Here is a 54,378-nt window from a genome sequence, read left to right on the forward strand (position 1 = left end):
GACCTGGGCACGCCGGGCGGTGACGATGTCCAGCATGGAGTCGTAGTCGGCACGCTCGTCCAGCGCCTGGACGCCGGCCTCGATGGCCTCGACGAAGCCGCAGTGCTCGGTCAGCCGCACGGTCTCGATGGGCACCAGCTTGCGCTCGCGGATCCAGCGTTTCACCTCGGCCCAGCTGGCCTCGCCGGTGTGCCAGCTCTTGGTCTGCGCGTTGGCGGCGGAGTTGCCACTGGCGTCGGCCACCACCACATCGCTGTAGCTGGCCGCGCTCATCTGCTGGTACTCCTCCTGGAAGCTGCCGTGGCGCCACCAGCCGGGCAGCGCGTGGCCCTTGAGCAGGAAGACGACCGGGTAGATGTCCACCAGCTCCAGGCAGGCCGCGAACAGCAGCGCCAGGTCGATGCAGGTGCCCGCCTGGTCGGCCCGCACCATGGACGGCACGCGCAGCCGCTGCGAGTCCAGCTCGCCGCTGTAGCTGGGCGGCGGGTTGATGTAGCCCAGTTGCCAGTCGTGCAGCAACGTGGCCCAGATGGCCTCGACCTGGCGGTCCACGCCGCGCAGCGCGGCCTCGTCGATGCAGTCCTCAGGGACGCACTGGTAACCCTCGAAGCCGGCCGACGGGTCGTCGCGCAGCACGCGGTTGTAGCGCTGCGCCTGCGCCACCGCGCGCATGACGGCCGGGTCGCGCGGCAGCACGAAGGATGGCAGCCAGCGGCCGTCGCGGCGGTTGTCGCGCCACTGGTCCACCGGCAGCAGGCGCAGGCGGTGGCTGTCGTGGTAGAGCACCCGTTCACCCTGGCGCACGCGGACCGACAGGCTGGTGTTGATGGCCTCGTGCACGCTGCGCGCCACCTCGGCCGTCAGCGGCACGTGGATCTTGTCGGTCAGCCGCTCGCGGCGGTGGCGCATCGTCACGCGCCGCTGGAAGCGCGCCACCTCGGCGCCCATGTGTACCGCCACGTCCACGTCCAGCGGCTCGGCCTGCTCGGGCAGGTCGCAGGCCAGCACGAAGCGCTTGAACAGCGGCTGCGCGTTGTGCAGCACGGCGTAGTTCAGCTCGGGAAAGGGCTCGATCTCACAGCGCACCTCGGCGCTGGGCACCGCGTCGCCGCCGGGCTTGCGCTGCGCCGCCTCCTGGTGGCGCGCGCGCGTCGCAGCGTCGACGAACACCGGCGCCCCCACCCACAGCGTCACGCCGGTGGCGTCCACGGACTCGGGCAGCGAGCGCACCTCCTCCCAGCTGCGGCGGAAAGCTTCGGGCAGATCGAAGCCAGTGTCGAACAACCAGCGCCGCAGCTGCGCGAGCGTGAACTCCGCCAGCGAGTCGTCGAAGGCGTCCTGGAAGCCGATCGACGCCAGCGTCACGCCCTCGGCGATCAGCATGGGCGCCAGCCGCGCGCTGCTGTTCCAGACGTTGAAGATGGTCAGGTAGACCGGCGCGCCGGCGCGCGCCAGCAGGTGGCCCAGCGTCTGCGCGGGCAGCAGCTGCGGCAGGCCGTCGCTGCCACGCAGCAGCAGGCCGTCGACCATGCGCTTCGTGTCCCCGATGATCTCGGCCGCACGCTGGAACTGCCCCTGCCCTCTGAGCAGCCCCTGGGCCGCGTCCCACTGCACGGCCTCCACCCAGGCCGCTTCGCCCTGGATGGTGGACAGCTCGCGCAGCGCCTGGTGGCTGTCCATGCCGGCAAAGTGCAGCAATTGCGGCCGGTGCTGGCGCAGCGCCTCGGTCAATTCGTCGGCGCTGGGGTAGTCCAGCACGCGCAGCTCGGTGAGGCCGGCGGGCAGCGAGCGGCGGAACTGCGCCAGCTCCTCGTCGATGCACCAGTGCTCGCGCAGCTCGGTGGGCAGCGTGTTGACGAACATCACGCGCAGCGGGTTCGGCAGCGACACCGCCCCGCGCGGCATGGGCACCCAGCGGTCACCTTCCTCCCGCTGCACCTGCAGCTCGCGGATGATGGTCAGCGGGCTCGGCCGGCCGCTGGCGCCCAGGCGCTGCTCGCGCGTGGCGGCGGCCAGCACGTACTCCCACGGAAAGATGCGCCCCTCCCAGCCCACGGCCTCGTGCTGGAACGGCACGCGCACGACCAGCGTGGACTTGGCGGCCAGCGTGCGCAGATCCTCCGCGCCCAGCCCCAGCCGGTCCATCGTGGCGCGGGCATCGGCCTGCTGCTGCTCACGCGCACGCGCGTCATTCACCCAGCGCTGGCGCGAGCGCAGCACGTAGGTCCAACGCTGCGCCTCCTGCGCCATCAGCGGGTAGATGCGCCCGGCCTCGTCGCTGGCCACCGCATGCAGCGGCAGCCCGCGCAGCGCGACGTCGTCGCCACCGGCCGCGCCCAGCGCATGGCCGGCAACGCGCACCCCCTCCAGCAACTGGTCCTGCAACGCCTCCTGATCGCTCATGCCTGCCTCCCGGGCGCAAATGGCCCCGGGCGGCAGTATCGCGAGCCCCCGCGGGCCCGCGCCATCCTCACGAACGCGCAGCGCGCGTCAGGGCTTCAGACCAGGCCCAGCGACTCTTCCAGGCCCAGGTGCACGTTCATCGACTGCACCGCCGCGCCGCTGGCGCCCTTGCCGAGGTTGTCCAGGCGGCTCATCAGCAGCACCTGCGTGTCGGACGCGAAGACGAACAGGTCCACGCGGTTGGTGTCGTTGCAGGCCTGCACGTCGAAGAAGCCGTTCTCCAGCGTGGCCGCATCGCGCAGCGGTTTCACGTTGATGAAGCGCTCGCCGGCATAGTGCGCCGCCAGCGCGGCGTGCACGGACTCCGGCGTCGTGCCCGCCTTCAGTTGGCTCAGGTGCAGCGGCACGCTGACGGCCAGGCCCTTGTAGAACGTGCTGACGATGGGCTGGAACACAGGCGGCGCGGCCAGCCCGGTGTGGGCCGCCATCTCCGGCAGGTGCTTGTGCTTCAGCGCCAGACCGTAGGGCCGCGGCGCCTGCAGGTGGGCGGGCAGCGGCTGCTGCTCGTACTCGGCGATCATGGACTTGCCGCCGCCGGAGTAGCCAGTGATGGACGTGGCACTGATGGCCGCGTCCTGTGGCAGCAGACCCGCATCCACCAGCGGACGCACCGCCAGGATGAAGGCGCTGGAATGGCAGCCCGGGTTGGAGATGCGCTTGCTGGCCTGGATGGCGCCGCGCTGGCCGCGCGCCAGCTCCGGCAGACCGAAGGCCCAGCCCGGCGCCGTGCGATGGGCGGTGCTGGCGTCGATGAGGCAGGTGTTGCTGTTGTTGACCATGAAGGCCGCCTCGCGCGAGGCCACGTCGGGCAGGCACAGGAAGGCCACGTCCGCCGCGTTCAGCAGCCGCGAGCGCTCGGCCGGGTCCTTGCGCTTGTCGGCATCAATCTTCAGGACCTCGATGTCCGTGCGCGCGGCGAGGTACTCGTGAATCCGCAAGCCGGTCGTGCCTTCCTGGCCATCCACAAACACCTTGAACGTCATCGCCACTGCTCCAACCGCTGAAAATCGAGCCGCAAAGGATAAGGGCAAACCATGAAAACTCCGCGCGTGCTGCTTCTCCCCGGCTGGCAGGACTCCGGCCCCGAACACTGGCAGACCCGCTGGGAACGCCTGCACGGCGACCAGCGCGTGCAGCAGCACGACTGGGACTGGCCGCGTCGTGGCGACTGGATGGCGCGGCTGGACGAGGTGCTGCTGCAGGACGACGTGCCGGCCGTGCTGGTAGCGCACTCGCTCGGCTGCCAGTTGGTGGCGAGCTGGGCCGAGCACTCGCAGCACACGGCCCGCGTGACCGGCGCGCTGCTGGTCGCCCCGCCCGACACCGAGCGCGAGGACATGCCGCCGCAGCTGCACAACTGGCGCCCCATCCGCCGCCAGCGGCTGCCGTTTCCCAGCATCACCGTCATCAGCAGCGACGACCCCTTCGGCGCCGCCGAGCGCATCACGCAGATGGCGGCGGACTGGGGCAGCAGCGTGGTGATGGCCGGACCGCGCGGCCACCTGAATGCCGACTCGGGCCTGGGCGACTGGCCAGAGGGTCGGGAACTGCTGCGCAGCCTCAGCGCCTGACAGCCTGCTCGCCGGGCGGCACGCCGATGGCCGCGCCCAACCGCCACTGCGACGCCAGGCTCTCAGCCTGTGCCTTCTCAGCCGGGGTCAACCGCACGGCCAGTTCCACCAGTTCGTCCTTGTCGAACCCGAACGCCCAGACGCTCTGCATGGCAAGCGACAGCCACGCATAGGCCTGCATCCTGTCCAGCGATGTCGGCTGGCCTGCCAGCAAAAGGCGCGCGAGCTGTCGCTGGCTGCGGCCATCACCGGCGCGCGCGCCACGCCTGTAGTGCTGCGCGGCCTGGTTGACATCCCGATTCACGCCGAGACCCAACTCAAAGCAGCGCCCCAGGGGGTACGCCGCCAACTCAGGCCCCACGGAATTGTCGGCAGCCCGTTGCAACCACCGAACCGCAACGACTTCATCCATGGCAGTTCCCTCGCCCTTCTGAAGCATGTCCGCCACCTCAAGCTGGGCGAGCACATCACCGGCCTCGGCAGATTTCAGCAACCATTCAAACGCCTGAGGTTCGTCCTTGCCAACGCCCGTTCCCAGGCGCAATGCGAGCCCCCATTTCTGCTGCGCGAACGCGTTGCCCTGCTCGGCGGCGCGGCGGTACCACGCCGCGCCCTCTCGCTCGCTGCCATCGCCAGGTGCGCCCTGACTGAGCGCATCACCGAGCGCGACCTGGGCATTGGCGCTGCCCCGCTGGGCCGCCTGGCGCAGCCACCCCAGCGCCTCCTGCGGATCCTTCTCGCCAGCCGAACCCGACAGCAGCAGGTCGCACAGATACAGCAGCGCCTCTTCATGTCCCTGCGCTGCGGCCTTGCGCAGCCACGCCAACGCTTCCTTCGGCTGCCCCCATCGCAACAGGCGCCCAAGCTGCCATTGCACGGCGGCATCACCCGCCTGGGCCGCGGCCCTCAACACGGCAGCCTGCGCTTCGAGCGCCTGCGCCTCAAGCGCCGGATTGCGCGGTGGCGGCAGGGCCTGAACCTGTTCGAGACTCGCGGCCAGCAACACGGCGACCGTCAGACGTGCAACCCTCATGCGCTTCACCTCCCTGCGCCGGAACCGATGATGCCCGACGCCAAGCCAGCAGGGGCGCGAGAATCACGTCATGGCAACGAAGAAACCCAAAGGCCTCGGCCTCGGTCTGGAAGCCCTGCTGGGCCCCAAAGTCAGCGACACCCCCGCGCCCGTCGAGCGCGACGGCACGCCCAGCACGCTGAAGCTGGAACAGCTGCAGGCCGGCAAGTACCAGCCGCGCACGCGCATGGACGAGGGCTCGCTGTACGAGCTGGCCGAGAGCATCAAGGGCCAGGGCATCATGCAGCCCATCCTCGTGCGGCCCATTGCCCCGAGTGGCGGCGTGAGCTACGAGATCATTGCCGGCGAGCGGCGCTTCCGCGCGGCCAAGCTGGCCGGCCTGCGCGAAGTTCCGGTGCTGGTGAAGGCGGTGCCCGACGAATCGGCCGCCGCGATGGCGCTGATCGAGAACATCCAGCGCGAAGACCTCAACCCGCTGGAAGAGGCGCAAGGCCTGAAGCGCCTGACCGACGAGTTCGGCTTGACGCATGAACAGGCCGCGCAAGCCGTGGGCCGCTCGCGCAGTGCTGCGTCCAACCTGCTGCGCCTGCTGAACCTCGCCGCACCCGTGCAGAACATGCTGATGGCCGGCGACCTGGACATGGGCCATGCACGCGCACTGCTGCCGCTGGACGGCGCCGCGCAGATCACCACGGCCAGCGAGATTGCGGCCAAGAAGCTCAGCGTGCGCGAGGCCGAAAAGCTGGTCGCCCGGCAACAGGGCGCGGCCCGCCAGACACCGCTGCTGCGCGTGAAGAGCGACAAGAGCCGCGACGTGCTGCGGCTGGAAGAAGAGCTGGCGGATGCGCTGGGCGCCACCGTGGAGGTGCGCGTGAAGAAGACGAGCAAGCGCGCAGGCCAGAGCGGTGAGCTGGCCATTCATTTCGACTCGCTGGACGCGCTGTCCGGCATCCTCGACAAGCTGCGCGGCGCTTGACGGTCGACCCGGCACAACGCGGCGCCGTCTGACAAGCCGCCGACCGCCGCACGCCCAACACTGCGCTGTTGCCGCGTCCCACAGTTCTTCACAAAAGGCCCTGTCGGCACTGCGCCACAAGGCCCCTCGTTTCGTGTGGTCTGCCCTCGGCGTGCCAGGTCTTGCCTCCGCTGCGGGCGTATGCTGGAACAACCCTGTCAACGCAATCATGACGTCGATTGTTGGAAGGCCTGTCGGTCAGCAAATAGCAGCTTATTCTTGAGACCGATGAGTGGTCGACGGCAGCAAGCTCAGGCTGTCGATGACCGGAGCGGAGAGTTCTGATGACGCCTTGCAGTTGAGGCGCGATCAGAACCCCCCAGCTGACCAGGGCACGGATCGTGCTCGCGGCCCTGTGGAGTTCACACCGCAGGAGAGCCGCATGGACGTCATCAGCCATTTCGCTGCACGCTACGAGCGCAGCAAGGTCGAGGAACTCACGCTGGAGGAGTACCTCGCCGAGTGCAAGAGAAACCCCCTCGCCTACGCAACCGCGGCCGAGCGCATGCTGCAGGCCATCGGCGAGCCGCAGATGCTGGACACGCGCAACGACCCGCGGCTGTCGCGCATCTTTGCGAACAAGACCATCAAGATCTATCCGGCCTTCGCGGAGTTCTATGGCCTGGAAGAAGCCATCGAGCAGGTGGTGTCGTACTTCAGGCATGCCGCCCAGGGCCTGGAAGAGAAAAAGCAGATCCTGTATTTGCTGGGTCCCGTCGGCGGCGGCAAGAGTTCCATCGCCGAGCGCCTCAAGCAGCTGATGGAGCACGTGCCGTTCTACGCGCTGGCGGGCTCGCCGGTGAACGAGTCGCCGCTGGGCCTGTTCGACCCGGTCGAGGACGGCCCGCTGCTGGAGCGCGACTTCGGCATCCCGCGCCGCTACCTGAACCGCATCCTGTCCCCCTGGGCCGTCAAGCGGCTGGACGAGTTCGGCGGCGACATCCGCAAGTTCAAGGTCGTGAAGCGCTACCCCAGCGTGCTCAAGCAGCTGGGCGTCGCAAAGACCGAGCCGGGGGACGAGAACAACCAGGACATCTCGTCGCTGGTCGGCAAGGTCGACATCCGCAAGCTGGAGACGTATGCGCAGGACGACCCCGATGCCTACAGCTACAGCGGCGGCCTGTGCCTGGCCAACCAGGGCCTGCTGGAGTTCGTCGAGATGTTCAAGGCGCCGATCAAGGTGCTGCACCCGCTGCTGACCGCGACGCAGGAGGGCAACTACAAGGGCACAGAGGGCTTCGGCGCGATTCCCTTCGACGGCATCGTGCTGGCGCACAGCAACGAGAGCGAGTGGAAGACCTTCCGCAACAACAAGAACAACGAGGCCTTCCTGGACCGGGTCTACATCGTCAAGGTGCCGTACTGCCTGCGCGTCAGCGAGGAGATCAAGATCTACGAGAAGCTGATCCGCGGCTCGTCGCTGGCCGAGGCCAAGTGCGCGCCGGGCACGCTGAAGATGATGAGCCAGTTCGCGGTGCTCACGCGCCTGAAGGAGCCCGAGAACTCGTCGCTGTATTCCAAGATGCAGATCTATGACGGCGACAACCTGAAGGACACCGACCCGCGCGCCAAGAGCTACCAGGAGTACCGCGACTACGCCGGTGTCGACGAAGGCATGAGCGGCATCAGCACGCGCTTCGCCTACAAGATCCTGTCCAAGGTCTTCAACTTCGACTCGGCGGAAGTGGCGGCCAACCCGGTGCACCTGATGTACGTGCTGGAGCAGCAAATCGAGCGTGAGCAGTTCCCCAAGGAGCAGGAAGAGAAGTACGTCGGCTACATCAAGGAGCAGCTTTCGCCGCGCTACGCGGAGTTCATCGGCAAGGAGATCCAGACCGCCTATCTGGAGAGTTATTCGGAGTACGGCCAGAACATCTTCGACCGCTACGTGACCTATGCCGACTACTGGATCCAGGACCAGGAATACCGCGACACCGACACCGGTGAGGTCTTCGACCGTGCGGCGCTGAACGCCGAGCTGGAGAAGATCGAGAAGCCGGCGGGCATCTCCAACCCCAAGGACTTCCGCAACGAGATCGTCAACTTCGTGCTGCGCGCGCGCGCCAACAACGCGGGCAAGAACCCGCTGTGGACCAGCTACGAGAAGCTGCGCACCGTCATCGAGAAGAAGATGTTCTCCAACACCGAGGAGCTGCTGCCCGTCATCAGCTTCAACGCCAAAGCCAGCGCCGAGGACGCCAAGAAGCACGAGAACTTCGTGCAGCGCATGGTGGACAAGGGCTACACGGCCAAGCAGGTGCGGCTGTTGTGCGAGTGGTATCTGCGCGTGAGGAAGAGCAGCTGATCGGAAGGCAAGCGCATGTCGCTTCAACAGATCATCGACAGACGGCTGTCGGGCAAGAACAAGTCCATCGGCAACCGTGAGCGCTTCCTGCGCCGCCACAAAGACCAGATCCGCGAAGCGGTGAAGCGCGCCGTGGACGGCCGCGGCATCCGCGACATGGAGCGCGGCGAGGACGTCCACATCCCGAAGAAGGACCTGAACGAGCCCGTCTTCGGCCATGGCGACGGCGGCGTGCGCGAGGTGGTGCGGCCGGGCAACACCGAGTACGTGAAGGGCGACCGCGTCGCCAAGCCCAAAGGTGGACAAGGCGGCCAGGGCGGAGGCGGCGAGGCCAGCGACCAGGGCGAGGGGGACGACGACTTCGTCTTCCACCTCAGCAAGGAAGAATTCATGCAGGTCTTCTTCGACGACCTGGCCCTGCCCAACCTGGCCCGCACCACACTCGCCGACACGCCCGAGTGGCGCAGCCAGCGCGCTGGCTTCGTCTCCGACGGCACACCCACCAACTTGCACGTGGTGCGCTCCATGCGCGGCGCGCTGGGTCGCCGCATCGCGCTGGGCATGGACAAGCGCCGCGAACTGCACGAGCTGGAGGCCCGCGAGCAGGAGCTGCTGAAGGAAGACCGCCCGGAGACCCCGCGCCTGCTGGCCGAGACACGCGAGCGCATCGCCCACCTGCGCGCGCGGCTGGAGGCCATCCCCTTCCTGGACCCCATCGACCTGCGCTTTCGCGCCCGCACCCGCATCCCGGTGCCGACGACACGCGCCGTCATGTTCTGCCTGATGGACGTGTCCGGCTCCATGGACGAAGGCCGCAAGGACCTGGCCAAGCGCTTCTTCATCCTGCTCTACCTGTTCCTCACGCGGCACTACGAGAAGATCGACGTCGTCTTCATCCGCCACCACACGCAGGCGCAGGAAGTCGACGAGCAGAACTTCTTCCACGCGACAGAGACCGGCGGCACCGTGGTGTCGTCCGCTCTCGTGCTGATGGAGCAGATCATCAAGGAGCGCTACTCGCCCACCGAGTGGAACATCTACGGCGCGCAGGCCAGCGACGGCGACAACTGGCACCACGACAGCGGCCGCTGTCGCGAGATCCTGGCCGACAAGATCCTGCCGCTGTGCCGCTACTTCGCCTACGTGCAGGTGGCCGAGCCCGAGCAGAACCTGTGGGAGGAATACCTGAAGCTGTCCGAGGACCAGCGCCACTTCGCGATGCGCAAGGCGGTGGAGGCATCGGAGATCTATCCGGTGTTCCGTGACCTGTTCAAGAAGGAAGGGGCGGCCGCATGAGCAGCAAAGAAGACCGTCGCCATCACGAGCGGCCGGCCTCGCCGCCGCCTGGCGTGGCTGATCGCCGCCAGCACCAGCCGCTGCGGCAGATGAGGCCGCTGCGGCAGCGGCCGTCGCAGCCCCTGCCCTCGCCCAACGACTGGACCTTCGATCTGGTCGAGCAGTACCACGCCGTCATCCGCCAGACCGCCGAGCGCTACGGGCTGGACACCTATGCCAACCAGCTGGAGGTCATCACCGCCGAGCAGATGATGGATGCCTACGCGTCGGTCGGCATGCCGGTGAACTACCGGCACTGGAGCTATGGCAAGGAGTTCATCGCCACCGAGCGCAGCTACAAGCGCGGCCAGATGGGGCTGGCCTACGAGATCGTCATCAACTCCGACCCCTGCATCGCCTACCTGATGGAGGAGAACACGATGGCCATGCAGGCCCTCGTGATCGCGCACGCCAGTTACGGACACAACTCCTTCTTCAAGGGCAACTACCTGTTCCGCATGTGGACAGACGCGTCGTCCATCATCGACTACCTCGTCTACGCCAAGAACTACGTCGCCGACTGCGAGGAGCGCCACGGGCTGGACGCCGTCGAGGGTCTGCTGGACAGCTGCCATGCGCTGATGAACCACGGCGTGGACCGCTACCGCCGCCCCGCCAAACTGTCGCTGGCCGAGGAACGCGCGCGGCTGAAGGACCGCGAGCACCACGCGCAGATGCAGATCAACGACATCTGGCGCACGCTGCCCAAGCGCCCGGACCGCCCCGACGAGGCTGCCGAGAGCCGCCGCTTCCCCGACGAGCCGCAGGAGAACCTGCTGTACTTCATCGAGAAGAACGCGCCGCTGCTGGAGCCCTGGCAGCGCGAGATCGTGCGCATCGTGCGCAAGATCGCGCAGTACTTCTACCCGCAGCGCCAGACGCAGGTCATGAACGAGGGCTGGGCCACGTTCTGGCACCACCGGCTGCTGAACCAGATGTACGACGACGGCTATCTGTCGGACGGCATGATGATCGAGTGGCTGAAGTCGCACACCAACGTCGTCTACCAGCACCCGGGTGCCAACCTGAACCCGTATGCGCTGGGCTTTGCGATGTACACCGACATCAAGCGCATCTGCGAGCACCCGACCGCGGAGGACCGCGACTGGTTCCCGGACATCGCCGGCAGCGACTGGCTGCCCACGCTGGACCACGCGATGCGCAACTTCAAGGACGAGAGCTTCATCGGACAGTACCTGAGTCCGAAGATCATGCGTGACTTCCGTCTGTTCTCCATCCTCGACGACGAGGCCAAGAGTGAGTACGAGATCAGCGCCATCCACGACGAGGTGGGCTACCGCCACCTGCGCCAGGCGCTGTCACGGCAGTACGACCTGTCCACCCGCGAGCCCAACATCCAGGTCTGGAACGTCAACCTGCGCGGCGACCGCTCGCTGACGCTGCGCCACCAGCAGCACCTCAACCGCCCACTGCACGACAGTGCGCAGGAGGTGCTGAGGCATGTCGGAAGGCTGTGGGGTTTCGGCGTGCAGCTGGAGAGCGTCAACGGGCGCGGGGATGTGACGCGGCGCTGGAGCGTGCCGGCGCAAGTGGGCTGACCACTTTCGTCCTAGCTTCGGAGCACCGCGAAGATCAGCGCTACCACCACCCATGCGGCTAGCACCAGTGCCCAAGTAAGCCGGTGCGGCTTCTCGGCCTGAAGTTCCAGTGCTTGCAGGCGCTGCCGAATGTCCTCACGCTCCGGCTGTGCTTGCAAGGCCTGCCTGAGCATTGCGATCGCCTGCGCTGTACGCCCGTAGGCTGCATAAACCTCGGCTTCAGACAAAGGATCGAGGGACGTCATGGTCGTGAGTCTTTGAAGCGTCGAGACTGCAATTCTGCCGCCGAGGCGGTCTGGTTGCCGACAACCAGCAGACCCTCTCTAAGCTTGGCTCGGCCGGTAGGCGTGAGCCGAAGCTCCCGCGAATCGTCAACGCGCAGCAACCACCCTTTCGCCACCAGCGCCTCCAGCCACGCCACCGCCAGCGGCCCCGCGAAATGGTCGCGGCGTTCGGACCAGTCCACACAGTCGTACAGCACGCGGCCCGTCGTGGCAAAGCCTTCGGGCATCAGCTCCGCCAACGCTTCGCGGCCCGCGTCGCTGACTTCGTAGCGCCCGTCCGGCGCCGCCATGACCCAGCCCTTGGCCAGCAGCGCCTCCCGCAGCTGCACGCCCAGTTCACCGGCCAGATGGCCATAGCAGCTGCGCGCATGGCGCAGCCCGCGCATCTCCGGTTTCTGCCAGCGGCGCACGTCGGCGGCCGGCTCGGCGTCCCGCCCATGGGCCACGCGCAGCAGCGCTTCCAGCGCATGCGCCACGTCGCCATCCGCCAGGCCGAAGTAGCGGTGCCGGCCCTGCGGGCGCACGCGGGCCAGACCTTCGTCGACCAGCAGCTTCAGGTGGGCCGACATGGTCGGCGCCGCCACGCCGGCATGCATGGCCAGCTCGCCCGCCGTGTGCAGCCGGCCGTCCAGCAGCCGCGCCAGCACACGCGCCCGTGTCGGGTCGGCGATGGCTGCGGCGACGCGGGCCAGGCGTGGCTCCGCGCTCAATGGTGCACCCTTCGGCCTGCGGCCTGTCCCGCCAGGCGGGGGCGGGCTTGCTGGGCGCTCATTGCGGCACCTGCGCGCGGTCGTTGAGCCCGTAGTCGCGCGCGACCTCCGCCACGCGCAGCCGGTAGTCCGCAAACAGCCCCCCGCGCCCGGCCGCCTGCGCCTCGCGGTGCCGCTCCATCTCGCGCCAGCCGCGCACGGCGTCCTCGTCGCGCCAGAAGGACAGCGACAGCAGCTTGCCCGGGTCGGCCAGGCTCTGGAAGCGCTCGACGGAGATGAAGCCGTCCATCCGCTCCAGCAGCGGCTTCAATGCGGCGGCATGGTCCAGGTAGGCGGCGCGTCCCTCGGCCGTGGGCTGCACTTCGAAGATGACGGCGATCATGGCCGCACATCCTCACAGAAAGTGCGCTGCTCGCGCAGGATGAAGCGCTGCGCTTGTGCAAACTCGAAGTTGGCCCGCGCCTCGGGGTCGGCCTTCAGACGCAGCCGGTAGGCCTCGTAGTCGGCCAGCGAGTCGAAACCCACCAGCCCCCAGGCCTCGAAGTTCGTGCCTTCCCACGGCAGCCAGTAGCCCAGCAGCCGGCCGCCCAGGCGCGCAATGATGCGGCCCCAGTTCTGCGCGTATTCGCGGAAGGCCTCGCGCTGGTGGGGGTCGAGTTCGTAGCGGATGAAGCAGGTGATGGCGGGCATGTGGGCGGCTGCGGTGATGACAAGCCGCGACTGTGCGCCGCCACTGGCCGCCGATGCTTAGGCGCGCAGCGAAGCGTCGCCAGCGCTACCGGGCTGCGGGCGCCTTGAGCCAGCCGTTCACGTCCAGCCAGTTCACGAACAGCGGGAACCAGCCCTGGGCGGTCTTGCCCGGATAGCCCAGGCCGAAGCCGTGGCCGCCGTTCTGGAACAGGTGGAACTCGACCGGCCGGCCGGCGTCATGCCAGGACTTCACGACGCCGAACTGGCCGCGGAACAGGAAGTCGTCCGTCGCGATGACGTTGAACATCGGCGGCGCGTCATGGGGCACGGTGACCGGGCCCATGCCGCCGTAGATGGGCCCGATGAAGGCGAGCTTCATGGTCTTGGAGTTCAAGGTGGCGTGCATCGTCAGGCCCGCGCCGGCCGAGAAACCGATCATGCCCAGCCGCTTCGTGTCGACGCCCCACTCCTTCGCGCGCGAATGGATCAACGCATAGGCGGCTTCGGCGTCGGCGAGCGGATTGGACAGGTCGGGCATCAACGGGCGCGGGGTGCCGCTGCTGGAGCCGGCGGCCGCGAACGTGCGGTTCATCGCGTCCTTGAAGCCGTCCAGCGACTCGGGCGTGGGCTGCAGCCGGTACTTGAGCACGAAGGCGGCGATGCCCTTGTCGGCCAGCGCCTGCGCGACCGCCCATCCCTCGTGGTTCAGCGCCAGCCAGCGAAAGCCGCCGCCGGGCGCCACCAGCACAGCCGCACCGTTGCCCTTGCCAGGCGCCGGCAGGAAGGGCGTCAGCGTGGCCGTCGTGATGTTGCGCGCCATCGGCTGGCCCCATTGCCAGAACCAGGTCTCCGAGGCCGGCTGGTTCTCGACACCGCCGGTGCCCAGCAGGATGGCGCGCGGCTCGGCAGGGGTGGGGTGCGGCTGGATGGTGCCGTCCTGGCCGTGGGCAAGTGTTGCGGTGGCCATCAGCAAGGCGCACAGGGCAAAGCGCAGGGAGTGCATGGGCATGTCGTTCGAGTCGGTGGGGGGAGGGGTTCAGCGCGGCAGTGGCTGCCGTCGAGCCAGGGAAAATTCCGCCCCGACGACCGGCGCACCGGTGCCGGGCTGGCCGCCGCCCACGCTGAGGCGATAGCCGCCAGGCATGACCTGGCGCTGGCCGTCACGGTCGACGAAGCTGAGGTCGCGCGCATTCAGCCGCCAGCTCAGCTCGCGCCGCTCGCCCGCCTTCAGGTGCACGCGCTGGAAGCCGCGCAACGCCAGCCGCGGGCCGCCGTCCAAGCGCGGCGGCGCCAGATACAGCTGGGCCACCTCGTCGCCGTCTCGCGCGCTGGTGTTGGTGATGGCCGTGCGCACGACCAGGCTCACGTCCTGACCGTCGTTCTGCACCTGGACCTGCGGCGCCTCGTAGCGAAAGGTCGAGTAGCTCAGGCCATGGCCGAACGGGTAGACCACCGGCTTGTCGAAGAAGCGGTAGGTGCGCCCGGCCATGCGGTAGTCGTCGAAGGGCGGCAGGTCGGCCACGTTGCGGTAGAAGGTCACCGGCAGGCGCCCCGCGGGATTGGCGGCGCCCGCCAGCACCTGCGCGATGGCCTGGCCGCCGCCTTCGCCAGGGTAGAAGGCCTGCAGCACCGCCGCGGCATGGGTGTGCGCCCAGGACAGGTCGATGGCGCTGCCGCTGAGGTTGACGACGACTACCGGCTTGCCGAGCTGGGCCACGTGCTGCAGGTAGGCGCGCTGGTCGTCCGGCAGGTCGATCCGGGTGCGGTCCCCCCCGGAGAAGCCGTCGATCTTGACCGGCATCTCCTCGCCTTCGAGGTCCGACGTCAGGCCCACGACCGCGACGACCACATCGGCGTCCCTGGCACCGGCACGCAGGTCCGCCAGCGGCTGGCGCGACACGCGTTTGTAGATCATGCCCGCCGGGGCGCCCACGCCGGACTCGGCCTCCAACTGCAGCGCATAACGCTCGCCGCGCTTCAGGTCCACCTGCACCAGCGCCACCGGCTCGGCCCAGCGCGTGGCCTTGTTCGCCAGCACCACGTCGCGGCCAGCAATGCGCACCCGGCCCTTCAGGCCCGACAGGCCCAGCCGGTAGCTGCCGGTCTCGGGCGCCACGAAGGCACCCGTCCACACGGTGCGCACGACGGTGCCCGCCCCGGCAACCTCCTGCGGTCGCGACTCAATCTGCGCGACGGTGTGGCTGCCGACCGCGTTCGCCTCGAAACGGCGCTTGCCGACGTCGGTGGGTGAACCGGGCTGCAGCCTGAAATAGCTGGCGCGCAGGCCGGCGCTGCCATCGGGCGCGATGAAGACGTCCCGCGGCACCGGATCGCCGTCGGTGATGGACGGGCCGAAGGGGACGAGCGTCACCTGGGCCGGCGCGAACTGGCGGCTCAGGCCCTCGAAGACCGTCTGCGTCGGCCCCGTCTGCCCGGACGAATAGTTGCCGCGCATCACGCGTCGCGCGTCGCCCAGCGGGCCGACGACCGCAATGCGTGTCGCGGCCTTCAGCGGCAGCGTGCCGTCGTTCTTCAGCAGCACCAGGCTCTCGATGGCCGAGCGCAGCGCGAGCTCACGGTGCTCGGCCGAATTGATCGCCTCGCGGGCAGGAAAGCGGCGCTGCGGCAGGCCCGGCAGGTCGCCGGCGCGGATGCGCGCGGAGAACAGCCGTACCAGCGCGGTGTCGATGTCGGCCTGGCGGATGTAGCCACGCTCGAGCGCCTGCTGGTAGCGCTTGCCCAGCCCCGGCGTGTGCGACAGCGTGGCGCCGTTGCACTCGTTGTCCACACCCGCCTTCAGCGCCAGCGCCGCACCGGCCGCGGCGTCCGGGGCGTACTTGTGATGGGCATGGATGTCGGTGACGGCATCGCAGTCCGACACCACATAGCCGCTGAACTTCCAGTCTTCGCGCAGGGTCTTCACCAGCAGGCTGTGACTGGCGCAGGCCGGCTCGCCATTGACGCGGTTGTAGGCGCACATGATGGAGCCCGCCTGCGCGTCGACGATGGCGGCGCGGAACGCGGGCAAGTAGGTGTCCTCCAGGTCCTGCATCGACACCCACACGTCCACCGAGTGCCGCGTGGACTCCGGCCCGCTGTGCACCGCGAAGTGCTTGGGACTGGCAATGACGAGGGGGCGTGCCGGGTCCGGCCCCTGCATGCCGCGCACGAAGGCCTTGCCCAGTTCGGCCGTCAGGAAGGGATCCTCGCCATAGGTCTCCTGGCCCCGGCCCCAGCGCGGGTCACGGAAGATGTTGATGTTGGGCGACCAGGTGTTCAGCGCGCCGCCGATGCGGTTCGGGTTGGGCTTGTGGCGCCCCAGGGCGTAGACCGCCTGCACCTCGGTGCTGATGCTGGCGGCCACGTCCTGCATCAGCCGGTCGTTGAAGCTTGCCGCCAGGCCGATCGGCTGCGGGAAGTTCGTCGTCGCGCCGGGCCCGAACGCCCCGTGCAGCGACTCCGTCCACCAGTTGTAGGCGGGGATGCCCAGCCGGGGAATGGCCGGCGCGCCGTTGAGCAATTGCTCGGCCTTCTCGTCCAGGGTCAGCTGCGCCACGAGGTGGCGGGCTTGCGCATCGGCCTGGGCCATCTCGGTGGCCGCCGCCACGCCGGCGAAAGCCAGGCCCCACGCAAGGGCCGCAACAGCAAGAGTCTTCACGGTGTCTCCAGAGATGCTTTTTCGCCATTGTTGTTGGTAGCGCAATCAAAGCATCAGGGAAACCGAAGGCATGGGGCTGGGTGTCGGCCAGCGACCGATCACTTCTTTTGTCGAACCGATGCCGATAACCGCATCGATCAGCGCAGCACCGCAGCACTGAGAGAAAGAGCCTCGGTCAGCAGGGGTGTCGAGCCTCCTTGAGCCGGGTCAGGCGGCTCGCTCGCCGATGAGGCAGCGCGACGCCTCAGCGTGCGAAAACCTTGCCCGGGTTCAGGATGCCCAGCGGGTCCAGCGCCTGCTTCACGGCCCGCATCAGTGCCACAGCCTCGGCGCCGGTCTCGTCGAGCAGGAAGCCCTGCTTGTGCAATCCGATGCCATGCTCGCCCGTGCAGGTGCCCTCCAGCGCGATGGCGCGCGCCACCATCTGCGCGCTCAGCCGCTCGGCGGTCGCCAGTTCCTGCGGCTGCGCCGGGTCCAGCAGATAGGCCAGATGGAAGTTGCCGTCGCCCACGTGGCCCACGATGAAGTACGGCAGGCCGGCTGCCTCCACCTCGGCGATGGAGGCGTTGATGTTCTCGGCCAGCCGCGAGATGGGCACGCAGGTGTCCGTCGTCACCGCGCGGCAGCCGGGGCGCATCTGCAGGCCCGAGAGATAGGCGTGGTGCCGCGCCGCCCACAGCCGCGTGCGCGCCTCGGGCGTGGTGGCCCACTCGAAGGCCTCGCCGCCCAGGTCCGCGGCGACCTCCTGCACCACCGCCGCCTGTTCGGCCACGCCCGCCTCGCTGCCGTGGAACTCCATCAGCAGCATGGGTGCTTCCTTCAGGCCCAGCTTGTCATGCGCGTTGACGGCCTTGATCGCGTTGGCGTCCAGCAACTCGCAGCGCGCGATGGGCACACCGATCTGGATGACCTGCATGGCCGTGCGCACGGCCGCGTCGATGCTCGGGAAGAAGCACACCGCTGCCGAGACGGCCTCGGGCAATGGGTGCACCTTGACCGTCAGCTCGGTGATGACGCCCAGCGTGCCTTCGCTGCCGACGAGCAGGCGCGTCAGGTCATAGCCCGCACTGCTTTTCCTGGCGCGTGAGCCGGTGCGCACGATCTCGCCGGCCGCGTTGACGAACCGCAGCCCGAGCACGTTCTCGCGCATCGTGCCGTAGCGCACCGCGTTCGTACCACTGGCACGCGTCGCCGCCATGCCGCCCAGCGACGCGTCGGCGCCGGGGTCGATGGGGAAGAACAATCCCTCGTGCTTCAACGCCTCGTTCAGCGCCTTGCGCGTGACGCCCGGCTGCACAGTCACCGTCAGGTCCTGCGCATCGATGCGCAGGATGCGGTTCATGCGCGACACATCCAGGCTGATGCCACCCTGCACGGCCAGCAGATGGCCTTCCAGCGACGAGCCCGCGCCGTAGGGAATCACCGGCACGCGGTGCTGCGCGCACAACGCCACCACGTGCGCGACCTCGGCCTCACGCTCGGCGAACACCACCGCCTGCGGCGGGGGCACATCGAACACGGATTCGTCGCGGCCATGCTGCTCGCGCACGGCCAGCGCGGTGGAGCAGCGCTCGGCGAAGGTCGCGCGCAGCGCGTCCAGCAGCGCGGACGGCAGGGGCGGGGCGGGGGAAAACTGTTGGTCGGGCGCGTTCATGACCGGGCTCCACGGGCGATGCCAAGATTGTGTTGCAGCGGCCGTGCCGTGGTGACAGCATGGACGCTCAGCGATCCCGGGAGACCTGCCATGGACCCCACCCTGACCTGGCTGCTCGTGCTGGCCGCCGCCGTGCTCATGCTGTTCAGCGCCGTGCGCTTCGACCTGCTGGCAGCCCGCTGGCGCGACATCTTGCGCACCCCGCCGCCGCCGCGCGACGCGCCGCCTGCACCGCGCTCCCTGCCCGTGCCGCGCTTTCAGCCGCACGACGCGCCCGTGCACAAGCCGGCCTTTCACCGCAGCGGTCGGCGGCACTGAAGACAATGGTGGTTTTGCATCCGGCAGAACCACCATGGGCAACCGCCTCACACAGATCGCCACCCGCACCGGCGACGACGGCACGACCGGCCTCAGCGACGGCAGCCGCGTCCCCAAGGACCACCTGCGCGTACAGGCCATGGGCGATGTCGACGAGCTGAATTCCCACCTCGGCGTGCTGCTGGCCGAACCGCTGCCCGATGACGTCCGCGAATTGCTGGTGGTCATCCAGCATGAGCTGTTCAACCTGGGCGGCGAGTTGTCCTGGCCCGGTGGCGAACTGCTGAAGGAGCCCGCGGTGCTGCGGCTGGACGAGGCGCTGGCGCACTACAACGCAGCGCTGCCACGGCTGAAGGAATTCATCCTGCCGGCAGGCACGCGCAGCGCGGCGCTTGCGCACGTGTGCCGCACGATCACGCGCCGCGCCGAGCGCACGGTCATTGCGCTGGCGGCGACGGATCCCGTCCGCCCCGCCCTGCGCCAGTACCTCAACCGGTTGTCAGACTTGCTGTTCGTGCTGGCACGCGTGCTCAACCGCGCCAACCTGGACGGGCTGGGCGGCGACGATGTCTATTGGCAGAGCGAGCGGATGAAGCGCCTGGACAACGGGAATTGAAGCAGCGCAAGCTCCTGGACGGAGCGCGCGCCGTTCAGCGCCTGCTGCGGTAAGCCTGCCACATCATCAGTGCCCACTGTGCGGTGCGCCAGAACCGGCCGCGACGCGTCGGCGGCGATGCTGCAAACAGCGCAGCACCCCCGCCCACGGCGGCAACGACGAACGGATCCGACAACCACCGGCGCACGGTCTGCACGCGATGACCCCAGCGGTCTGCGCGCTGGCCGAGATCCCGACCCGCCAGACCCACTTGGTCGCGCAGCACGTGTGAGGCCAGCAGCAGATCGTCCTTGCGACGCGCCCGCTGCTCGGCGACTTGCGGCAGGCGCGGAATCATGGCGCCACCTCGCGCTTGAGCGCGTCGGCGTCCTGGCGCAGCTCACCGATGCTGGCGCTGAACAGCGTCGATGGCTGTGCGATGAAGGCTTTGACCTTCATCGCGGCCAGCACGGCGCCGAAGACCAGCACGCCGGTGCTGACGCCAAGCGCCAGCAGGCGGTTGGTGTCCCACATCGCCACGACGAAGAGCATCAGCAGCATCAGCAGGCCGAAACCCGCCATCAGCCCCGCCAGCATCGACCACATCAGCACGCCGGCGATGCGATCCTTCTCCTCCTGCACCTCGATCGCGAACAGCTCCAGCCGGATGCGGCCGAGCGTCAGCAGCGAGGCCGTGAGGCGACGCAGCGGCGCGGAGACGGGTTCCTTGGTCTCGTCCAAGACAGGCCTCAGCGACGGCCGATCAGCACACCGATCGCCAGGCCCAGCGCAGCGGCGGCGCCGATGGCCTGCCAGGGCTTGTCATGCACGTAGTCGTCCGTGGCGGCAGCGGCATCCTTCGCACGCTGCACGGCTTCATGCTGCACGTCCAGCAGCTTCTCGCGGGCGCCGCGCTGGGCGTCGAGGAGCTTGTCCTTGGCCGTTGTCAGGCGGCCTTCGATGCGGGCGCGCAACGCACGGACTTCCGTGTCGGCCTTGTTGGTGGTTGCCGTCATCAGCGCATCGATGTCGGCCATCACGGCATTGAAGTCGGTGACCAACTTGTCTTTTGCTTCGGTGGTATCGCTCATGAGAAAACTCCTTCGAATTCAAAACCAGACACAGGTGCAGCCTAACGCGGCGACAGCGGCGTGGCACTCCCCACGGCGAACGAAGCGGGCTTGTCCTACAAGGCCGCGACGGCTTGGCGAAGCCGCTGCGCGAAGGCCTCGCGCAGCGCCGCCGGTGCCACCACCTCCACCTGCCCCGCATGGCGCAGCAAGTCCATCAGCAGCTCGGTGTCATCCACGTAAGGCAGCCGCAGCCGCCAGCGGCCATCGGGAAGAAACTCGCTCTGCTGCGCGGCATGCCACGCCTCGCGCGACACCCAGGCGGCCGTCTCGGCGCTGAACACCAGCTCCGCCTCCCGCGGGGTGCCGCCGGCGAAGATGCCATAGCCCTGGTCCAGTTCCGCCTCCAACTCGGCCAGCGGCACCGACCTGGCTTGCGCCTCCAGCGCAACGGCGGTCTCGATACCGTCCAGCGCGAAGCGGCGATAGCCCTCGCTGGCATGGCACCAGGCGTCCAGGTACCAGGTGTTGCGGTGGTTCACCAGCCGCTGCGGCGACACCTCGCGCTCGCTCGCCTCGCCGCCGCGCTTCTTGCGGTAGCGGATGTGCAGCCGGCGTCGTTTGACGACGGCGCTGCCGACGGTCTCGAACGCCTCGCTGGCCATGCGCCGCCGCGCCGTGCCGACCAGCCTGACGCGCCGCCGCAGTTCCTCCGCCTCGGCGGCATCTACGCCCAGCATGCCGGTGATCTTGTCGAACATGGGTTGCAGGTGCCGGCCCACGACGCCCTGCTCGTCCAGCCCCGCCAGCATCTGCTGCATGGTCAGCAGCGCGTGCAGTTCGGCCTCGTTGAACCACACGCCCGGCAGCTCGTGCTTGCCACCCCGCCACTGCTGTCCGAAGCGGTAGCCGTTCTCGCCGGCGTCGTACTCGATGGGCGCATCCAGCCGCTCGCGCAGGTAGGCGAGATCGCGCTTGAGCGTCGCCGGCGAGACCTCCAGCGCCTCCAGCAACGCCGCAAAGCTGATGCAGCCGTGGCTGCGGATCAGCTGCTCGATCTTGTAGAAGCGCTCGGTGCGGTCCATGACTGAAAAAATCCACAGTTGTTTTCAAGGTGGATCATCCCATGAGCCACCAGGCTCACAAACTGCTTGCAAGGCCCGCGAACTTCATCGGCGAGCCCAACCGATCAGGAGCCCGACCATGCAAGCCACCCTCAACACCACTGTCCACGCCACGCCGTCCGCGCTCGTCCAGTACGACCTGGACATGGACGATGCCCCGGCCGCGATCAGTGCCCACGAGCGCGTGGGTCTGGCCCTGGGCCGCGACCATGCGCTGCACGGCATCACGCCGCCCATCGCCCACCTGTACCCGCAGTCGCCGCTGCAGCGCGGCTGGATGGCCGCCCGCGGCCGCGCCGTGCGCGCACCGGCCACGCCGCAGGTGGAACTCTGGCTGGCGCTGCGCACGCACGCCTGGGCGCGCGGTCGGCATTTCGAGGACCTGCTGGTCACGCCGCACCTGCTGGGCCAGCTGGACGTGGGCCACTGCCCCATCACCCGGGAACTGCTGGGTGACGACAACCGCAGCGTCGACCGCGTTCGCGACGACGCCGGCTACGCGTCCGGCAACCTGGCCATCATGAGCCGGCGTGCCAACCGGGCCAAGGGCGACCGTGGCATGCCGCAGCTGCGCGACCTGGCCGCCAGCTGCGCCGCCGGCCCCATCACCCGCATCGGCGGCCTGTTGGAAGCCGACTGGCAGCGCCTGACCGTGCTGGCCAGTTTCGTGACGCCGCTGAGCCACGAGGAAGCTGCGCAGATCCCGCTGCGCGTGCTGCCGCCCAACCGGCTGCGCCTGTTCAACCCCATCCAGGCCCTGCAGGCGCTGGTGACCCGCCAACTGGCCACGCCCGGCTGGAGCGCCCGCCTGGCACGTCTGGAGGCGCTGCTGCCGAACGACCAGTTGCGCACCGACTTCAACCGTTTCCTGCTGGCGCTGGCGCCGCGCGTGCTGGCCGCCGCCGAGCTGCAACAGCCGCACGAGATCCGCTGGGCCCTGGAAGACGCCTGGGCGCAACCCTTGGTCATGAAGCGCTGGAGCCGTTTCGCGCTGCAGCTGAGCGCGGAGCAGGCCGAGACGCTGGTGGAGCGTGCCGCCGCCAAGAAGCTCAGCCCGGTCCATGTGCAGCGCCACGACGATGCCACGGACGGCTGGGCGCTGGCCAGCGCCGGTTACGCCGCCTGATCCCGCAGACAAGGGGGGTGGGCAAGCGCACGCTGTCACTGCAGCTTCATCGGTGCGCCGGACAGTGCGCCCCATCCGAACCGGAGCCCCCGATGAAAAACCACCTCGCCCTGACTGTCGCCGCTGCTGCGGCCCTCGTGTCTCACAGCGCCGTCGCAGCTCTCGCGGCCGGTGATCTCGCCTTCACGTCCATCAACGCTGACGAAGACGGCTGGTCCCTGGTGGCGCTGGCCGACATCGACGCCAACAGCACCATTTACTTCACCGACAACGAGTGGAACGGCTCGTCGTTCAACAGCGGCGAGAGCTATCACCGCTGGGTCAGCGGTGGCGCCACCATCGCGGCCGGCACGGTCATCCGCTTCCAGAACATCGACGACGCCACGTCGCTCAGCGCCAGCTTCGGCACGCTGAGCCGCGCATCCGTCTCGGGCAGCAACAACTTCGGCCTCAGCGCCAGCGAAGACTCCGTCTACGCCTACACCGCCAGCAGCGCGACCGGCACGCCGACCTTCCTGGCGGCGATCACGACGACGGCCTTCACCGGCGCCACCAGCGCCGGCCTGCTGACCAACACCGGCCTGTCCATCGGCAACGGGGCCATCGCACTGGGCGGCGGCGCCGAGTACGAGGAATACATCGGCAGCCGGTCGGGTGCAGCCAGCTTCACGGCCTACAAGGCCCAGGTCGGCGACATCGCCAACTGGACGCACAACGCCAAAAACGGCAACTACGCGACGATGGTGCCCGACACGACTGCCTTTGCCGTGACGGCGGTGCCGGAACCGCAGACCTATGCGCTGATGCTCAGCGGCCTGTTGGCTGTCGGCCTCATGGCGCGTCGTCGTCGCGGCTGATCATCGACGCCAAAAGCGAAGCGCCCTTCAGGGCGCTTTTTTCATGGCTCGTTGCGCGCCGGGTTCAGACCAGTGAGCGGAACAGGCGGATCTCTTCGACACGGGCGCCACCCACCTCGGTGGTGCGGGCGCTGCCCAGCTCACGCTTGAAACCGGCCAGTTCGAAGAAGCGCAGCGCGCGCTCGTTGCGCAGGTAGCACCACAGCGTGGCCTTGGTGCAGCCTTCTTCCTGCAGGCCGTCGCGCGTGGCATCCCACAGCGCCAGGCCCACGCCCTTGTCCATGTGCTCGGGGCTGGCGAACAGCGCCCACACCTCGCCGGTGGTGGCCGGCGTGCCCTTGTCACGCGAGCGGTCGAAGCCGGCGAAGCCCATGACCTTGTTGTCCAGATGCGCGACGACGACCTGTGGCTCGCACAGGTCGATGGCTTCACGCCAGAAAGCTTGGCGCTTTTGCACCGACATCGCGTCCAGCGCCGCGGGCGGCAGCAGGTCCTTGTAGGCATCCTGGCTGGCGGCGACGTGGATCTCGGCGATGGCCTTTGCATCGCGCAGGGTGGCGGGGCGAACCTGGATCACGGACATGGAATTCTTCTTGAGCAAAGCGCGCGGGGACGAAAGGGCGAGATTTTGATTGCCCTTGCGCTCGTAAGCCGCTCTTGACAGAGACTTTTTTATCCGCTTATGCGACGGCCTCCACGCCGCGACTGTCTGCCTGCAGGTGTTCCACCAGGCCTCGCCTGAGCCACCGAAGCGGTGTTCGTTGCAGCGTCGAAAGCAGCGCATGGTCCACCCGACGCTCACCCAGATCGAGCGCGAAACGGCTGGCAACTTCGGCCTTCACCTTCAGCAGCAGCTCGGCCGTCACCAGCGCATCGGCCATCGCGCGGTGGGCGCGTCCCGAGAAGGACAGGCCGTGGAAGCGCACCATGGCGCCCAGCCCATGCCCCTTGGACTCCGGCCACAGCCGGCGCGACAACAGCACCGTGCAGGCGAACTCGTGCGCCGGGTCAGGTGGCACATCGGCCCGCGCCATCTCGGCCTGCCAGAACCCGCGGTCGAAGCTCGCGTTGTGGGCCACCAGCGGACAGCCGGCCGTGAAGCGAGCCAGTTCGCGCATGACGCTGGCTGACGACGGCGCGCCGGCCAGCATCTCGTTGCTGATGCCGGTCAGCGCCTGGATCTGCGGCGGCACCCACGCGCCGCTGTTCATCAGGCTGGCCCAGCGGTCCACGATTTCCCCGTTTCGCACCAGCACGGCGGCGATTTCGGTGGCGCGGCCACCGCTGGTGGGCCCGAGGCCTGTGGTCTCGAAGTCGATGACGGCCATGGTCTGCATGCCCATCGCCTCAAGACCTCAGCGGGGGATGTTTGACCGCGTTCATCGCCAGCTTGCGTTCCACCGCGGCTTCGAGGTCCACGCCGCCATGGTCGGCGATCTGCAACAGGTACAGCAGCACATCCGACAGCTCCTCGCCGAGGTGGCGGCGCTGGTCGTCGTCCAGGTGCAGCGACTGCTCAGGCGTCAGCCACTGGAAGATCTCCAGCAGCTCGGAGGCCTCCACGGTCATGGCCATCGCGAGGTTCTTTGGGGTCTGGTAAGGCTGCCAGTCGCGGTCGGCGGCAAAGCGGCGCAGGCGGTGCTGCAAGGCGGAAATGTCCATGGAAAAGCGGTGCTGTGTATTCAACACAGTATTCAAGATTTCAAAGTAGTCGTGGTAGTAGCGGCCCGCGCTCGCTGTGGACAAGCGGAAAAAGCCGTTTTGGGTCAAGCGCTTGGCTGCGGCACAAGCCTGTGCGCCGCACCCGGGTTTGCAGCATGCCGGTTTGGGAACAACTTTGCCAAAAGCTCGCGCCCTGTGGATATCTATCAAGTTGTCCCGGAACCGTCCACAGACTTGCGCCGCCTTTCTTTACCAGAGGTTCCCCCCTAATTCGGCCCGGCGGCTTCTAGCCAGACGCTAGAGTTGCCGTCCCTCGTATTTGTGAAAGCACCGCTTCGTGCGGTGTCGCCCAGGAGACAACGATGAATCCCTCCCTCACCCGTATCGCTGCCGTGTCGGCGGCGTTGTTGGGCAGCCTGCTGGTGGCCGGCTGCGGTGGCGGCGCCACGGCGGACACGACACCCAAGGTGGCCATCTCGTCGGTCAAGGTGTTCGGCGACAGCCTGCAGGACAGCGGCACGTTCGGGTACAAGTTCACCATCCAGAGCAGCGACAACCCGATCTATGTGGAACGCGTCGCGGCCAACTACGGCGCCAAGCTCTGCAACTTCTTCGTCTTCACGGGCACGACCTTCGCGCCCAACCCGACGGCCGGCTGCACCAACTACGCCATCGGCGGTGGCCGCATCAACTACACCGGCGCCGGCGCCAGTGCCAGCAACCCGCTGAACGTCGGCGTGCAGATGGCGGCCTATGCCGCTGCTGGCAGCTACACGGCCAGCGACCTGGTCATCATCGACGGCGGCGGCAATGACGGCGCCGACCTGGTGGGCGCCTACCTTGCCATCCCCCGCGACCGCGCTGCGGCTTACTCGGCGCTGCTGGGCACGCTGCTGACGCCGACGCAGATCCAGACTGCGCTGGCGGGCGGCGCGACGACCACGGCGCAGATCGGCGCCACCTACATGACGGCGCTGGCCGACCGGTTCTATGGCCAGATCAAGGCCAGCGTGCTGGACAAGGGTGCCACCCACGTCGTCGTGCTGAACATCCCCGACATCACGCTCACGCCGCGCTTGCAGGTGGTGCTGGACAGCATCGCTGCGGCCAGCGGTGGCGGTACGGCCGGCGCTACGGCGCGCGCCCAGTCGCAGGCCTTGTTCCAGGGCTGGGTCACGGCGTTCAACACGCAGCTGGCGGCCAAGATCGCCGCCGACGAGCGCGTGGCGCTGATCGACTTCTACAAAGGTCTGCAGGACCAGGTGGCCACGCCGGCCCAGTTCGGCCTGACCAACGCGACCACGCCGGCCTGCCCCGCCACCGGCGTCGGCAGCGACGGTCTGCCGACGTACAACTTCCCGACCTGCACGGCCACCGCACTGTCCGCCGCACCGCCCACCGGCGCCAGTGGCGGCGCCGACTGGTGGAAGACCTACGGCTTCGCCGACAGCTTCCACCCGACGCTGTACGGCCACCAGCTGACGCAGCAGCTGATCGCGAAGTCCCTGTCCATCAAGGGCTGGCTCTGATCCCAGGCATCCACAAGGAGACCCGACCATGAAAACCAAAACCCTCCTCGGAGCCCTGGCCGCCTTGCTCGTCAGCGGCGGTGCGTTCGCGCAATCGGCCGGCAGCATCGTCGTCTACGGCGGCGGCGTGCAGATCCAGCCGCAGGTCGACAGCGGCGACCTGACCGCCCCCAGCCTGGCCGGCACCAAGATCGACGTGAAGAAGGCCAGCCAGTTCGTCGGTGGCGTCACCTACTACTGGACCGACAACATCAGCATTGACCTGCCGATCGCGCTCGGCCCGTTCAAGCACGACGTCATCGGCGCCGGGGCCATCGACGGTGTGGGCACGCTGGGCACCGTGAAGGCGCTGCCCATCACGCTGCTGGCGCAGTACCGCTTCGGCCAGGCCGACAGCGTGTTGCGCCCCTTCGTCGGTGCGGGCCTGACCTACGGCTACTTCTACAAGCCCAAGGCCACCGCCGTGCTGTCGGGCATCACCGGCGGCACGCCGTCCAACCCGACGACCCTGTCCATGAAGAACAAGCTGGGCACCACGGTGGAACTGGGCGCGGCCTACAACATCACGCGCGACTGGTCCGCCAGCCTGGCCGTCACCAAGACTTTCCTGAAGACCACCGGCAGCCTGTCCACCGGCCAGACCATCGAGACGACGCTGGACCCTGTGTCCATCAAGTTCGGCATCGGCTACCGGTTCTGAACCGGCCATGCCGGCCTGGTCCGGCTCGATGCAACAAAGGGCTGGGCAACCAGCCCTTTGTTGTTTCCGACGCTGACAAATGGGGGACTGGCCCCCTGGTAGCTTCACGGCACCCCTCGCTTTCGCTTGAGAACGCCATGAACCTGCGCTTGCCTGCTCTTGCCGTCCTTGCCACCGCGCTGGTGGCCGCCTGCTCCAAGGCGCCGCCCGAGGCGGTGCCCTTGCCCGCTTCGGCGCCTGTTGCGGCGGCAGAGGCCGCCCCGCCCGCCCGGCGCGTGGACGCATGGCTGGGCCGCTGGCAGGGGCCTGAAGGCACGTTCCTGGAGATCACCGGCGCGCCGGGCGCCTACCGCGTCACGGTGCACAACCTGGACGGTCCCCGCAGCTTCGAGGCGTCGGCGACCGAGGCGGGCCTGAGCTTCGTGCGCGATGGCGTCACGCAGACCGTGCGTGCCGGCCATGGCGCGGACACCGGCATGAAGTGGCTGGCCGACAAGCAGGACTGCCTGGTCGTGAAGGCCGGAGAAGGGTATTGCCGCGGCTAGGCCCGGCCGGCACACTCGCGCTCCCTTTGCATGGAGTGAGAGATGTTCAAGAAACTGGCCTCCGAGGCCCTGGGCCTCAGCGACATCGGCGTCATCGTGCCCGCTGCCGATTTCAACAAGGTGGACGCCGACGACTACCTGTTCAGCGAGGACGGCGAGAAGATCTTCTTCCTCATCAAGTCCAAGAAGGACGAGTACTGCTTCACCAACCTCGCGCTGGTGCACGTCGACGGCGATTCCGCCGTCTCGTCCAAGCGCGTCATCAAGCGCTACGACTACCTGAGCCACCGCATCAGTGACGTGACGCTGGAGACCGCCGGCACCATTGACATGGACGTCGAGATCAAGTTCCGCATCGGTGACGGCGCACCGTTCAGCATCGATGTTCGCAAGAACTTCATCGAACAGCTGAAGGACCTCTACAAGGCGCTGCACAGCATCGGCAAGATTCAGGAGCGCGACGAGCAGGCACGCGAAATCGCGATGCAGTGCCTGGGTGTGACCGGCCAGATGTTCAAGCTGGGCCACGAGGTCAGTGAGGAAGCCGTCAGCCGCCACTACGTGTCGCTGCTGAACACGGTCAACAGCGTGGTGCTGGAGAAGCTCAACCGCAAGGATTACGGCGGCGTGTTCGAGCGCTACATCCAGAACTGAGCGGCCCCGTCGTCCCGATGACCCAGCGCCTGGCGGCCTGCAGTTGCGGCCAGCTGACCGCCCTGGTGAGCGGCGAGCCGGTGCGCATCTCGGTCTGCCACTGCCTGGCCTGCCAGCGCCGCACCGGCAGCGTGTTCGGGCAGCAGGCGCGCTTTCGCCGCGAGGACGTGCAGCTGTCGGGCACGTCCACGGTCTTTGAACGTGTTGGCGACGAGGGTCCTGGCGCAAGGTTCCATTTCTGCCCGACGTGCGGAGCGACGGTCTGGTACGAGTTGCTGGGCCTGGACGGCTACCTGGCCATCCCCGTGGGCGCGTTCGCCGATCCCGGCTTTGCGCCACCCACCGTGTCCGTCTACGAAGCGCGCATGCACGGCTGGGTCGTGCCGCCACCTGACGCGCAACACTGGCGCTGAGACAGCGCCGGAAGAATCCTTCCGCCCCGCCGGAAGACTCCCACCCCGCCTCGCCCTCGTCTGCTCCCGCGTGACCGGGAACCATGGCCGCCATGCATCAAACCGATGCGTGTCGCCCAAGGAACCCGTCATGCTGCACCGCCTCCCGTCCCTCGCCGCCTCGCTGCGCAACGCCTTCGGCCGTGGGGCCGCGCGTGGCATGCAGGCTGCACCCACCGCTGCCCGCTCGCTGCGCCGCGCGCTCCCCCCGTTGCTGCTGCTCGTCGCCATGACCGGTGCGGGCTATGCAGTCGTCGTGCATCCGCCCGTCCAGCCTGTGCCCGCCGGCCAGGCAGCGCTGCGCACCAACCAGTTCAGCGGCGGCACGAGCGAGTTCCGCGACGGCAGCTTCATCCGCATCCCCGGCCTGCACGAGGTGCGCTTCTTCCCGCTGCGCGACCAGAGCTACCGCCCCGTGGCCATTGCCAGGGCTGACGGCCCGGCGCCATTGCAGTCGGTGGAAGGGCTGTCGCTGGGCCTGGACATGACGCTGCGCTGGAACGTCGACGCGACCCGCCTGCCCGAACTGTCCCGCCGGTTGCCGGACGACATCGAGGCCGATGTCATCGCGCCGGCCGTGCAGGCCGTGGTCTACAAGCAGATCGCCCGCCACACGGTGCGCGAGATCTTCTCCAGCCAGCGCGCCGAGATCGCCGCGGCGCTGGAGGCCGAGCTGCGCGCGAAGCTGGCCGCCGACGGCATCGTGCTGCGCGGCGTGCAGATCGGCTCCGTGGACCTGCCCGCCGACTACCGCAAAGGCATGGACCGCCTGCTGGCGGACAGCCTGGCCAGCGAGCGCATGCGCTACACGCTGGAGATCTCGGAGAAGAAGGTCAAGGAGTCCGAGTTCCAGGCCGCCGCCGACAAGGTGCGCCGCGAGACCGCCGCCGAGGCCGCGGGCCGCGAGCAGGTCATCGCCGCCCGCGCGCAGGAAGAAGCCATGAAGCATGTGCTGCCCTTCAAGCAAAAGCAGATCGAGCAGCGCGCGCTGGAAGCCCAGGCCGACAGTGCCGCGCGCGTGAAGCAGGCCGAGGGTGCCGCCGAGGCGCGCCGCATCGAGGTGATGGCCGAGGCCGCGGCGCGCCAGAAGCTGGCCGATGCCGAGGCCTACCGCGTCGCGCAGATCGGCAAGGCCAACGCCGGGCAGATGGCGGCCGAGGGCGAGCTGCTGACGCGCCACCCGCTGCTGGTGCAAAAGGCCATGGCCGACAAACTGTCGGACAAGGTGCAGGTCATCATCGCGCCGCCCGGCTCGGGCGGCTTCATCGGCAGCGCGTTGCTGGCGGGCACGTCGGCGAAGGCGCAGGCCGCGGCTTCGATGGAGCAGGAGTAAGCCACCATGCGCCGCTTTGTGCTGATCGTCGTGGCGGCCGCTGCCGCCGCCGTCGTCATGACCCGTGCCGACGCCGCCGAGCTGCCGGTCTTCCCGCGCGCCGGTCTGGTCGTGCAGGACGCACCGCTGCGCGGTGCGCCGCGCGACACCGCCTCGCTGCAGGCCCAGATGGCGCGCGGCGAGGCGCTGGAGATCCGCGCCGAGCGCGGCGACCACTGGCAGGTGTGGGACTACCGCCGCGAGCGCGGGGGCTGGCTGCGAAAGGGCCAGGTCTTGCTGGTGCCGCGCGGTGACGGCGCCGCCACCGAACTGCTGTCGCAGCTGCGCCTGGCGCGCCAGCAGTGGGGCACCGAAGGCCTGGGGCTGGGCCTGGCTGCGGCCTATGTGCAGGCCGCCACGCCGGCCGACATGGCCGGCCCCGGCGGCGCCGAGGCGCTGGACGCAATGGGCACGTTCGCGGAGCGAATCGCCGAGCGCGCGTCGACCCGCGATGCCCGCCCGACCGAAGGCCAACTGGCCGCACAGATGGACGTGGCCGCGCGCTTCGGCCTGAAGTTCGAGTCCTTCGACGTGGAGGAAGGCCGCGTGCAGGTCTGCTACGACGGCGAGGTGTTCCGCCGCCTGCTGGCCACCGCGGCCACGCCGGAGCAGCGCGTGCGCGCGGCGCTGGCACTGACACGGCCCGACTGCCTGAACCCGCGTGCCACGGTGCGCGAGCAGGAGGCGCGCGACCAGTGGCGCCGGCAGGTTCTGGCTCAGGTGGACGGCGCCGCGCTGCCGGTGCACTGGAGGAACCGGCTGCTGATGCGCCGCGCATCGGTCAGTGCGAGCCTGGCATTTGCGCAGGCCAGGCGAAGTCCAGTGGGGGCTGGCGGCGAGGCCGCACCCGCGCTGGTCGAGCTGGCAGGCATCGTGCCGGCCGAGCTGACCGAGGACGACCAGCCCGCCTACAACGACGCCGTCATGCGCGTGAACGCCGCGCGCTGGCTGGGCACGGTCAACACCGCGCGCGACTTCGGCAGCGTCTCGCTGACGCTGCAGCCGGGCGCCGACGGCGAGCGCTGCGTCGTGCTGGCCGAGGCCGGCAAGCCCGTGGCGCGCCGCTGCAGCTGGGGCCAGGTCGCGCTGGCATCGGCGTCACTGAACCGCGAAGGCCGTGCGCTGGCGCTTGCCGTGCAGCCGCTGGACGGCTGGCGCGAGCTGTGGCTGTTCCTGAAGGAGCCGGGCCGCAACGGCGCCTGGCGCATCGAGGTCATGCCGCCGGCACCGGCCCAGCCGGGCCTGGGGGTGGCCGAGTTCGCCGGCTGGGTGCCGGGTGGCCAGCAACTGCTGGTGGCGCGCGAGTTCCGCGCGGAGGGCCGGTACCGCCGCAGCTTCGAGGTGGTGTCGCTGGCCAACCTTGCCACCGAGCGGCAGTCGCCGGAGCCGGCGCTGCTGGGCGCGTTCCAGCGCTGGAGCGACCCGGCCTGGCGCGGGGGCTCGCCCATCCGGCGCTGAGACGTCAATGAGATGTCGCTGGGCGGCCCAGCGGCCCAGCGTCCTTCAGGCGGCCAGCGCCAGCGCCGCGTTGGCCTGCAGCGGCAGCTCCAGGCGGACCACGGTGCCCTTGCCCGGCTCGCTCTCCAGCTGCAGGCTGCCCCCCAGCAGGCCGGTGGCGAAGCTGTGCGCGACGAACAGGCCCAGGCCGCTGCCACCCTGGCCGAACGAGGTCGAGAAAAAGGGCTCGAACGCACGCGCCACGTCCGTGGCCGGCATGCCGACGCCGTCGTCGCGCACCTCCAGCACCAGCCGGCTGGCGCTGGCGCGACGCCCGCTGACGCGCACGTGGCCCGCAGCGCGGTCGCGAAAGCCATGCACGCAGGCGTTTTCCAGCAGCTGTTCCAGCACCTGCTGCAACACCTCGGCGTCGCCGTCCAGCAGGAAACCTTCGGGCAGGTCGCAGGCGAGTTGCACGCGGGGGTCGGTCCGGTGGCTTTGCACGCGGGCCCAGGCCTGCAGCACGGCGCAACGCAGGTCGAAGCGCGTGCGCTGCGCGCGGTCACTGTTTTCGGTCAGCTGGCGGAAGCGGCTGACCAGCCGCAGCGCGCGCTCCACGTTCTGCTGCACCAGCTCGGCGCCCGAGCCGGTGTGCGCGATCCAGTCGGCCAGCTCCTGGCGCTTCAGCGGTGCACCGCTGGCCATGCGGTCGGCGAACTGGCGGCTGCCGTCGCGCAGCGAGGTCGATCCCAGCAGCGCGTTGCCCAGCGGCGTGTTCAGCTCATGGGCGATGCCCGCCACGAGCTGACCCAGCGCGGCCAGCTTGCGGCTGTTGACGAGTTCGTCCTGCGCGGCCAGCAGCTCGGCCGTGCGTGCCTGCACCTGCTCTTCCAGCCACTGCGCGGCGCGGCGGCGCTCCTCGGTGCGGCGCTCCTGGTCGATGGCGATGCCGGCCAGATGGCTGGCGGTGTTCAGCGCGGCCAGCTCGTCCGCGCTGGGGCGGCGCACCTCGCGGTAGTACATCGCAAAGCTGCCGATGACCTGCTTTTGAGGCCCGTGGATGGGCGCCGACCAGCAGGCCTTGAAGCCGTAGGGCAGCGCCAGGTCGCGGTAGGCCGCCCACAGCGGATGGGTGCCGATGTCGTCCACGACCACCAGGCGGTCGTCGTGCATGGCCGTGCCGCAGGAGCCGGCGGTGGGCCCGATCTCGGCACCCTCGAGCGCCTGCATGTAGGCGGTGGGCATGCGCGGCCCCGCGCCCACGTGCACGTGGCGGCCGTCCAGGTCCAGCAGCAGCACGGTGCAGTACAGCCCCTCGAACTGCGATTCGATCAGCGCCGTCAGCCGGGCCAGCACCGGCGGCAGCGGCTGGCCGGTGGCCACCATCTCCAGCAGCTCGTTCTTGGCCCGGTTCAGCACCTCCTCGAACTGCATGCGGCTGACGTCCACCATGCAGACGGCGATCTGGGACTCGCCGTCGCGCTCGGTCAGTGTCAGGTGCAGCTCGTGGTGCCGGCCCTCGCCGGCGCGGGTCTGGAACTGCCAGGGCAGGCTCAGCGAACCCGCCAGCTGCAGCTGCGCAAGCACACCTTCCAGCGTCTCGGCGGACGGTCGCCCATCCGGCTGGCGCAGCGGGCACAGCAGCGACAACGGCATGCCGGCCAGCGCCTGCGGGTCGTAGCCCAGCACCTTGGCGCGGCCCGAGGCCGTGCCGATGATGGGCAGGTCAGGGGCTGCCTTGACAAGCAATATCGCGACATGGGTCATGTCGTCCATCTCGGGCTCCACTGAGTGGATTGCTTAGCGCAGCGTACACCCATCCTGCTGCCACAACCTGTATGCCAAAGGCGCCAGAATCGCCGCGTTGCCACAGGATTGCGGATGCCGCCATGCCCCAGATGCTGCTCATCGTCGAACCCATTGACCAGCGGGCTGAGCGTGGCCGCACCGCCGGCGAGGCGGTCTACCAGCGCATGCTGGATTTCGCTGGTGAACTGCAGGCCGAGGGCTTGCTGCTGGGTGTCAATTCGCTGAGCAGCGCCGCTCGCCGCCTGAGCCGGCGCGACGGCGGTGTGCAGGTCTGGGACGGCCCCTTCGCCGAGGCCAAGGAGATGGTGGGCGGCTACTTCCTGCTCGACACCGAGGACCCCGAGGTCGCCATGGCCTGGGCGCAGCGCTGCCCGGCGGCCGAGTGGGCCACCGTGGAGATTCGCAGCATCGGCCCCTGCTACATGTGAGCCCCTCGTCCGGGCCCGCCACGCTGGACGCGGGCGGGCCCAGCCGGTCCCCGAGGGGGCGGCGATGCTTGCGGCATCGAGCCGCAAACACATCGCCAGACGGGCCGGCTTGGGGCGGCCCGGCGCTCGGCCCCGCCACCCCCAGTTCGGAAATTTCGGTAGTTACCCGGAGCCTGTCGAAACCGTTTCGCGTGGATCGTCGTGCTCATGAAGGCCGCACAGCAGCGGCTGCCAGCACCCATCGGGAGAGACGACATGCGATTCATCATTCAAGTCCGCGCCACCGCCGTCAGCGAGCGCGGCGACAAGCCCGGCCCCGAGTACGCGAAGCTGTTCGAGGAAATGGGCGCCTTCCACGAGGAAATGGCGCGCGCCGGCGTGCTGCTGGACGGCGCCGGCCTGCGCCCCAGCCGCGACGGCTGGCGCCAGCGCTACCACGCGGATGGCCGCCGCGAGGTCATCGACGGCCCCTTCGCCGAGACCAAGGAGCTGATCGCCGGCTACACCATCATCCAGGTGCGCTCGGCGGAGGAGGCCCGGGCCTGGGCCAGCAAATTCCCGGCGCCCTTCGTCGGCATGACCTGCGAGATCGAGGTGCGGCCTCTGTACGAGGAGGCCGACTTCGGCCCGGGCGGCGACATGGAAATCGGCGCAGCCTGAAGGAGGAATGCCATGAGCAACTTCTCCCTCATCCTGGTGTGCCTGGGCGTTGCGCTGCTGCTGTTGCTGGCTTATGCCGCCACGCGGCCCGGCGAGTTCAGCGTGGAGCGCCGGCTGCGCATCGGCGTGCCGGCCGACCGCCTGTGGCCGCTGGTCAGCGAGCTGCGCGCCTTCAACCGCTGGAATCCCTACGAACGCAAGGACCCGCTCATCAATGGCACCTACACCGGCGCAGCGGGCGGGGTGGGCTCGCGCTACGAATGGGACAGCAAGCAGGTCGGTGTCGGCGCGATGGAGATCACCGCCCAGCAACCCGGTCGGGCGGTGCAGATGAAACTGGACTTCGTGAAGCCCTTCAAGGCGCACAACCACGTCGAGTTCGCTTTGCAGCCGACAGCCGATGGGTCCACCGAGGTGCGCTGGCGCATGCATGGGCAGGCCAATTTCGTGGCCAAGCTGATGGGCGTGTTCATCGACATGGACAGCATGTGCGGCCGCGACTTCGAGGCCGGCCTGCAGAACCTGCGACAGATCGCCGAAGGGGGCCAGGCATGAAGGACCTGCAGTTCAGCATCGACATCGCCGCGCCGGTGGCCCGCGTGTGGGACTGCATGTTCGACCCGCTGGCCTACCGCGACTGGAGCAGCGCGTTCTGCGAGGGCTCCTACTACGAGGGCAGCTGGGAGGCCGGCCGGCGGCTGCGCTTCCTGGATCCGCAGGGCTTCGGCATGGAGGCCATCGTCGACGAGCAAGTGCGGCACGAGCGCCTGTCGCTGCGGCTGGTCGGTGAGATCAAGGACGGCCGGCCGGTGGCGGACAGCCCGCTGGCACAGGCGCCCGCCACCGAGCGCTACGTGTTCGCCGCGCAGCCCGGCGGCGGCACGCGGCTCGTCGTGCACCTGCAGAGCTGGAACGACGGCTTCACCGACTTCCTGCAGACCACCTGGCCCGAAGCGCTGAAGCGCCTGAAGGCCCGCGCCGAATCCACCCACTGAAAGGCACAGCCATGAAGATTCAAGTCACGAGCGTGATGGTCGACGACCAGGACAAGGCCCTGGCGTTCTACACGGAGAAGCTGGGCTTCAAAAAGATGGCCGACATTCAGATGAGCCCCGACTACCGCTGGCTCACCGTCGTGTCGCCCGAGGGCATCGAGGGCGTCGAACTGTCGCTCGACCCGATGAGCATGGAAGCGTCCAGGGTCTATCAGAAGGCGCTGTACGACGCGGGCACGCCCCTGAACGCTTTCGTCACGGCCGACATCGACGCCGAGGTGAAGAAGCTGCGCGAGCGTGGCGTCGTCGTGCGCGGCGAACCCGCCGACATGGGGCCGATCAGGGCGGTCAGCTTCGAGGACACCTGCGGCAACCTGATCCACCTCGTCCAACCGCTCTGAAGCACCGGCCATGCACAAGCAGATCTTCATCAACCTGCCCGTCAAGGACCTGCCCGCCAGCAAGGCCTTCTTCGAGGCGATGGGCTATGCCTTCAACCCGCAGTTCACCGACGACAAGGCCGCCTGCCTGGTGCTGGGCGAGACGCTGTACGCGATGCTGCTGACCGAGCCCTTCTTCAAGGGCTTCACGGCCAAGCCGGTGGTCGACGCAAAAGCCGCCACCGAGGTGCTGGTGTGCCTCTCGTGCGAGAGCCGCGAGGAGGTCGACCAGCTCGTCGCCCAGGCCCGCGCCGCTGGCGGCGCCGTGCCGCGCGAGCCGCAGGACCATGGCTTCATGTACGCCCATGGCTTCGAGGACCTCGACGGCCACATCTGGGAACTCGCCTACATGAGCGGTGAACCGCCTGCGGCCTGAGGAGCGCGCCATGCAGATCCAGAAGCTCACCCCCTTCATCTGGTACCAGCGCGGCGCCGAAGACGCCGTGGCGCACTACCTGAAGGTGTTCGGCGCCGACAAGGGCAAGGTGCTGGACACCCAGCGCTGGGGCGAGAACGCGCCCGGCGCGGCCGGCACGGTCATGCTGGTGCAGTTCGAGCTGTTCGGCGCGCAGATGAGTGCCTTCAACGGCGGGCCGCACTTCAAGCTGACCGAGGCGTTCTCGCTCACCGTCGCCTGCGACGACCAGGCCGAGATCGACCACCTGTGGGAGCGGCTGCCCGCCGACGGCGGCAAGCACAAGTCCTGCGGCTGGGTGGAAGACGCCTGGGGCCTGTCCTGGCAGCTCATCCCCAAGGCCTGGTTCGACATGGTGCGCGACCCCGACCCGGCCCGCGTGCAGCGTGTCTTCCAGGCAGTGTGGGCGATGGAGAAGATCGAGCTCGCCGGGCTCAAGGCAGCCTACGACGGCACGTGACGAGCCATGCCGACCTCGCCGCGGGCGTCTGGCGCATCGAGCGCAGTCGCCTGGTCGGTGCCGCCGCCAAGCTGCTGCGCGACCTGGACGAGGCCGAGGACTGCGCGCAGGACGCGCTCATCGCGGCGATGGACACCTGGCCGCGCGACGGTGAGCCCGCCAACCCCGGCGCCTGGCTGATGACCACCACCCGCAACAAGGCGCTGGACCGGTTGCGCCGCCGCGCCATGCTGGAGCGCGAGCACGAGCACCTGGCCGCCGACGACGAGGCCGCCGGCACCCACGTGGTGCCCGACTTTGTCGACGCGCTGGACGCCGCGCGCGACCAGGCCGAGATCGGCGACGAGCAACTGCGCCTCATCTTCATCGCCTGCCACCCCGTGCTGCCGCGCGAGGCGCAGGTGGCGCTGACGCTGCGGCTGCTGGGCGGGCTGGAGACCAGCGAGATCGCCCGCGCCTTCCTGCAGCCCGAGGCCACGGTGGCGCAGCGCATCGTGCGCGCCAAGAAGGCGCTGTTGGGCCAGGCCTACGAGCTGCCCGGCCCGGCCGAGCGCGAGCAGCGCCTGGGGGCCGTGCTGGCCGTGGTCTACCTGATCTTCAATGAAGGCCACAGCGCCGGCAGCGGCGCGGCGCTGCTGCGCCCGGCGCTGTGCGACGAGGCCCTGCGCCTGGCGCGTCAGCTGCAGCACCTGCTGCCGCACGACGCGCAGGTGCACGGTCTGGCGGCACTGCTGGAGATCCAGGCCTCGCGCCTGCCCGCGCGGCTGGACGCCCAGGGCCGCCCCGTGCTGCTGCCCGACCAGGACCGCCGCAAGTGGGACCGGCTGCTGATCCAGCGCGGCCTGGCGGCGCTGTCCCGTGCGCTGCAGCTCGGTGAACCGGGTCCATACACACTGCAGGCCGTCATCGCCGCCTGCCACGCCCGCGCGTCGCGCGCCGAGGACACCGACTGGGGCGCCATCGTGGACGGCTACGACCGCCTGCTGGCGTTGAACCCCTCGCCCGTCATCGCGCTGAACCGCGCGGTGGCCGTCAGCTTCGCCAGCGGCCCAGCCGCGGCGCTGCCGCTGCTGGAGGCGCTGGCCGCCGAGCCGCAGTTGAAGCGCTACCCCTTCCTGGCCGGCGCGCAGGCCGACGTGCTGGAGCGCCTGGGCCAGGTCAGCCAGGCCCGCGACGCCTACCTGCGGGCGGCGGAGCTGACCGACAACGAGGTGCAGCGCGAACTGCTGCTGGCACGCGCGCGGCGGCTGATGGACTGAGCCTGGACCGGCAGTTGCGGCCCTATCGGGGATCACTTGAAATCCGGCGGCACGGGTCCAAGTAGGCTTCAGCCGATTCATCACCGGGTGCCCTCATGACCTCTGCCGTCAAGCTTGCCGTCCCCAACGAACTGCTACCCCTCGTGCGCCTGGCGCAGCTGCTGCAGGGCCTGGAAGGCCGTCTCGTGGACCCGCACCAGTACCGCGTGCTGGTGCAGAAGCTGACCGCCGAGCTGGACCAGCACCAGGCCCACGAGGTGCTGCCCGGCCTGCTGGACCACCTGCCCGCCGCGGCCGAGGTCTACGAGAACCTGCAATACGCCCACGCGGGCCTGGTGCGTGTGCCGCTGGAGATGTCGCTGACGTCGGAGCTGGCGGCGCGGGAACTGCTGGAGCGGGTGGGGCGCTGCTGAGCGCGCCCGCTACCCTGCTCGTGATCGAGCCTGGTGTCAGAACTGCATCCAGCCTTGCGCCGAAGTGCTGGCCTCGTGCACGGTCGGTTTCGCGCGGGCCGGCGACGCTGAGGTCGGTCGCTGAGGACGGGCCGGGGCGGTAGGCATCGCGACCGGCACGGCTGCCTTCGCCGTGGTGGCGTCGTCCAGCTTGAAAACGGCGACGGCCTGCACCAACTGGCGAGTCTGCATGTTCAGGCTGTCCGCCGCGGCGGCTGACTGCTCGACGAGCGCAGCGTTCTGCTGCGTGACACTGTCCAGCTGCGTAACGGCCTCGTTGATCTGGCCGATGCCCGCAGTCTGTTCCAGCGTCGCAGCCGTGATCTCTCCGATCAGGTCGGACACGCGCTGCACACGCGTGACGATGTCCTCCATGGCCTGGCCGGCGGCGTCCACCAGCTGACTGCCGCTGTCCACCTTCGCCACGCTGTCCTGGATCAGGTGCTTGATTTCCTTGGCCGCGCCCGCGCTCTTTTGTGCAAGGGTGCGGACCTCGCCTGCCACCACCGCGAAGCCGCGCCCCTGCTCGCCCGCGCGCGCGGCCTCGACAGCGGCGTTCAGTGCCAGCAGGTTGGTCTGGAAGGCGATGCCATCGATGACGCCGATGATGTCGAAGATGCGCCGTGACGAGTCATTGATCTCGCCCATCGTGGTCACCACCTGACCCACCACGCTGCCGCCCCTGCGGGCGGCCTCGCTGGCTTCGCGCGCCAGCTGAGTGGCCTGCCGGGAAGAGTCCGCGCTGTTCTGCACGGTGCTGGTCAGCTCCTCCATGGAGGCAGCCGTTTCTTCCAGATTGCTGGCCTGCTCCTCCGTGCGCTGTGAGAGGTCGGCGTTGCCCGCCGCGATCTGGCCGGCGCCCGTGGCGATGCTGTCGCTGGCCTGGCGCACGGAACCCACCACGTCGCGCAGCGCCTGCTGCATGTCGCCCATGGCGGCCACCACGCTGCCTGGCCTGGCGCGCGAACGGTTGATGGGTGTCGTCAGGTCGCCCGAGGCGATGGCAACGGCCGCGCGGGCCACGTCCGCCGGTTCGCCGCCCAACGACCGTGTCAGGCTGCGGGTCAACAGCCAGCCGATGACCACGCCTGCCAGCACGCCGCCGACCGTCAAGCTGGCGAGCAGCCAGCGGATTTCCGTGTAGATCCTGTCGGTGGTTTCGTTGAGCGCGCGCGCGTCGTCGCGCTTGCGCGTCACCAGCTGGCCCAGCAACTCATCCGCCCGCTCGGCCAGCTTCCGGGCCTCGAGCATCTTGGCCGTGGAGGCACGCGCATCCGCCAGGTTTTCCGTCTCCAGCACGCTACCCACCGTGCGCAGGCCGGCGGTGTAGGCCTGCAATGCCGCGTTTGCGTCGTCGACCAGCTTGCGGCCCTCCTCCGTGCTGAAGAAGCCGCGGGCCTGGCCAAGCTCCTCGCGCGCTTGGGCAAGCCGCTCACCGACGCGCTGCAGCGCATCCTGACGCTCTGCTTGTGTCGCTGCCAGGATGGCGGTCCGAATACCCCGCCCGGCGAGGAGCAACTGCATGTTGGCCTCACTGGCGTGCAGCATGCCGGCGATCTCGCGGTCATACATCTGCGTGGCCAGGTCATTGATCTGGGCCGACTTCTGTATGCCGCTGAACCCGATCAGGCCCCCGATGCCGGCCACGGCGAGGAACCCGCCGATGAGCTTGTTCGCGACCCTGAGCTTCCTGAACCATTCCACGTTTCACATCCGTTCTCGTCGTCCACACCCAGAAGCGGATGCCCGGAAAGTGTCGAAAGTTGCCTCCTTGGGCGTCTACGAGAATCGCGCAAATGATGGCTTGTTTTACGAAATTGCCACTTAAATGAATGATCTTGCCTGATGTTGCGCGCTTTCGCGCTGAACATCGGACATAAACTGGTATTCGTCGGATATGCCATATACCAATGCCTTGTTGCGCTATCCATCTTCAATCGTGATGCATCGCCCTGCGCCGGCGCATCTGCTGTCGACGTCGAATCAGTGCCTGCTTCCTCCTCTGCCCTGTTGTTCGGCAACGACCATTGCAAGCGTTTCAACAGTCCGCAGGACTTGGCGGACGCGCTGCTGCCGTTCTGGCCTCACCTGCAGGACATGGAGACGGTGCCCGGCCACGGCGCTTTCCAGGGCCGGCTCGCCGCGCTGCCGATGCCAGGCTTGTCGGCGCTGGCCGTCGGTGTCAGCGGCCTGCGCATGGCGGTGCACGACAACGTCAGCACCGCCCTCACATTCCCGCTGCAGGGCAACACGCTGTTGAGGATCGACGGGCGCCGGTTCAACGAGTACGCGGGATCAGGGTGCTTCTTCATTCCCGCCGGGACCGGTCCGCAATATGCGGAGTGCAGTGGGCACAACGCCTGCATGTTGCAGATCGACCGGCAACTGTTGACGCATGCGGCCCGCGCGGTGCTGGGCCTGCAGCCGGGCGAACCGGTAGAGCTGGACTGCGACCGGCCGCGGGTGGTGGGCGCGGAGGTGGGGCCCGCGACATTGGCGCTGGCCCGGCACCTCGGCGCGACGATGGAGCTGCATGCCTGCAATCCGCAGCTGCTGGACCGCCTGGGCTTCCAGGATTTCGTCTACCGGCAGCTGGTGTTGCTGTTCAGGCCGGACTGGCAGTCGGCAGTTCGCCAGCAGCGCCAGCCGTCCGGCGGGCCCAGGCGCCGTGCGATCGACCGGGTTTGCGACGCCATGCTGTCCGACCTGTCCGGTCGGCACACGGTCAGCGCGCTGTCGGCACTCAGCGGCATGTCTGCACGCGGCCTGCAGTACGCCTTCAAGAGCCGGTTCGGCCAGTCCCCGCTGCAATGGCTGCGTGAACAGCGCCTCGAGCACGCGCGCCGCAAGCTGCTGGGCGGGACGCACGACAGCATCACGCAGATCGCGATGGACTGCGGCTTCGCGACGGCCAGCAGCTTCTCGGCCTTCTACCGGAGCCGTTTCGGCGAGCTGCCCACAGCGACGCGGGGGCGGCGTGCCTAGCCCCGCCGCAACCCGATCTCGAACACCACCCCGTCCGTCACATTGCGCGCCGCAATGCTGCCTCCCATCTTCGCCAGATAGGTCTTGGCGACGAACAGTCCCTGGCCGCGCCGTTGGCCGTCCCGCGGGTCGGCGTCGCTGACGCCGTAGTCGAAGATGCGCGCGAGCTGGTCGTCGGCGATGTGCGGCCCCTGGTTGTGCAGGCTCACGACGACCAGCTCGCCGCCCGTTTGCAGCGTCAGCGTGACGGGTGTGCCGGCCGCGCGGTGGCGATCCGCGTTGGTCAGCACATGCGTGATTGCATCCTCCAGCGGGTATTCGTCGGCCTGCACCCACACGGGCTGCCCGGCCGGCGCGTAGGCCACATCGGCGATGCCGGCATAGGCCGCGTTGTCGGCCACGCCGCGCAGGAAGGCGTCCAGGTCCAGCCGGCCCACCGCCAGCGTCGCGGCGGCCAGTGCCTCGCTGGGCGAGGCCTGGCCATACAACACCTTCACGGCCTGCTGCATGCGCTGCACGTAGCGGCGGCTGGGGTCGTCGTCGCCCGCGTGCAGCAGCATCAGCGACTGCAGCGGCGACATGATCTCGTGGCCCACCGCATGCCACTGGTCGTGCTCGCGCTCGGCGCGCAGCTGCTCGCGGCGCAGGCTGTCGCGCGCCTGCTGCAGCAGGTCGGAGAGCACCCCGGCCAGGATGCCCAGCTCGTCGCGCCCGCGCAGGTCGGCCACGTCCAGCGTGCCCAGCGCCGGGCGGCGTTCGTCCGGCTTCTGCAGCTGGTGCGACAGCGCCGCGGCGCGCCGGGTCAGCGTCGCCACGCGCCGGATCAGGCCCATCTCGATGATGAGCCAGGCCAGGGCGATGGCCGCCAGCATGGCCGCCACCGGCCAGGCCAGCCGCGCGGCGCTGGCGCTGAGCGTGCGGTCCAGGCCTTGCAGGTCGCCGCTCAGCGTGACGTCGAAACGGCCGGCCGGCGTCGTCACGCTGTCGCGGCCCGTCAGCGTGCGCGGCAGGGCCGGCGCGGGCAGGTGCTGGATCAGCGCGGTCAGCCACGGTGACGGCGGCGCGCCGGCGGCGTCGGCGCCCTGCAGCAGCGCGACGACATGGCTGCCGCGCGTGATCTGCAGCGTCTCGCCCGGCGCCAGCGCGGCGGTCAGCCGCGCCAGCGTCAGCGGCGGCTGCGCGCCGGGGGCCGCGCTGTCGAACAGCGTCGCATCGCCCGGCCCCAGCAGCGCCAGCCGCAGGCCCGTGCGCGGCAGGTCGGCGGGTGGCCACTGCGGCCCGCCAGGGCGGAACAGCGCCTCGCGGAAGGCTTCCACCGGCAGCCGGATGGAGAGGGTCGTGCGGCGCGGGCACTCTGCGCCCTCGGCGAGGCACGGTCCCTCGCGCCACACCCAGCCGCGGAAGTCGCGCTGCGGCCGGGCGCGGCGCGGCAGCGTCGTGGTGTCCGCGTCGTCGACGGTGAACCCGGCGAGCTGGCCGCGCTGCGTGTCCATCACGTCGACGGGCGCCAGCCAGTGCCGCACCTCGCCGCCGCGCTGCAGGCTGACGCGCACGCGATGCACGCCGGCCAGATCGGTGGCGCCGCGTGCGCGGGCGACGAGGGGCGGTGCATCCACGCTGGCCACCAGATAGACGAAGCCGCCCGCGTACGCATTGCTGCCCACCGCCGCGCACAGGCTGGCGCCGCCCGGGTACTGCAGCGCGCAGCCGGCCATGTCCACCACGCGCTGCGCCTTGGTTGCGTCGTCGAAGTCGATGGCGCCGAACGGCAGCACCAGCGGTGCCACCCAGCCGGCGCCCACCTGCGCCGGCTCCGGGTTCAGCAGCGCCAGCTGGCCCGACGGATGGCGCAGCTGCGCCACCACCTCGGTCAGCGACTTGGCGAACGTCTGCGCGTAGCGCTGTGCATTGCGCTGGCGCTCCTCGTTCAATAGCGCCACGGCCAGCGCCAGCGTGGCCAGCGCGAGTGCGATGAACACGAGGTGGAAGACGATGCGGTTGCGGAAGGCCGCGACGCCGAGGCGCGGCATGTCGGCGAACTCGGGCAGCGGCAGCTCGACGCGGCCCAGCTTCATCCGCCGGACGTCCAGCGGAAGCCCCGCATCGGGATGTTCTCGATGCCGTCGAACGCCGGGTCCACGTCGCGAAACGCATCGCGGATGGTGGCCACGTGCTTGCGCACGTTGTCGCGGTTGCGGCCGCTCTTGACGACGTCGAACAGCTCCTCGTAGCTGACCACCTCGCCGGCGCGCGCATGCAGCGTCGCGAGGATGCGCTGGGCCGTCAGCGGCAGGTTGATGCGCTGTTGCCGCCACATGGGCGTGCGCTGCTTCAGCGGGTCCAGCTGCAGGCTGTCGTCGGCCTTGGCTGCGGCTTTCGCGGCCGGCTCCTTGAGCCGCGCGGTGCGCAGGATGTCCAGGAAGGTCTCGACGAACTCGGCCTCGTCGAAGGTCGTCTTCTGCAGGTAGTCCCAGGCGTCCAGCGCCTTCATGATGCTGCGGTAGATGGCCGCCGGCATGGCCGACACCACCAGCACCGGCGTGCCCAGGCCCTGCTTGTTGATCTCGTTGATCAGCGCCACGCCGGCATTGCGCTCGCGGCCCAGCTCGATGTCCAGCACCACGAGGTCGTAGCGCTCGCGCTGCAGCGCGGCCTCGGCAGCGTCACGGTCAAAATGCTGGTCGACCACCAGCTCGGGGCGGGCGGCGCGTATCCAGCCGGCCAGCTGTTCGCTGGTGGTGGGGTCGTCCTCGATGACGGCGATGCGGGGCATGGCGCCATTCTGGCGACAGTTGCGGCCCGGGCTGCGGAAGAAGTCTTCCGCGGTGTCAGCAGCCGGTCTTTCCCGAAGGTTCGCGGCTGACCTCGCCGGTCTTCAGGCGCACGGTCACCACGAAGCCCAGCACGTCCATGAGCTCGAGCGTGCCGGCCCGGGAGTTGAGTCGCGTTTGCGCATGGCATCGCCACCAGACCGAAGACACGCTCTCACTGAACTTCGCGATCTCCTGCGGCGCGTAGATGTCCGCCAGCCCCAGGTTGCGCACGACCCGGCCCTGCGGCGAATACACCACCACCACCGCATTGCCGACGCCCACGCTGTGCCAGTCGTCCAGCGTGACCAGGTCGCCCGCGTCGGAGACGGCGACGAATACCGGCGCTACCGGGTTCAGCAGCTGGAATGACGGTTGACGCACATAGTCGCCTGCGGCGTCCAGGCGATACATGATGGCCGTGGCCGTGGTCGTCGCAGTGGCGCCCCTGGGCGCACCCGGAAGCACGCGCACGACGTGTTGCCCCGAAGGACTCGCCTGTGCCGTCGTCTGCGGCGAAGACCAGGAATCGGCGCTGGCGCTGGTGGCCAGGAAGAGGGATAGCGCAAGGGGAGCGAGTTTTCCAAGCATGCGGGGCCTCGGTGCGTGAAAGAGGTCCAGGGCACGCCGCGCTACACGCACCGCATCCACTGCGCCAACACGCGGCGCAGCGCCGGCAGCTTGGCGCTGACGTCGGCGGCGCCAGCGAACTGCACCTGCGCGCGGTCCTTGCCCAGCCATTTCAGCAGGCAGCCGGGGTCGTCGATGGCCAGTCCGCCCTCGGGCACTTCGCGCGCCTTGGCGCCCAGATGCAGGATGAGGCTGAAGCCGTCCTTGTCACGCAGATGCGTGGTGGCGAAGTAGCCGTTGGCCGTGCGCCAGCTCGGCGCATTCCACTTGATGCCTTCGGCGACATGCGGTTGCAGGGCCGCCATGGCCTGGCGCAGCGTCTCGATGCCGGCTTTGTGCGGGTGCGACAGCGTGGTCATGAACCTGTCGACCGCTTCGCGGGTGTCGGCGGCGGTCAGCTGGGGCATCGCCGGATTCTGGCGTCATGTGCCGGCACCGGCTATCAGGCGATCCCCACCACCTTGTGCATCTGCACCGACAGCCGCCACTGCGGGTGCGCCATGCAGTAGGCCACCGCGGCCTTGGTGTGTTCGCGCTGCAGCACCGAGTCCATCGGCTGCAGGAAGAAATGCTGGAAGTCCAGGCCTTCGAAGCGTTCCGGCATCGCCAGCGGCTGAGGGTAGACCAGCTTCAGCTCGTGGCCCGCGGTCAGCACCAGCGGCGCATCCGCCTTCGGGCTGACGCAGATCCAGTCCAGCCCCGGCGGCGCGGGCTGCGTGCCGTTGGTCTCGACCGCGATCTCGAAGCCGCGCGCGTGCAGCGCCTCGATCAGCGGCGTGTCCAGCTGCAGCAGGGGCTCGCCGCCGGTGCACACCACATAGGGCTTGCCGCCGCCGGGCCAGGCCTTGGCAATCGTGTCCGCCAGCGCGTCTGCCGTCGCGAACTTGCCGCCGCCCTCGCCGTCGGTGCCGACGAAGTCGGTGTCGCAGAAGGTGCAGACCGCCTTCTCGCGGTCCTGCTCACGGCCGGTCCACAGGTTGCAACCCGCGAAGCGGCAGAACACCGCCGCGCGGCCGGCCTGCGCGCCCTCGCCCTGCAGCGTGTAGAAGAGTTCCTTAACGCTGTACGTCATACGGGAATCAATTCTTCCGAGTCAGCCCGGCTGACGATGGCCCCAGACCCGCGCGTCTCGTACAGGTCCACGCGGTCGATCTGGGGCAGCACTGTGCCGCCCTCGCGCAGCACCCAGGCGGCGATGCTCGCCGCGTCGCCGTCCGGCAGATTCGCAATCTCGTACAGCGGGTGGTGGTCCAGCCGCTTGAAGATGGGGTTGAACAACGCCTTCACGTCGCCGAAGTCCACGGTCCAGCCCATCACCTGGTCCAGCGGCGCGGCCAGGTGCAGGCGCAGCGTGAAGGTGTGGCCATGCGTGCCGGCCAGCGGATGGTCGCCGGGTGCCTGGCGCAGCCGAACCGCGCTGTCCAGCGTCATCTCCTTCCAGATGCGGTAGCTCTGGCCGTTGAAGTTGGCGCCGCTGGAGCCGGTCTCGTAGACGGTCACCCAGCTCAGCTCGGGCAGCGCGGGCTTCAGGCGCTGCCACAGCCAGGCTGAGATGTTCTCGCTGGTCGGGTTCTGCAGGCCGGGGATGTCGTTCAGGCAGCGGTAGTTCAGCGCAAAGTGCAGCGGCGCCCAGACGTCGTCGAGGTGGTCGTAGTCGATGGCCAGGTCGCGCTCGCCCAGGTCCGCGTTGGCGTGCAGGATCACCTCGAAGCCATGGCCGTGCATGCGCCCGCACTGGTGGCCAGCCGGCACGTTGGGCAGTTGGTGCGCCGCCTGGAAACGGTAGCGCCGCCACACGTGGGCGTGGCCGGCGCCGTCCAGGTCGACGCCGCTGTGCGTGGTGCTCTGCACGCCGACCTGCACGATGCCGGGCACGTCCACGTCCAGCCGCGAGCGCACCCAGCGGGCCAGGTTCTCGTCGGTGGGTTCCGCCAGGTGGTCGTTCAGCAGCGCGTGGTCGAGGGGCGCCACCGTGTCGGTCATGCGGGCGCGCAAGGCCTGGACCTCGCCGCCAGGGAAGGCGGCCCACCCGGCCGGCAGCGCCGTGCGCACGGTGGCGAAGTAGCTGTGGCCGTGCAGGCCGTGGCTGCGGTGCGAGGCGGGCAACGCAGGGATGCGGCAGGCCGACTCGAAGCCGGCGGATGCGCAGTGAAGGACCGAAACTGACATGCCCCGATTGTCTCTCCGGGGCTTGACTTGAAGCCGGCTTGAACTTTTAGGCTCAAGCCATGAACCTCGCCGACCCCGTGACACAAGCTCCCGCCCACGACGACAAGCTCTTCGCCCCCGGCCGCCGCGCGGCCTGCCTGGGCGCCGTCGCGCTGATTTCCATGCTGGCCTTCGAGGCCATCGCCGTCGCGACAGCCATGCCGGCCGTGGCCCAGGCTTTGAACGGCCTGCCGCTGTACGCGCTGGCCTTTGGCGCGACGCTGGCCACGTCAGTCATCGGCATGACGGTGGCCGGCCAGCTGTGCGACAAGCGCGGCGCCTACCGCGCATCGCTGCTGGGGCTGGCGGTCTTCCTGCTGGGGCTGCTGGTGGCGGGTTTCGCGCCGTCCATGCCGGTGTTGGTGGCGGGGCGGGCGCTGCAGGGCCTGGGTTCGGGTGTGCTGGGCGTGACGCTGTACGTGGGCGTGGGCCAGGTCGTGCCGGCCGCGCTGCACCCCAAGCTGTTCGCGATGTTTGCCGGCGCCTGGGTGGTGCCGGGGTTGGTGGGGCCGGCGTTGGCCTCGGGGCTGGTGCATTGGTGGGGCTGGCGCTGGGTGTTCCTGGCGGTGGCCGCCGTGGTGCCGCTGGCCGCGTTGCTGCTGCTGCCGTCGCTGCGGCGCGGCAGTCCCGGCAGCGGCGAAGCGTTGCGCTGGGGCGCGCTGCGCTGGGCCGTGCTGGCCAGCGGCGGCGCTTTCATGCTGCACGGCGCCAGCCAGCGGGTCGGCCTGAGTGCGGGCCTGCTGTTCGCGGCCGGCGCGGTGATGGCGCTGATCGCCGCGCGCCGGCTGCTGCCGGCCGGCACGCTCGTGGCTGCCGCGGGCCTGCCCACCGTCGTGCTGCTGCGCGGCTTCATCGCCGCCGCGTTTGCCAGCGCCGAGGCCTTCTTGCCGCTGCTGCTGACCCAGCATTTCGGGTGGAGCCTGACGCAGGCCGGCATCGCGCTCAGCACCGGCGCGGTGACCTGGAGCGTCGGCAGCGCCATCCAGGCGCGCGTGCAGGGTGACGCCGCACGGCGCCGCCTGCTGCCCACGGGTTTCGCGCTGGCCGCCCTGGGCCTGGCCGTGGTGATGGCGCCGGTGCTGGCCGCGGCGCTGCCGTCGTGGCTGGCGCTGGTGGGCTGGACCGGCGTGGGCCTGGGCATCGGGCTGTCGTTCCCGATGCTGTCGGTGCTGCTGCTGAAGTTGTCGCCGCTGGAGCAGCAGGGGGCCAACACGTCGTCGCTGCAGTTGAGCGACGCTCTGGTCAGCAGCGCCGCGCTGGGCGGCGCGGGCCTGCTGTTCAACCCGGCCACGCGCCAGGTCTTGCCGGTGCTGCTGATGGCCTGCGCACTGGCGGCGGTGGCCGCCGTGCTGAGCCCGCGGGCCTGGCCGGCCCGGCGCTGATCAAGCGCGCGGCATGCGGTCGGTCGCGCGGCGGCCGCGCCGTGCCGCGGCATAGCGCAGGTGCACCAGCGACTCCACGCGCTTGAGCAGCTCGCGGTCGTTCCAGGGCTTCTTGAAGATGCCGTAGACGCCTTCGATCTGACCCACGCGGCCATGCAGCTCGTCGTGACCGGTGATGGCGATGACGGGCAGGTCCTCGGTGGCCAGGCTGCCGTGCACGTCGGCAATCAGCTCGAAGCCGTCCTTGTTGGGCATTTCCAGGTCCGTGATCAGCACGGCGATCTCGGGCGTGGTCTCCAACGCGGCCAGGGCCTCGTTGCCGTCGTTCACCTGCACGACCGTGAAGCCGGCGCCTTCCAGCAGCCGCCGCAGCTTGGTGCGCACCACGGCCGAGTCGTCGGCGATGAGCACGGCGGGCGGGCCTTCGGGGACCACCACCTCGCCGGCAGCCACGGGCGGCAGCTGCATCGGCGTGGGCGCCGTGACGAAGGCGCTGGCCATGGAGGGCCCGGCGCCGGGCGAACCGGGCAGCGGCGGCAGCACCACCGGCGGCTGGGCCGCGCGGGCGGGCGGCGCGGGCGGGCGCTGCGGGGGGGTGTACTCGCGTGACGGCCGGTAGTCGTCACGCTTGAAGGCGCAGATGAGCACGATGATGGCCAGCGGTACCGCGATCAGCACCGGCATCAAGTAAGCGCCCAACAACTCCTGCAACTCGTGAAACATCGCCCCAACCCCTGCTTGTAGGACAGGCAGCCTACCACCCGCCTGTGGCACCGGCCATGCAGGAATGCCACATATCCCCGTGGCCGTTGCAATCCGGGCCGAGCGCCGGCCCGTCATGGCGATGTGCTTGCGGCTTGAGCTGCAAGCATCGCCTTCCCCTTCGGGGAACGGCCAACGTACTCGTTGGACGAGGGGCCTCAGAACGTCAGCACGAAACAGGCGCCGCCGCCGGGCCGGCGCGCGTGGCGCACCGTGCCACCCAGGCCATGCACCAGCTGGCGCACGACGGCCAGGCCCACGCCGCTGCCGCCTTCTCGGGTGGTGAAGAACGGCGTGAAGATGCGTCCCTCAAGCCCCGCGGCCACACCCGGCCCGTTGTCGGCCACCGTCAGCCGCAGCCGCGCGCCGCGGCTCAGGCGGGCCTCGATGCTGAGCTGCGGTGATTCGCCCTGCGGGCGTCCCGCGCAGGCCTGCAGCGCGTTCTGCGCCAGGTTGATCAGCACCTGCTCCAGCTGTGCCGCGTCGGTGCGCAGCGCCAGGCTGGCCGGCTCCACGCTGACCGCCACCGTGCCGCCTGCAGCCGCCCAGGCGGGTTCCACCAGCCGTTGCACCGCCTGCAACAACTGTTGCAGCGGCGTATCGGCCAGCGTCGGCGCGGGTGGCTGGCTGACGCTGCGATAGCGCTCCACAAAGCCCTGCAGATGCGCCGCCCGCCGCGCCAGCGCCGCCAGCGCGGCCTGCAGCTCGCCATGCTCGCCGGCCGCCAGCAACGCCGGCGCACTGCCGGCCAGCGACGCGATGGGCGTCAGCGAGTTCATGATTTCGTGCGTCAGCACCTGCACCAGTTGCCGCCAGGCGCCCAGCGCCTCGGTCTCCAGCTCCGACTCGATGGGTGCCAGCGCCGCCAGCCGCCAGGCCTCGCCATGGACGGTCAGCGCCGACACGGCCAGCACCGCGCGCTCCTGGCCGTGCTCGGTGGGCAGCGTGACGATGCGCCGGCCCGGCTGGGCGTCCAGCAGCGCCAGCAAACCGGCGGGCTCGGCGGCGCGGCCGGGGGCGACGAGGCGGCGCGCGGCGGCGTTCAGCGCCAGCGGCGGTGCGCCGGCCGCGAGCCGCCACAGCGCCAGCGGGGCATGCTCCAGCGCGGCATCCAGGTCGGGGCGCGGCGCCGGCGTTGGCTCAAGGGGCATGGGGGGTGGGCGGCGGGCCAGCCGTGCCAGCGCCGTCCAGCCGAACGCGGCGGCTGCGAGGCCGGCCAGCGCGCAGGCGACGAGGGCGCGTGGTGAGTCCAGCGACGCGCCGGCGCCGGCCGCGCAGGCCGCCAGCACGACGGCCGCCGCCGCGATGCGCGCGCGTTCAGAGGCCATGCTTGTCCAGCCGCCGGTACAGCGCCGCGCGGCTGACGCCCAGCAGCTTGGCGGCCTGGCTGATGTTGCCGTCGACCTGGGCCAGCGCGGCCTGCACGGCCTCGCGTTCGCGCTGTGCGAGGTCCAGCCCCTGCTCGGGCGGTGAGGGGGCGGCCACGTCCTGCAGGCCGTAGTCGGCGAACGTGAACACTGGCCCGCGTGCCAGCAGCGAGGCGCGCTCGCAGGCCTGGCGCAGCTCGCGCACATTGCCGGGCCAGCGGTAGGCGCTCAGCCGCGTCAGCGCATCGGGTGTCAGCTCGACCGTGCGCTTCGAGAACTGCGCGAGGTAGTGGCGCAGCAGCAGTGCGATGTCGCCGGCGCCGCGCTCGCGCAGCGGCGGCACGCGCAGCACCACCGTGTTCAGCCGGTACAGCAGGTCGGGACGGAAGCGCCGCGCGTCAAACAGCTCGGCCTCGGCCGCGTTGGTGGCGGCCAGCACGCGCACGTCTACCGCCACGGCCTTGTCGCTGCCCAGCGGCGTGACTTCACGGCGCTCCAGTGCGGCCAGCAGCTTGGCTTGCTGAGGCAGCGGCAGGTTGCCGATCTCGTCCAGGAACAGCGTGCCGCCCGCCGCCGCGACGAAGCGCCCGGGGCGCGACTCCCGCGCATCGGTGAAGCTGCCGCGGCGGTGGCCGAACAGCTCGCTCTCCACCAGCGCGTCTGGCAGCGCCCCCATGTCCACGGCCAGCAGCGGGCCGGCGGCGCGCTTTGAGGCGCGGTGCAGCGCCCGCGCCACCAACTCCTTGCCGACGCCGTTCTCGCCGAGGATCAGCACGCTGGCCTCGCTGGCACCCACCTGCGCGATCTGCGCGCGCAGGCTTTGCATCGCGGCCGAGTCGCCCAGCAGCTCGCCCACGGCGGCTGAACCTGGCAGCGGTGCGCGCCGCGCCTGCGCCGCCTGCACGCAGGCCACCAGCCGGTCGTTCGCCCACGGCTTGGTGATGAAGTCCACCGCGCCGCTTTTGAGCGCCTGCACGGCCAGATCGACCTCGGCATAGGCCGTCATGACGATGACGGCCGGCGCGTGGCTGCGCGCCGTGACCTCGTGCAACAACGCCAGCCCCGCCGCGCCGTCGCTGGCGCCGGGCGTGAAGTTCATGTCCAGCAGCAGCACGTCGGGCGCGATCTCGTCGAGCGCCGCCGGCAGCTCGCGCGGGTCATGGCGCACGGCCACGGCGCCCAGCCGGCGCAGCGCCAGCCGCGCGGCCAGCGCCACGTCGGGGTCGTCGTCGAGGATGAGGATGCCGGGCATGGGAGGCCGCGACTCTAAGGGCCCCATGTCCGCCCCGGCAAGGCGGTGTCCGAAAGCGAACAGTGCCGGTGTTCGCAAGCGGACGTTTCGGTGGCCGTGCCAGCCTGCTCCCCAGGGCGCGCCCGCTGGCCCGGCTCTTGCAAAACGGCAGGTCATGACCGCCTTCTCTCTCTCCCTCACCTGGCGCAGCGCCTGGCGCCAGCTGCGCGCTGAACCCGGCCCTGCTGCCCTTGTCATCGTCGGCCTCGCGCTGGGCCTGGCGCTCACGCTGCTGACGGCCAGCTTCCTGCAGGACACGCTGCGGCCCGACGGTGAGCTGCCCGAGGCAGACCGGCTCGTCGCTCTCGAGTGGCGGGTGCGCGGCCCTGGCGGCATCACGACGGAATGGTTCGACCGCGTGCCCACCGTGCCGCTGCACGCCGCGCTGCGTGACAGCGGCGCGCCGGTGGGGCCGATGAGCCGCGTGCTCTACACGCAGCTGCCGGCCCATGCCGGTGAGGCGCCCGGCGTGCGCCGCAGCATGCGCCTGCACATCGCGCTGGCCGATGCCGACCTGCAGACCCTGTTTGACCTGCGGCCCGTGGCGGGTGACCTGCATGCGGCGCTGTCGACGCCCGAGGGGATCGCGCTGACCGCGCGATCCGCCGAACAGCTATTCGGCACGCAGCAGGCGCTGGGCCGCACGTTCACGATCTCGATGCCTCCGCTGCCCGACGGTTCGCCCGCCGGGCAGTTCACGCTGACCGTGAAGGCCGTGCTGCCCAACCCCAATCTGAACGGCACGCTGGTCTTCGATGCGCTGACGGGCTTCAACGCGCCAGCGGCCAAGGTCTACCTGAAGCTGTCGGACAACTGGTACCAGGGCGGGGGTCGCCTGTTCGCCCGTTTGCAGCCGGGCGCCACGGCCGAGACGCTCGGCGTGCTGGGCCAGCGGCTGCTCGACCAACAGCCACTGCCGCGCGGCTTCCCGGCCGACTTCCTGAAGGGCGGCGGCAAGGCCGCTTACCTGCGCGCCCTGCCGGTGAAGGACATCGGCCTGCACGGCGCCGGCAGCCCGCAGCGCCGCCTGCAGCTGGGCAGCCTGGCCGTCGCGGCGGCCGGCGTGCTGGCGCTGGCCGTCATCAACTTCATCAACCTGTGGAGCGTGCGCACGTTGCGCCGCCAGCGCGAGATCGGCTTGCGCAAGTCGCTGGGTGCCGGTGCGGGGCAGCTGGCGCGGCAGTTCTTTGTCGAGGCGCTGGTTGTAGCGGGCCTGGCCGGCGCTTTGAGCCTGCTGCTGGCCTGGTGGGCCACGCCAGTGGCCGAGTTGCTGATGCAGCGCCAGTTCCACGCTCCGGTGCTCAGCCCCGCCATGGCGCTGCTGACCGGCCTGCTGTGCGCGGCCATCGCGGCGCTCAGTGCGCTGCCGCTGGCGACCATTGCGTTGCGCGTGCGGCCCGCCGAGTCGCTGGCCGGCCGCAGCCACAGCGAGGGTGCAGCCAGCCGCTGGCTGCGCCGCGTGATGACGACGCTGCAGTTCGGCGCCGCCGCGCTGTTCGCGTCGCTGGCGCTGACGGTGCTGTGGCAGGCGCGCCATGCGGGCGAGATGCCGCGCGGCTTCCAGCTGGAAGGCCGTGTGGCCATCGACCTGCCATGGTGGACGCAGCCGGCGCAGGTGAGCTCGCTGCTGGCGCAGGTGCGCAGCTGGCCCGAGGTCATCGCGGCCGGCGCGGCCGACGACGTGCCGGGGCGCGACGCGTCCCGCTGGTACGCCGAGTTCCGCGGCCCCGGCGGCACACCCGTCAACCTGCGCACCGGCGTGGACTTCACGCCCGGCTATCTGCAGGCCTACGGCATGCGCATCGTGGCCGGGCGGCTGTCGGCCGACCATGTGGCTGAGGCTGCGCAGCCCGCCATCGTGCTGGACCGCAGCGCCGTGCGCGCGCTGGGCTTTGCCAGCCCCGACGCGGCCATCGGCCAGGTGCTGGGTGTGGCGAGCAGCTTTCGTGGCGGCAAGCCGGTCACCGTCGTGGCCGTCATCGACGACATCCGGTTGGAAGGCCCGCGCAGCCCGCCGCAACCGCACGCCATCACGCCGCTGGCCGCGCGGGAGTCCGGCGCCATTGGCGTGCACAGCCGCGACCCGCAGGCCACGGCACGCCAGCTGACGGCGCTCGTCAAGACCACCTTCCCCGATGTGACGCTGGAGGCGCTGCCAGTGCGCGACATGCTGCTGCAGACGGTGGCTGACGACACGCGTCTGGGCCGGCTCATCGGCGTTGCCGGGCTGATGGCGCTGGGCCTGGCCGCCGTGGGCATCTACGCGCTGGCGGCCTACACGCTGCGGCTGCGCGAGCGCGAGATCGT

55 protein-coding genes and 1 pseudogene (2 of these 56 cut by a window edge) are annotated in these 54,378 nt (G+C 69.6%); 28 read left to right on the forward strand and 28 right to left on the reverse strand.

What is annotated here, in order from left to right; translation table 11 throughout:
- On the reverse strand, positions 1-2,403 hold the 5' portion of the coding sequence (locus ACG02S_RS11430; protein WP_394470579.1) for a hypothetical protein. The gene continues 33 nt to the left of window position 1, outside the view; only the first 2,403 of its 2,436 coding nucleotides appear in the window; it begins with the start codon at positions 2,401-2,403; its stop codon lies beyond the left edge, outside the window.
- A 95-nt stretch (positions 2,404-2,498) separates the two neighbouring features.
- Positions 2,499-3,446, reverse strand: coding sequence for an N-acetyl-gamma-glutamyl-phosphate reductase (gene argC / locus ACG02S_RS11435; RefSeq protein ID WP_394470580.1), 948 nt, complete (start codon positions 3,444-3,446; stop codon positions 2,499-2,501).
- Positions 3,447-3,497: 51 nt separating this feature from the next.
- Here argC and ACG02S_RS11440 point away from each other — a divergent pair, with 51 nt between their 5' ends.
- Positions 3,498-4,034, forward strand: coding sequence for an RBBP9/YdeN family alpha/beta hydrolase (locus ACG02S_RS11440; protein ID WP_394470581.1), 537 nt, complete (start codon positions 3,498-3,500; stop codon positions 4,032-4,034).
- Here the strand turns inward: ACG02S_RS11440 and ACG02S_RS11445 are convergent.
- A complete protein-coding gene (locus tag ACG02S_RS11445; protein ID WP_394470582.1) occupies positions 4,024-5,067 on the reverse strand; it encodes a tetratricopeptide repeat protein in 1,044 nt (347 codons plus the stop codon). The genes ACG02S_RS11440 and ACG02S_RS11445 overlap by 11 nt on opposite strands.
- A gap of 70 nt (positions 5,068-5,137) precedes the next feature.
- On the opposite strand from ACG02S_RS11445, the gene ACG02S_RS11450 reads away from it, so the two are divergent.
- The 4 genes from ACG02S_RS11450 (at position 5,138) to ACG02S_RS11465 (ending at position 11,281) form a co-directional block, all read left to right on the forward strand.
- A complete protein-coding gene (locus ACG02S_RS11450; protein WP_394470583.1) occupies positions 5,138-6,043 on the forward strand; it encodes a ParB/RepB/Spo0J family partition protein in 906 nt (301 codons plus the stop codon).
- 421 nt (positions 6,044-6,464) lie between these two features.
- Complete coding sequence (locus ACG02S_RS11455; protein WP_394470584.1) at positions 6,465-8,387, forward strand: PrkA family serine protein kinase; 1,923 nt, start codon at positions 6,465-6,467, stop codon at positions 8,385-8,387.
- 15 nt (positions 8,388-8,402) lie between these two features.
- Positions 8,403-9,683: a YeaH/YhbH family protein gene (locus ACG02S_RS11460; RefSeq protein ID WP_394470585.1), complete on the forward strand. Its 1,281-nt coding sequence runs from the start codon at positions 8,403-8,405 to the stop codon at positions 9,681-9,683.
- On the forward strand, positions 9,680-11,281 hold the full coding sequence (locus tag ACG02S_RS11465; RefSeq protein WP_394470586.1) for a SpoVR family protein: 1,602 nt from the start codon (positions 9,680-9,682) through the stop codon (positions 11,279-11,281). Before ACG02S_RS11460 ends, ACG02S_RS11465 begins: the two co-directional genes overlap by 4 nt.
- 11 nt (positions 11,282-11,292) lie before the next feature.
- Here the strand turns inward: ACG02S_RS11465 and ACG02S_RS11470 are convergent, their stop codons facing one another.
- From ACG02S_RS11470 to ACG02S_RS11500, 7 genes and pseudogenes are all read right to left on the reverse strand, one after another.
- Positions 11,293-11,526: a type IV pilus assembly protein FimV gene (locus ACG02S_RS11470; RefSeq protein ID WP_394470587.1), complete on the reverse strand. Its 234-nt coding sequence runs from the start codon at positions 11,524-11,526 to the stop codon at positions 11,293-11,295.
- Entirely contained in the window at positions 11,523-12,275 is a 753-nt protein-coding gene (locus ACG02S_RS11475) for an ArsR/SmtB family transcription factor (RefSeq protein ID WP_394470716.1), read from the reverse strand. The genes ACG02S_RS11470 and ACG02S_RS11475 overlap by 4 nt, the downstream gene beginning before the upstream one ends.
- A 27-nt stretch (positions 12,276-12,302) precedes the next feature.
- Positions 12,303-12,657 (reverse strand): annotated as a pseudogene (locus ACG02S_RS11480) (antibiotic biosynthesis monooxygenase family protein); the annotation flags it as partial.
- Positions 12,654-12,965, reverse strand: a complete 312-nt coding sequence (locus tag ACG02S_RS11485; RefSeq protein ID WP_394470588.1) for an NIPSNAP family protein — start codon at positions 12,963-12,965, stop codon at positions 12,654-12,656. The gene ACG02S_RS11485 and the pseudogene ACG02S_RS11480, both read right to left, overlap by 4 nt.
- 85 nt (positions 12,966-13,050) lie before the next feature.
- On the reverse strand, positions 13,051-13,974 hold the full coding sequence (locus tag ACG02S_RS11490) for an alpha/beta hydrolase (RefSeq protein ID WP_394470589.1): 924 nt from the start codon (positions 13,972-13,974) through the stop codon (positions 13,051-13,053).
- Between the two features lie 27 nt (positions 13,975-14,001).
- On the reverse strand, positions 14,002-16,623 hold the full coding sequence (locus tag ACG02S_RS11495; protein ID WP_394470590.1) for a glycoside hydrolase family 3 C-terminal domain-containing protein: 2,622 nt from the start codon (positions 16,621-16,623) through the stop codon (positions 14,002-14,004).
- Positions 16,624-16,867: 244 nt separating this feature from the next.
- Complete coding sequence (locus ACG02S_RS11500; protein ID WP_394470591.1) at positions 16,868-18,277, reverse strand: FAD-binding oxidoreductase; 1,410 nt, start codon at positions 18,275-18,277, stop codon at positions 16,868-16,870.
- A gap of 90 nt (positions 18,278-18,367) precedes the next feature.
- Between ACG02S_RS11500 and ACG02S_RS11505 the strand changes: the two genes are divergently transcribed.
- Both ACG02S_RS11505 and ACG02S_RS11510 read left to right on the forward strand, forming a co-directional pair.
- Positions 18,368-18,595 carry a hypothetical protein gene (locus ACG02S_RS11505; protein WP_394470592.1) on the forward strand — a complete coding sequence of 76 codons (228 nt, stop codon included), beginning with the start codon at positions 18,368-18,370 and terminating at the stop codon, positions 18,593-18,595.
- Between the two features lie 34 nt (positions 18,596-18,629).
- Positions 18,630-19,211, forward strand: a complete 582-nt coding sequence (locus ACG02S_RS11510) for a cob(I)yrinic acid a,c-diamide adenosyltransferase (RefSeq protein ID WP_394470593.1) — start codon at positions 18,630-18,632, stop codon at positions 19,209-19,211.
- Positions 19,212-19,245: 34 nt separating this feature from the next.
- Here the strand turns inward: ACG02S_RS11510 and ACG02S_RS11515 are convergent, their stop codons facing one another.
- The 4 genes from ACG02S_RS11515 to ACG02S_RS11530 all read right to left on the reverse strand — a co-directional run bounded on the left by ACG02S_RS11515 (position 19,246) and on the right by ACG02S_RS11530 (position 21,345).
- A complete protein-coding gene (locus ACG02S_RS11515; protein WP_394470594.1) occupies positions 19,246-19,548 on the reverse strand; it encodes a hypothetical protein in 303 nt (100 codons plus the stop codon).
- The gene (locus tag ACG02S_RS11520) at positions 19,545-19,931 is read right to left on the reverse strand and encodes a phage holin family protein (RefSeq protein WP_394470595.1); all 387 of its coding nucleotides are present in this window, start codon (positions 19,929-19,931) and stop codon (positions 19,545-19,547) included. The genes ACG02S_RS11515 and ACG02S_RS11520 overlap by 4 nt, the downstream gene beginning before the upstream one ends.
- A gap of 8 nt (positions 19,932-19,939) precedes the next feature.
- Positions 19,940-20,281 carry an ElaB/YgaM/YqjD family protein gene (locus ACG02S_RS11525; protein WP_394470596.1) on the reverse strand — a complete coding sequence of 114 codons (342 nt, stop codon included), beginning with the start codon at positions 20,279-20,281 and terminating at the stop codon, positions 19,940-19,942.
- Positions 20,282-20,376: 95 nt separating this feature from the next.
- Positions 20,377-21,345, reverse strand: a complete 969-nt coding sequence (locus ACG02S_RS11530; protein WP_394470597.1) for a helix-turn-helix transcriptional regulator — start codon at positions 21,343-21,345, stop codon at positions 20,377-20,379.
- 118 nt (positions 21,346-21,463) lie between these two features.
- On the opposite strand from ACG02S_RS11530, the gene ACG02S_RS11535 reads away from it, so the two are divergent.
- Complete coding sequence (locus tag ACG02S_RS11535) at positions 21,464-22,510, forward strand: hypothetical protein (protein WP_394470598.1); 1,047 nt, start codon at positions 21,464-21,466, stop codon at positions 22,508-22,510.
- A 92-nt stretch (positions 22,511-22,602) separates the two neighbouring features.
- Positions 22,603-23,367, forward strand: coding sequence for a PEP-CTERM sorting domain-containing protein (locus tag ACG02S_RS11540; protein WP_394470599.1), 765 nt, complete (start codon positions 22,603-22,605; stop codon positions 23,365-23,367).
- A 64-nt stretch (positions 23,368-23,431) separates the two neighbouring features.
- On the opposite strand, the gene ACG02S_RS11545 is transcribed toward ACG02S_RS11540, so the two are convergent.
- The 3 genes from ACG02S_RS11545 to ACG02S_RS11555 all read right to left on the reverse strand — a co-directional run bounded on the left by ACG02S_RS11545 (position 23,432) and on the right by ACG02S_RS11555 (position 25,029).
- Entirely contained in the window at positions 23,432-23,950 is a 519-nt protein-coding gene (locus ACG02S_RS11545) for a GNAT family N-acetyltransferase (protein ID WP_394470600.1), read from the reverse strand.
- A 97-nt stretch (positions 23,951-24,047) separates the two neighbouring features.
- Positions 24,048-24,704, reverse strand: coding sequence for a 3'-5' exonuclease (locus ACG02S_RS11550; RefSeq protein WP_394470601.1), 657 nt, complete (start codon positions 24,702-24,704; stop codon positions 24,048-24,050).
- Between the two features lie 10 nt (positions 24,705-24,714).
- Positions 24,715-25,029, reverse strand: a complete 315-nt coding sequence (locus ACG02S_RS11555; RefSeq protein ID WP_394470602.1) for a nucleotide pyrophosphohydrolase — start codon at positions 25,027-25,029, stop codon at positions 24,715-24,717.
- 362 nt (positions 25,030-25,391) lie between these two features.
- On the opposite strand from ACG02S_RS11555, the gene ACG02S_RS11560 reads away from it, so the two are divergent.
- From ACG02S_RS11560 to ACG02S_RS11590, 7 genes are all read left to right on the forward strand, one after another.
- Positions 25,392-26,558, forward strand: coding sequence for an SGNH/GDSL hydrolase family protein (locus ACG02S_RS11560; RefSeq protein WP_394470603.1), 1,167 nt, complete (start codon positions 25,392-25,394; stop codon positions 26,556-26,558).
- 28 nt (positions 26,559-26,586) lie between these two features.
- The gene (locus tag ACG02S_RS11565) at positions 26,587-27,258 is read left to right on the forward strand and encodes an OmpW/AlkL family protein (RefSeq protein WP_394470604.1); all 672 of its coding nucleotides are present in this window, start codon (positions 26,587-26,589) and stop codon (positions 27,256-27,258) included.
- A gap of 137 nt (positions 27,259-27,395) precedes the next feature.
- Positions 27,396-27,803 (forward strand): hypothetical protein, encoded by a 408-nt coding sequence (locus ACG02S_RS11570; protein ID WP_394470605.1) that lies wholly within the window; start codon positions 27,396-27,398, stop codon positions 27,801-27,803.
- 42 nt (positions 27,804-27,845) lie between these two features.
- Positions 27,846-28,457, forward strand: a complete 612-nt coding sequence (locus ACG02S_RS11575; protein ID WP_394470606.1) for a PH domain-containing protein — start codon at positions 27,846-27,848, stop codon at positions 28,455-28,457.
- Between the two features lie 17 nt (positions 28,458-28,474).
- Positions 28,475-28,870, forward strand: a complete 396-nt coding sequence (locus tag ACG02S_RS11580) for a GFA family protein (protein WP_394470607.1) — start codon at positions 28,475-28,477, stop codon at positions 28,868-28,870.
- A gap of 130 nt (positions 28,871-29,000) precedes the next feature.
- On the forward strand, positions 29,001-30,242 hold the full coding sequence (locus ACG02S_RS11585) for an SPFH domain-containing protein (protein WP_394470608.1): 1,242 nt from the start codon (positions 29,001-29,003) through the stop codon (positions 30,240-30,242).
- 6 nt (positions 30,243-30,248) lie between these two features.
- Positions 30,249-31,739, forward strand: a complete 1,491-nt coding sequence (locus ACG02S_RS11590; RefSeq protein ID WP_394470609.1) for a hypothetical protein — start codon at positions 30,249-30,251, stop codon at positions 31,737-31,739.
- Between the two features lie 45 nt (positions 31,740-31,784).
- On the opposite strand, the gene ACG02S_RS11595 is transcribed toward ACG02S_RS11590, so the two are convergent.
- The gene (locus tag ACG02S_RS11595) at positions 31,785-33,494 is read right to left on the reverse strand and encodes a sensor histidine kinase (RefSeq protein WP_394470610.1); all 1,710 of its coding nucleotides are present in this window, start codon (positions 33,492-33,494) and stop codon (positions 31,785-31,787) included.
- 113 nt (positions 33,495-33,607) lie between these two features.
- On the opposite strand from ACG02S_RS11595, the gene ACG02S_RS11600 reads away from it, so the two are divergent.
- The 9 genes from ACG02S_RS11600 to ACG02S_RS11640 all read left to right on the forward strand — a co-directional run bounded on the left by ACG02S_RS11600 (position 33,608) and on the right by ACG02S_RS11640 (position 38,597).
- A complete protein-coding gene (locus tag ACG02S_RS11600) occupies positions 33,608-33,955 on the forward strand; it encodes a YciI family protein (RefSeq protein WP_394470611.1) in 348 nt (115 codons plus the stop codon).
- A gap of 255 nt (positions 33,956-34,210) precedes the next feature.
- Positions 34,211-34,615, forward strand: coding sequence for a YciI family protein (locus tag ACG02S_RS11605; RefSeq protein ID WP_394470612.1), 405 nt, complete (start codon positions 34,211-34,213; stop codon positions 34,613-34,615).
- 12 nt (positions 34,616-34,627) lie between these two features.
- Positions 34,628-35,170, forward strand: a complete 543-nt coding sequence (locus ACG02S_RS11610) for an SRPBCC family protein (RefSeq protein WP_394470613.1) — start codon at positions 34,628-34,630, stop codon at positions 35,168-35,170.
- Positions 35,167-35,610, forward strand: coding sequence for an SRPBCC family protein (locus tag ACG02S_RS11615; protein ID WP_394470614.1), 444 nt, complete (start codon positions 35,167-35,169; stop codon positions 35,608-35,610). The genes ACG02S_RS11610 and ACG02S_RS11615 overlap by 4 nt, the downstream gene beginning before the upstream one ends.
- A gap of 11 nt (positions 35,611-35,621) precedes the next feature.
- Positions 35,622-36,011 carry a VOC family protein gene (locus ACG02S_RS11620; RefSeq protein WP_394470615.1) on the forward strand — a complete coding sequence of 130 codons (390 nt, stop codon included), beginning with the start codon at positions 35,622-35,624 and terminating at the stop codon, positions 36,009-36,011.
- A 10-nt stretch (positions 36,012-36,021) separates the two neighbouring features.
- Complete coding sequence (locus tag ACG02S_RS11625) at positions 36,022-36,426, forward strand: VOC family protein (protein ID WP_394470616.1); 405 nt, start codon at positions 36,022-36,024, stop codon at positions 36,424-36,426.
- A gap of 10 nt (positions 36,427-36,436) precedes the next feature.
- A complete protein-coding gene (locus tag ACG02S_RS11630) occupies positions 36,437-36,925 on the forward strand; it encodes a VOC family protein (protein ID WP_394470617.1) in 489 nt (162 codons plus the stop codon).
- Complete coding sequence (locus ACG02S_RS11635) at positions 36,922-38,184, forward strand: RNA polymerase sigma factor (protein ID WP_394470618.1); 1,263 nt, start codon at positions 36,922-36,924, stop codon at positions 38,182-38,184. Before ACG02S_RS11630 ends, ACG02S_RS11635 begins: the two co-directional genes overlap by 4 nt.
- A gap of 95 nt (positions 38,185-38,279) precedes the next feature.
- Positions 38,280-38,597 (forward strand): hypothetical protein, encoded by a 318-nt coding sequence (locus ACG02S_RS11640; protein ID WP_394470619.1) that lies wholly within the window; start codon positions 38,280-38,282, stop codon positions 38,595-38,597.
- A 36-nt stretch (positions 38,598-38,633) separates the two neighbouring features.
- Here ACG02S_RS11640 and ACG02S_RS11645 read toward each other — a convergent pair whose 3' ends face one another.
- Positions 38,634-40,340 carry a methyl-accepting chemotaxis protein gene (locus tag ACG02S_RS11645; RefSeq protein WP_394470620.1) on the reverse strand — a complete coding sequence of 569 codons (1,707 nt, stop codon included), beginning with the start codon at positions 40,338-40,340 and terminating at the stop codon, positions 38,634-38,636.
- 144 nt (positions 40,341-40,484) lie between these two features.
- On the opposite strand from ACG02S_RS11645, the gene ACG02S_RS11650 reads away from it, so the two are divergent.
- A complete protein-coding gene (locus ACG02S_RS11650) occupies positions 40,485-41,621 on the forward strand; it encodes an AraC family transcriptional regulator (RefSeq protein WP_394470621.1) in 1,137 nt (378 codons plus the stop codon).
- Here ACG02S_RS11650 and ACG02S_RS11655 read toward each other — a convergent pair.
- The 6 genes from ACG02S_RS11655 to ACG02S_RS11680 are packed head-to-tail and all read right to left on the reverse strand — an operon-like array spanning position 41,618 to position 47,230.
- Positions 41,618-43,696: a sensor histidine kinase gene (locus tag ACG02S_RS11655; RefSeq protein ID WP_394470622.1), complete on the reverse strand. Its 2,079-nt coding sequence runs from the start codon at positions 43,694-43,696 to the stop codon at positions 41,618-41,620. The genes ACG02S_RS11650 and ACG02S_RS11655 overlap by 4 nt on opposite strands.
- On the reverse strand, positions 43,693-44,394 hold the full coding sequence (locus ACG02S_RS11660; RefSeq protein ID WP_394470623.1) for a response regulator transcription factor: 702 nt from the start codon (positions 44,392-44,394) through the stop codon (positions 43,693-43,695). Before ACG02S_RS11660 ends, ACG02S_RS11655 begins: the two co-directional genes overlap by 4 nt.
- A 55-nt stretch (positions 44,395-44,449) precedes the next feature.
- Positions 44,450-45,022 (reverse strand): hypothetical protein, encoded by a 573-nt coding sequence (locus tag ACG02S_RS11665; RefSeq protein ID WP_394470624.1) that lies wholly within the window; start codon positions 45,020-45,022, stop codon positions 44,450-44,452.
- A gap of 41 nt (positions 45,023-45,063) precedes the next feature.
- Positions 45,064-45,468: a DUF1801 domain-containing protein gene (locus tag ACG02S_RS11670; RefSeq protein WP_394470625.1), complete on the reverse strand. Its 405-nt coding sequence runs from the start codon at positions 45,466-45,468 to the stop codon at positions 45,064-45,066.
- A 35-nt stretch (positions 45,469-45,503) separates the two neighbouring features.
- Positions 45,504-46,133 carry a 7-carboxy-7-deazaguanine synthase gene (gene queE / locus ACG02S_RS11675; RefSeq protein WP_394470626.1) on the reverse strand — a complete coding sequence of 210 codons (630 nt, stop codon included), beginning with the start codon at positions 46,131-46,133 and terminating at the stop codon, positions 45,504-45,506.
- Positions 46,130-47,230 (reverse strand): 6-carboxytetrahydropterin synthase, encoded by a 1,101-nt coding sequence (locus tag ACG02S_RS11680; protein ID WP_394470627.1) that lies wholly within the window; start codon positions 47,228-47,230, stop codon positions 46,130-46,132. Before ACG02S_RS11680 ends, queE begins: the two co-directional genes overlap by 4 nt.
- Positions 47,231-47,289: 59 nt before the next feature.
- Here ACG02S_RS11680 and ACG02S_RS11685 point away from each other — a divergent pair, with 59 nt between their 5' ends.
- Entirely contained in the window at positions 47,290-48,651 is a 1,362-nt protein-coding gene (locus tag ACG02S_RS11685; protein ID WP_394470628.1) for an MFS transporter, read from the forward strand.
- Here the strand turns inward: ACG02S_RS11685 and ACG02S_RS11690 are convergent, their stop codons facing one another.
- From ACG02S_RS11690 to ACG02S_RS11700, 3 genes are all read right to left on the reverse strand, one after another.
- Positions 48,652-49,374, reverse strand: a complete 723-nt coding sequence (locus tag ACG02S_RS11690; RefSeq protein ID WP_394470629.1) for a response regulator — start codon at positions 49,372-49,374, stop codon at positions 48,652-48,654.
- A 197-nt stretch (positions 49,375-49,571) separates the two neighbouring features.
- A complete protein-coding gene (locus tag ACG02S_RS11695; RefSeq protein ID WP_394470630.1) occupies positions 49,572-50,741 on the reverse strand; it encodes a sensor histidine kinase in 1,170 nt (389 codons plus the stop codon).
- Positions 50,731-52,032: a sigma-54-dependent transcriptional regulator gene (locus ACG02S_RS11700; RefSeq protein WP_394470631.1), complete on the reverse strand. Its 1,302-nt coding sequence runs from the start codon at positions 52,030-52,032 to the stop codon at positions 50,731-50,733. Before ACG02S_RS11700 ends, ACG02S_RS11695 begins: the two co-directional genes overlap by 11 nt.
- Positions 52,033-52,186: 154 nt before the next feature.
- Between ACG02S_RS11700 and ACG02S_RS11705 the strand changes: the two genes are divergently transcribed.
- Positions 52,187-54,378, forward strand: the 5' portion of a protein-coding gene (locus tag ACG02S_RS11705; RefSeq protein ID WP_394470632.1) for an ABC transporter permease. Its footprint extends 283 nt past the window's final position; the window shows 2,192 of its 2,475 coding nt (coding positions 1-2,192); the start codon lies at positions 52,187-52,189; its stop codon lies beyond the right edge, outside the window.

The sequence above is a fragment of the Pelomonas dachongensis genome (assembly GCF_043555865.1).
Classification (GTDB): Bacteria; Pseudomonadota; Gammaproteobacteria; order Burkholderiales; family Burkholderiaceae_C; genus Pelomonas; species Pelomonas dachongensis.

Coding starts and splice junctions, on each gene's coding strand:
- argC (WP_394470580.1), bottom strand. CDS start 3,446: ATGACGTTCAAGGTGTTTGTGGATGGCCAGGAAGGCACGACCGGCTTG.
- ACG02S_RS11440 (WP_394470581.1), top strand. CDS start 3,498: ATGAAAACTCCGCGCGTGCTGCTTCTCCCCGGCTGGCAGGACTCCGGC.
- ACG02S_RS11445 (WP_394470582.1), bottom strand. CDS start 5,067: ATGAGGGTTGCACGTCTGACGGTCGCCGTGTTGCTGGCCGCGAGTCTC.
- ACG02S_RS11450 (WP_394470583.1), top strand. CDS start 5,138: ATGGCAACGAAGAAACCCAAAGGCCTCGGCCTCGGTCTGGAAGCCCTG.
- ACG02S_RS11455 (WP_394470584.1), top strand. CDS start 6,465: ATGGACGTCATCAGCCATTTCGCTGCACGCTACGAGCGCAGCAAGGTC.
- ACG02S_RS11460 (WP_394470585.1), top strand. CDS start 8,403: ATGTCGCTTCAACAGATCATCGACAGACGGCTGTCGGGCAAGAACAAG.
- ACG02S_RS11465 (WP_394470586.1), top strand. CDS start 9,680: ATGAGCAGCAAAGAAGACCGTCGCCATCACGAGCGGCCGGCCTCGCCG.
- ACG02S_RS11470 (WP_394470587.1), bottom strand. CDS start 11,526: ATGACGTCCCTCGATCCTTTGTCTGAAGCCGAGGTTTATGCAGCCTAC.
- ACG02S_RS11485 (WP_394470588.1), bottom strand. CDS start 12,965: ATGCCCGCCATCACCTGCTTCATCCGCTACGAACTCGACCCCCACCAG.
- ACG02S_RS11490 (WP_394470589.1), bottom strand. CDS start 13,974: ATGCCCATGCACTCCCTGCGCTTTGCCCTGTGCGCCTTGCTGATGGCC.
- ACG02S_RS11500 (WP_394470591.1), bottom strand. CDS start 18,277: ATGAACGCGCCCGACCAACAGTTTTCCCCCGCCCCGCCCCTGCCGTCC.
- ACG02S_RS11505 (WP_394470592.1), top strand. CDS start 18,368: ATGGACCCCACCCTGACCTGGCTGCTCGTGCTGGCCGCCGCCGTGCTC.
- ACG02S_RS11510 (WP_394470593.1), top strand. CDS start 18,630: ATGGGCAACCGCCTCACACAGATCGCCACCCGCACCGGCGACGACGGC.
- ACG02S_RS11515 (WP_394470594.1), bottom strand. CDS start 19,548: ATGATTCCGCGCCTGCCGCAAGTCGCCGAGCAGCGGGCGCGTCGCAAG.
- ACG02S_RS11525 (WP_394470596.1), bottom strand. CDS start 20,281: ATGAGCGATACCACCGAAGCAAAAGACAAGTTGGTCACCGACTTCAAT.
- ACG02S_RS11530 (WP_394470597.1), bottom strand. CDS start 21,345: ATGGACCGCACCGAGCGCTTCTACAAGATCGAGCAGCTGATCCGCAGC.
- ACG02S_RS11535 (WP_394470598.1), top strand. CDS start 21,464: ATGCAAGCCACCCTCAACACCACTGTCCACGCCACGCCGTCCGCGCTC.
- ACG02S_RS11540 (WP_394470599.1), top strand. CDS start 22,603: ATGAAAAACCACCTCGCCCTGACTGTCGCCGCTGCTGCGGCCCTCGTG.
- ACG02S_RS11545 (WP_394470600.1), bottom strand. CDS start 23,950: ATGTCCGTGATCCAGGTTCGCCCCGCCACCCTGCGCGATGCAAAGGCC.
- ACG02S_RS11550 (WP_394470601.1), bottom strand. CDS start 24,704: ATGCAGACCATGGCCGTCATCGACTTCGAGACCACAGGCCTCGGGCCC.
- ACG02S_RS11555 (WP_394470602.1), bottom strand. CDS start 25,029: ATGGACATTTCCGCCTTGCAGCACCGCCTGCGCCGCTTTGCCGCCGAC.
- ACG02S_RS11560 (WP_394470603.1), top strand. CDS start 25,392: ATGAATCCCTCCCTCACCCGTATCGCTGCCGTGTCGGCGGCGTTGTTG.
- ACG02S_RS11565 (WP_394470604.1), top strand. CDS start 26,587: ATGAAAACCAAAACCCTCCTCGGAGCCCTGGCCGCCTTGCTCGTCAGC.
- ACG02S_RS11570 (WP_394470605.1), top strand. CDS start 27,396: ATGAACCTGCGCTTGCCTGCTCTTGCCGTCCTTGCCACCGCGCTGGTG.
- ACG02S_RS11575 (WP_394470606.1), top strand. CDS start 27,846: ATGTTCAAGAAACTGGCCTCCGAGGCCCTGGGCCTCAGCGACATCGGC.
- ACG02S_RS11580 (WP_394470607.1), top strand. CDS start 28,475: ATGACCCAGCGCCTGGCGGCCTGCAGTTGCGGCCAGCTGACCGCCCTG.
- ACG02S_RS11585 (WP_394470608.1), top strand. CDS start 29,001: ATGCTGCACCGCCTCCCGTCCCTCGCCGCCTCGCTGCGCAACGCCTTC.
- ACG02S_RS11590 (WP_394470609.1), top strand. CDS start 30,249: ATGCGCCGCTTTGTGCTGATCGTCGTGGCGGCCGCTGCCGCCGCCGTC.
- ACG02S_RS11595 (WP_394470610.1), bottom strand. CDS start 33,494: ATGGACGACATGACCCATGTCGCGATATTGCTTGTCAAGGCAGCCCCT.
- ACG02S_RS11600 (WP_394470611.1), top strand. CDS start 33,608: ATGCCCCAGATGCTGCTCATCGTCGAACCCATTGACCAGCGGGCTGAG.
- ACG02S_RS11605 (WP_394470612.1), top strand. CDS start 34,211: ATGCGATTCATCATTCAAGTCCGCGCCACCGCCGTCAGCGAGCGCGGC.
- ACG02S_RS11610 (WP_394470613.1), top strand. CDS start 34,628: ATGAGCAACTTCTCCCTCATCCTGGTGTGCCTGGGCGTTGCGCTGCTG.
- ACG02S_RS11615 (WP_394470614.1), top strand. CDS start 35,167: ATGAAGGACCTGCAGTTCAGCATCGACATCGCCGCGCCGGTGGCCCGC.
- ACG02S_RS11620 (WP_394470615.1), top strand. CDS start 35,622: ATGAAGATTCAAGTCACGAGCGTGATGGTCGACGACCAGGACAAGGCC.
- ACG02S_RS11625 (WP_394470616.1), top strand. CDS start 36,022: ATGCACAAGCAGATCTTCATCAACCTGCCCGTCAAGGACCTGCCCGCC.
- ACG02S_RS11630 (WP_394470617.1), top strand. CDS start 36,437: ATGCAGATCCAGAAGCTCACCCCCTTCATCTGGTACCAGCGCGGCGCC.
- ACG02S_RS11640 (WP_394470619.1), top strand. CDS start 38,280: ATGACCTCTGCCGTCAAGCTTGCCGTCCCCAACGAACTGCTACCCCTC.
- ACG02S_RS11655 (WP_394470622.1), bottom strand. CDS start 43,696: ATGAAGCTGGGCCGCGTCGAGCTGCCGCTGCCCGAGTTCGCCGACATG.
- ACG02S_RS11660 (WP_394470623.1), bottom strand. CDS start 44,394: ATGCCCCGCATCGCCGTCATCGAGGACGACCCCACCACCAGCGAACAG.
- ACG02S_RS11665 (WP_394470624.1), bottom strand. CDS start 45,022: ATGCTTGGAAAACTCGCTCCCCTTGCGCTATCCCTCTTCCTGGCCACC.
- ACG02S_RS11670 (WP_394470625.1), bottom strand. CDS start 45,468: ATGCCCCAGCTGACCGCCGCCGACACCCGCGAAGCGGTCGACAGGTTC.
- queE (WP_394470626.1), bottom strand. CDS start 46,133: ATGACGTACAGCGTTAAGGAACTCTTCTACACGCTGCAGGGCGAGGGC.
- ACG02S_RS11680 (WP_394470627.1), bottom strand. CDS start 47,230: ATGTCAGTTTCGGTCCTTCACTGCGCATCCGCCGGCTTCGAGTCGGCC.
- ACG02S_RS11685 (WP_394470628.1), top strand. CDS start 47,290: ATGAACCTCGCCGACCCCGTGACACAAGCTCCCGCCCACGACGACAAG.
- ACG02S_RS11690 (WP_394470629.1), bottom strand. CDS start 49,374: ATGTTTCACGAGTTGCAGGAGTTGTTGGGCGCTTACTTGATGCCGGTG.
- ACG02S_RS11695 (WP_394470630.1), bottom strand. CDS start 50,741: ATGGCCTCTGAACGCGCGCGCATCGCGGCGGCGGCCGTCGTGCTGGCG.
- ACG02S_RS11700 (WP_394470631.1), bottom strand. CDS start 52,032: ATGCCCGGCATCCTCATCCTCGACGACGACCCCGACGTGGCGCTGGCC.